Origin of the sequence: Maricaulis virginensis (genome assembly GCF_027922185.1) — a bacterium.
GTDB classification, from domain to species: Bacteria; Pseudomonadota; Alphaproteobacteria; order Caulobacterales; family Maricaulaceae; genus Maricaulis; species Maricaulis virginensis.
The window spans coordinates 1-56,021 of sequence record NZ_BSFE01000012.1; the positions used below are offsets into that span (position 1 = coordinate 1).

At 65.4% G+C, this 56,021-nt stretch carries 54 protein-coding genes and 1 pseudogene (1 of these 55 running past the window's edge); 16 read left to right on the forward strand and 39 right to left on the reverse strand.

What is annotated here, in order from left to right; genetic code table 11:
• Positions 1-403 precede the first annotated feature (403 nt).
• From gyrB to mutM, 12 genes are all read right to left on the reverse strand, one after another.
• Complete coding sequence (gene gyrB / locus PKE71_RS15550) at positions 404-2,800, reverse strand: DNA topoisomerase (ATP-hydrolyzing) subunit B (protein WP_271187919.1); 2,397 nt, start codon at positions 2,798-2,800, stop codon at positions 404-406.
• Between the two features lie 69 nt (positions 2,801-2,869).
• Positions 2,870-3,538: a TVP38/TMEM64 family protein gene (locus tag PKE71_RS15555; RefSeq protein WP_271187920.1), complete on the reverse strand. Its 669-nt coding sequence runs from the start codon at positions 3,536-3,538 to the stop codon at positions 2,870-2,872.
• Positions 3,539-3,585: 47 nt separating this feature from the next.
• On the reverse strand, positions 3,586-5,238 hold the full coding sequence (locus tag PKE71_RS15560) for an ArnT family glycosyltransferase (protein WP_271187921.1): 1,653 nt from the start codon (positions 5,236-5,238) through the stop codon (positions 3,586-3,588).
• Complete coding sequence (locus tag PKE71_RS15565) at positions 5,235-6,011, reverse strand: glycosyltransferase family 2 protein (protein ID WP_271187922.1); 777 nt, start codon at positions 6,009-6,011, stop codon at positions 5,235-5,237. The genes PKE71_RS15560 and PKE71_RS15565 overlap by 4 nt, the downstream gene beginning before the upstream one ends.
• 93 nt (positions 6,012-6,104) lie before the next feature.
• Positions 6,105-6,731 carry a LysE family translocator gene (locus PKE71_RS15570; RefSeq protein WP_271187923.1) on the reverse strand — a complete coding sequence of 209 codons (627 nt, stop codon included), beginning with the start codon at positions 6,729-6,731 and terminating at the stop codon, positions 6,105-6,107.
• On the reverse strand, positions 6,728-7,834 hold the full coding sequence (gene recF / locus PKE71_RS15575; protein ID WP_407069891.1) for a DNA replication/repair protein RecF: 1,107 nt from the start codon (positions 7,832-7,834) through the stop codon (positions 6,728-6,730). Before recF ends, PKE71_RS15570 begins: the two co-directional genes overlap by 4 nt.
• A 65-nt stretch (positions 7,835-7,899) precedes the next feature.
• Entirely contained in the window at positions 7,900-9,018 is a 1,119-nt protein-coding gene (gene dnaN / locus PKE71_RS15580) for a DNA polymerase III subunit beta (protein WP_271187925.1), read from the reverse strand.
• 192 nt (positions 9,019-9,210) lie between these two features.
• Entirely contained in the window at positions 9,211-10,569 is a 1,359-nt protein-coding gene (gene dnaA, locus PKE71_RS15585; RefSeq protein ID WP_373878825.1) for a chromosomal replication initiator protein DnaA, read from the reverse strand.
• A gap of 590 nt (positions 10,570-11,159) precedes the next feature.
• Positions 11,160-11,426 carry a 30S ribosomal protein S20 gene (gene rpsT, locus PKE71_RS15590; RefSeq protein ID WP_271187927.1) on the reverse strand — a complete coding sequence of 89 codons (267 nt, stop codon included), beginning with the start codon at positions 11,424-11,426 and terminating at the stop codon, positions 11,160-11,162.
• Between the two features lie 113 nt (positions 11,427-11,539).
• Positions 11,540-12,316 carry an enoyl-CoA hydratase gene (locus PKE71_RS15595; protein ID WP_271187928.1) on the reverse strand — a complete coding sequence of 259 codons (777 nt, stop codon included), beginning with the start codon at positions 12,314-12,316 and terminating at the stop codon, positions 11,540-11,542.
• 130 nt (positions 12,317-12,446) lie between these two features.
• Entirely contained in the window at positions 12,447-13,388 is a 942-nt protein-coding gene (locus PKE71_RS15600) for a TraB/GumN family protein (RefSeq protein ID WP_271187929.1), read from the reverse strand.
• Between the two features lie 130 nt (positions 13,389-13,518).
• Complete coding sequence (gene mutM / locus PKE71_RS15605; protein ID WP_271187930.1) at positions 13,519-14,376, reverse strand: bifunctional DNA-formamidopyrimidine glycosylase/DNA-(apurinic or apyrimidinic site) lyase; 858 nt, start codon at positions 14,374-14,376, stop codon at positions 13,519-13,521.
• Between the two features lie 124 nt (positions 14,377-14,500).
• Here mutM and PKE71_RS15610 point away from each other — a divergent pair, with 124 nt between their 5' ends.
• Positions 14,501-15,283, forward strand: coding sequence for a class I SAM-dependent methyltransferase (locus PKE71_RS15610; protein WP_271187931.1), 783 nt, complete (start codon positions 14,501-14,503; stop codon positions 15,281-15,283).
• On the opposite strand, the gene PKE71_RS15615 is transcribed toward PKE71_RS15610, so the two are convergent.
• The gene (locus PKE71_RS15615; RefSeq protein WP_271187932.1) at positions 15,280-15,693 is read right to left on the reverse strand and encodes a hypothetical protein; all 414 of its coding nucleotides are present in this window, start codon (positions 15,691-15,693) and stop codon (positions 15,280-15,282) included. The genes PKE71_RS15610 and PKE71_RS15615 overlap by 4 nt on opposite strands.
• 113 nt (positions 15,694-15,806) lie before the next feature.
• Here PKE71_RS15615 and ubiB point away from each other — a divergent pair, with 113 nt between their 5' ends.
• From ubiB to cysK, 5 genes and pseudogenes are all read left to right on the forward strand, one after another.
• Positions 15,807-17,345: a 2-polyprenylphenol 6-hydroxylase gene (gene ubiB / locus PKE71_RS15620; protein ID WP_271187933.1), complete on the forward strand. Its 1,539-nt coding sequence runs from the start codon at positions 15,807-15,809 to the stop codon at positions 17,343-17,345.
• A gap of 52 nt (positions 17,346-17,397) precedes the next feature.
• Positions 17,398-17,943 carry a protoglobin domain-containing protein gene (locus tag PKE71_RS15625; protein ID WP_271187934.1) on the forward strand — a complete coding sequence of 182 codons (546 nt, stop codon included), beginning with the start codon at positions 17,398-17,400 and terminating at the stop codon, positions 17,941-17,943.
• A gap of 78 nt (positions 17,944-18,021) precedes the next feature.
• Positions 18,022-19,207 (forward strand): annotated as a pseudogene (gene coaBC, locus PKE71_RS17665) (bifunctional phosphopantothenoylcysteine decarboxylase/phosphopantothenate--cysteine ligase CoaBC).
• A 63-nt stretch (positions 19,208-19,270) separates the two neighbouring features.
• On the forward strand, positions 19,271-19,723 hold the full coding sequence (gene dut / locus PKE71_RS15640; protein ID WP_271187937.1) for a dUTP diphosphatase: 453 nt from the start codon (positions 19,271-19,273) through the stop codon (positions 19,721-19,723).
• Between the two features lie 18 nt (positions 19,724-19,741).
• Positions 19,742-20,695 (forward strand): cysteine synthase A, encoded by a 954-nt coding sequence (gene cysK / locus PKE71_RS15645; protein ID WP_271187938.1) that lies wholly within the window; start codon positions 19,742-19,744, stop codon positions 20,693-20,695.
• A 153-nt stretch (positions 20,696-20,848) separates the two neighbouring features.
• Here the strand turns inward: cysK and PKE71_RS15650 are convergent, their stop codons facing one another.
• Positions 20,849-22,165: an ATP-dependent DNA helicase gene (locus tag PKE71_RS15650; protein WP_271187939.1), complete on the reverse strand. Its 1,317-nt coding sequence runs from the start codon at positions 22,163-22,165 to the stop codon at positions 20,849-20,851.
• An 89-nt stretch (positions 22,166-22,254) separates the two neighbouring features.
• Here PKE71_RS15650 and PKE71_RS15655 point away from each other — a divergent pair, with 89 nt between their 5' ends.
• Positions 22,255-22,998 (forward strand): HesA/MoeB/ThiF family protein, encoded by a 744-nt coding sequence (locus tag PKE71_RS15655; RefSeq protein ID WP_373878827.1) that lies wholly within the window; start codon positions 22,255-22,257, stop codon positions 22,996-22,998.
• On the opposite strand, the gene PKE71_RS15660 is transcribed toward PKE71_RS15655, so the two are convergent.
• The 3 genes from PKE71_RS15660 to PKE71_RS15670 all read right to left on the reverse strand — a co-directional run bounded on the left by PKE71_RS15660 (position 22,995) and on the right by PKE71_RS15670 (position 24,431).
• Complete coding sequence (locus tag PKE71_RS15660) at positions 22,995-23,204, reverse strand: hypothetical protein (RefSeq protein WP_271187941.1); 210 nt, start codon at positions 23,202-23,204, stop codon at positions 22,995-22,997. The two genes, PKE71_RS15655 and PKE71_RS15660, sit on opposite strands and share 4 nt — an antisense overlap.
• Positions 23,205-23,217: 13 nt before the next feature.
• Positions 23,218-23,436 (reverse strand): hypothetical protein, encoded by a 219-nt coding sequence (locus tag PKE71_RS15665; protein ID WP_271187942.1) that lies wholly within the window; start codon positions 23,434-23,436, stop codon positions 23,218-23,220.
• 71 nt (positions 23,437-23,507) lie between these two features.
• The gene (locus PKE71_RS15670) at positions 23,508-24,431 is read right to left on the reverse strand and encodes an MBL fold metallo-hydrolase (RefSeq protein ID WP_271187943.1); all 924 of its coding nucleotides are present in this window, start codon (positions 24,429-24,431) and stop codon (positions 23,508-23,510) included.
• A 184-nt stretch (positions 24,432-24,615) separates the two neighbouring features.
• On the opposite strand from PKE71_RS15670, the gene PKE71_RS15675 reads away from it, so the two are divergent.
• The 4 genes from PKE71_RS15675 (at position 24,616) to PKE71_RS15690 (ending at position 27,877) form a co-directional block, all read left to right on the forward strand.
• Positions 24,616-25,197 carry an SH3 domain-containing protein gene (locus PKE71_RS15675; protein ID WP_271187944.1) on the forward strand — a complete coding sequence of 194 codons (582 nt, stop codon included), beginning with the start codon at positions 24,616-24,618 and terminating at the stop codon, positions 25,195-25,197.
• Between the two features lie 88 nt (positions 25,198-25,285).
• The gene (fabA, locus tag PKE71_RS15680) at positions 25,286-25,819 is read left to right on the forward strand and encodes a bifunctional 3-hydroxydecanoyl-ACP dehydratase/trans-2-decenoyl-ACP isomerase (protein ID WP_271187945.1); all 534 of its coding nucleotides are present in this window, start codon (positions 25,286-25,288) and stop codon (positions 25,817-25,819) included.
• A gap of 1 nt (position 25,820) precedes the next feature.
• Complete coding sequence (gene fabB / locus PKE71_RS15685; RefSeq protein ID WP_271187946.1) at positions 25,821-27,035, forward strand: beta-ketoacyl-ACP synthase I; 1,215 nt, start codon at positions 25,821-25,823, stop codon at positions 27,033-27,035.
• Positions 27,036-27,061: 26 nt separating this feature from the next.
• Complete coding sequence (locus PKE71_RS15690) at positions 27,062-27,877, forward strand: enoyl-ACP reductase FabI (protein ID WP_271187947.1); 816 nt, start codon at positions 27,062-27,064, stop codon at positions 27,875-27,877.
• Positions 27,878-27,934: 57 nt separating this feature from the next.
• On the opposite strand, the gene PKE71_RS15695 is transcribed toward PKE71_RS15690, so the two are convergent.
• From PKE71_RS15695 to PKE71_RS15710, 4 genes are all read right to left on the reverse strand, one after another.
• Positions 27,935-29,122, reverse strand: a complete 1,188-nt coding sequence (locus tag PKE71_RS15695; protein ID WP_271187948.1) for an alpha/beta hydrolase-fold protein — start codon at positions 29,120-29,122, stop codon at positions 27,935-27,937.
• A 75-nt stretch (positions 29,123-29,197) separates the two neighbouring features.
• Positions 29,198-30,025, reverse strand: coding sequence for a helix-turn-helix transcriptional regulator (locus PKE71_RS15700; protein ID WP_271187949.1), 828 nt, complete (start codon positions 30,023-30,025; stop codon positions 29,198-29,200).
• Between the two features lie 185 nt (positions 30,026-30,210).
• Positions 30,211-32,664 carry a S9 family peptidase gene (locus tag PKE71_RS15705; protein ID WP_271187950.1) on the reverse strand — a complete coding sequence of 818 codons (2,454 nt, stop codon included), beginning with the start codon at positions 32,662-32,664 and terminating at the stop codon, positions 30,211-30,213.
• 86 nt (positions 32,665-32,750) lie between these two features.
• On the reverse strand, positions 32,751-33,941 hold the full coding sequence (locus tag PKE71_RS15710; protein WP_271187951.1) for an acyltransferase family protein: 1,191 nt from the start codon (positions 33,939-33,941) through the stop codon (positions 32,751-32,753).
• Positions 33,942-34,114: 173 nt separating this feature from the next.
• On the opposite strand from PKE71_RS15710, the gene PKE71_RS15715 reads away from it, so the two are divergent.
• Complete coding sequence (locus tag PKE71_RS15715; RefSeq protein ID WP_271187952.1) at positions 34,115-34,963, forward strand: LytTR family DNA-binding domain-containing protein; 849 nt, start codon at positions 34,115-34,117, stop codon at positions 34,961-34,963.
• Here PKE71_RS15715 and PKE71_RS15720 read toward each other — a convergent pair.
• A complete protein-coding gene (locus PKE71_RS15720) occupies positions 34,936-35,406 on the reverse strand; it encodes a hypothetical protein (RefSeq protein ID WP_271187953.1) in 471 nt (156 codons plus the stop codon). The genes PKE71_RS15715 and PKE71_RS15720 overlap by 28 nt on opposite strands.
• A gap of 154 nt (positions 35,407-35,560) precedes the next feature.
• Between PKE71_RS15720 and PKE71_RS15725 the strand changes: the two genes are divergently transcribed.
• Entirely contained in the window at positions 35,561-36,061 is a 501-nt protein-coding gene (locus PKE71_RS15725) for a hypothetical protein (protein ID WP_271187954.1), read from the forward strand.
• Here the strand turns inward: PKE71_RS15725 and PKE71_RS15730 are convergent.
• Both PKE71_RS15730 and PKE71_RS15735 read right to left on the reverse strand, forming a co-directional pair.
• Positions 35,972-36,985 (reverse strand): AraC family transcriptional regulator, encoded by a 1,014-nt coding sequence (locus PKE71_RS15730; protein WP_271187955.1) that lies wholly within the window; start codon positions 36,983-36,985, stop codon positions 35,972-35,974. The two genes, PKE71_RS15725 and PKE71_RS15730, sit on opposite strands and share 90 nt — an antisense overlap.
• Positions 36,986-37,145: 160 nt before the next feature.
• Positions 37,146-38,471 (reverse strand): hypothetical protein, encoded by a 1,326-nt coding sequence (locus PKE71_RS15735; protein WP_271187956.1) that lies wholly within the window; start codon positions 38,469-38,471, stop codon positions 37,146-37,148.
• Between the two features lie 257 nt (positions 38,472-38,728).
• Here PKE71_RS15735 and PKE71_RS15740 point away from each other — a divergent pair, with 257 nt between their 5' ends.
• A complete protein-coding gene (locus PKE71_RS15740) occupies positions 38,729-39,223 on the forward strand; it encodes a hypothetical protein (protein ID WP_271187957.1) in 495 nt (164 codons plus the stop codon).
• Between the two features lie 570 nt (positions 39,224-39,793).
• Here PKE71_RS15740 and PKE71_RS15745 read toward each other — a convergent pair.
• The 5 genes from PKE71_RS15745 to rbfA form a co-directional block, all read right to left on the reverse strand.
• Complete coding sequence (locus tag PKE71_RS15745; RefSeq protein WP_271187958.1) at positions 39,794-40,051, reverse strand: hypothetical protein; 258 nt, start codon at positions 40,049-40,051, stop codon at positions 39,794-39,796.
• A 234-nt stretch (positions 40,052-40,285) separates the two neighbouring features.
• Positions 40,286-42,415: a polyribonucleotide nucleotidyltransferase gene (pnp, locus tag PKE71_RS15750; protein ID WP_271187959.1), complete on the reverse strand. Its 2,130-nt coding sequence runs from the start codon at positions 42,413-42,415 to the stop codon at positions 40,286-40,288.
• 29 nt (positions 42,416-42,444) lie between these two features.
• Positions 42,445-42,714 carry a 30S ribosomal protein S15 gene (gene rpsO / locus PKE71_RS15755; RefSeq protein ID WP_271187960.1) on the reverse strand — a complete coding sequence of 90 codons (270 nt, stop codon included), beginning with the start codon at positions 42,712-42,714 and terminating at the stop codon, positions 42,445-42,447.
• Between the two features lie 33 nt (positions 42,715-42,747).
• Positions 42,748-43,704, reverse strand: coding sequence for a tRNA pseudouridine(55) synthase TruB (truB, locus tag PKE71_RS15760; protein ID WP_271187961.1), 957 nt, complete (start codon positions 43,702-43,704; stop codon positions 42,748-42,750).
• A 66-nt stretch (positions 43,705-43,770) separates the two neighbouring features.
• Positions 43,771-44,196, reverse strand: coding sequence for a 30S ribosome-binding factor RbfA (gene rbfA, locus PKE71_RS15765; RefSeq protein ID WP_271187962.1), 426 nt, complete (start codon positions 44,194-44,196; stop codon positions 43,771-43,773).
• Positions 44,197-44,362: 166 nt separating this feature from the next.
• On the opposite strand from rbfA, the gene PKE71_RS15770 reads away from it, so the two are divergent.
• On the forward strand, positions 44,363-44,839 hold the full coding sequence (locus tag PKE71_RS15770) for a nuclear transport factor 2 family protein (RefSeq protein ID WP_271187963.1): 477 nt from the start codon (positions 44,363-44,365) through the stop codon (positions 44,837-44,839).
• 12 nt (positions 44,840-44,851) lie between these two features.
• The gene (locus PKE71_RS15775; protein WP_271187964.1) at positions 44,852-45,355 is read left to right on the forward strand and encodes a nuclear transport factor 2 family protein; all 504 of its coding nucleotides are present in this window, start codon (positions 44,852-44,854) and stop codon (positions 45,353-45,355) included.
• A 100-nt stretch (positions 45,356-45,455) separates the two neighbouring features.
• Here the strand turns inward: PKE71_RS15775 and infB are convergent, their stop codons facing one another.
• The 10 genes from infB to PKE71_RS15825 all read right to left on the reverse strand — a co-directional run.
• On the reverse strand, positions 45,456-48,047 hold the full coding sequence (gene infB / locus PKE71_RS15780; protein WP_271187965.1) for a translation initiation factor IF-2: 2,592 nt from the start codon (positions 48,045-48,047) through the stop codon (positions 45,456-45,458).
• 142 nt (positions 48,048-48,189) lie between these two features.
• Positions 48,190-48,858 carry an RNA-binding protein gene (locus PKE71_RS15785; RefSeq protein ID WP_373878828.1) on the reverse strand — a complete coding sequence of 223 codons (669 nt, stop codon included), beginning with the start codon at positions 48,856-48,858 and terminating at the stop codon, positions 48,190-48,192.
• Positions 48,818-50,530 (reverse strand): transcription termination factor NusA, encoded by a 1,713-nt coding sequence (nusA, locus tag PKE71_RS15790; RefSeq protein WP_271187966.1) that lies wholly within the window; start codon positions 50,528-50,530, stop codon positions 48,818-48,820. The genes PKE71_RS15785 and nusA overlap by 41 nt, the downstream gene beginning before the upstream one ends.
• Before the next feature lie 31 nt (positions 50,531-50,561).
• On the reverse strand, positions 50,562-51,101 hold the full coding sequence (gene rimP, locus PKE71_RS15795) for a ribosome maturation factor RimP (protein WP_271187967.1): 540 nt from the start codon (positions 51,099-51,101) through the stop codon (positions 50,562-50,564).
• 126 nt (positions 51,102-51,227) lie between these two features.
• Positions 51,228-51,917 carry a tRNA (guanosine(46)-N7)-methyltransferase TrmB gene (trmB, locus tag PKE71_RS15800; RefSeq protein ID WP_271187968.1) on the reverse strand — a complete coding sequence of 230 codons (690 nt, stop codon included), beginning with the start codon at positions 51,915-51,917 and terminating at the stop codon, positions 51,228-51,230.
• 60 nt (positions 51,918-51,977) lie between these two features.
• The gene (locus PKE71_RS15805; RefSeq protein ID WP_271187969.1) at positions 51,978-52,406 is read right to left on the reverse strand and encodes a helix-turn-helix domain-containing protein; all 429 of its coding nucleotides are present in this window, start codon (positions 52,404-52,406) and stop codon (positions 51,978-51,980) included.
• Between the two features lie 85 nt (positions 52,407-52,491).
• Positions 52,492-54,099 (reverse strand): apolipoprotein N-acyltransferase, encoded by a 1,608-nt coding sequence (gene lnt / locus PKE71_RS15810; RefSeq protein ID WP_271187970.1) that lies wholly within the window; start codon positions 54,097-54,099, stop codon positions 52,492-52,494.
• Positions 54,096-54,998, reverse strand: a complete 903-nt coding sequence (locus PKE71_RS15815; protein WP_271187971.1) for a transporter associated domain-containing protein — start codon at positions 54,996-54,998, stop codon at positions 54,096-54,098. Before PKE71_RS15815 ends, lnt begins: the two co-directional genes overlap by 4 nt.
• Positions 54,999-55,024: 26 nt before the next feature.
• Positions 55,025-55,477 (reverse strand): rRNA maturation RNase YbeY, encoded by a 453-nt coding sequence (gene ybeY, locus PKE71_RS15820; RefSeq protein WP_271187972.1) that lies wholly within the window; start codon positions 55,475-55,477, stop codon positions 55,025-55,027.
• Positions 55,474-56,021 carry the 3' portion of a PhoH family protein gene (locus PKE71_RS15825; protein ID WP_271187973.1) on the reverse strand. It continues 490 nt past the right edge of the window, so only the last 548 of its 1,038 coding nucleotides appear in the window; the start codon falls outside the window, past its right edge; the stop codon is at positions 55,474-55,476. The genes ybeY and PKE71_RS15825 overlap by 4 nt, the downstream gene beginning before the upstream one ends.

Sequence of the window (56,021 nt, forward strand, 5' to 3'; positions counted from 1 at the left end):
ACCGAAAATGTGTTAGCCATGTCCCCGAACAGGTGTCAGCCATGTCCCCGGGCTGAACACTTGTTCCGGGGGCTGGCGGCGTTTCAGGCGCAGGCTCAGCCGGGCCCCGGCACAAGGCCGGGGGAAGTGACGTTCGGACGAGACGGAGGGGTGCCGCGCCAGCGGCGTCGTGCTTGAGACAAGCTCCACCGCCTCCCGGCGCTTCGCGCCGGCCCCTTCGACCCCTCCTTCGCCAGGGCTATGGAGGGCCCACTTCCCCACAAGGTGGGGAAGAAAGGTAGCGAGCCCTTTCCCCGGATTTATTCCGGGGCCGGGGGAAGCGGAGAGAGTGGACAAAACAGCCCCAGACAGACAAACGCCCGCCCCCGGGAGGGCGGGCGCTGTGATCGGTCTTCTAGCGCGGCTAGGCGTCGACTTCGGCCTCGAGCGCGTGCTCCTGGATGAAGTCGCGGCGCGGTTCGACGACGTCGCCCATGAGCTTGGTGAAGAGCTCGTCGGCGGTGTCGGCGTGGGTGACCGAGACCTGCAGCAGGGAGCGGGCATTCGGGTCCAGCGTGGTCTCCCAGAGCTGGGACGGGTTCATCTCGCCCAGTCCCTTGTAGCGCTGGATCTTCATGCCCTTGGCCCCGGATGTGGTGACGGCCTCGACCAGCTGGCTGGGCGAATGGATGCGCACAGCACCGGATTTCGGCGCGAACACGGCCGGGCCGGTATAGTCGCCGGCAATCGCAAGCGCGCGTTCGGACAGGCGTTTCGCCTCCGGGCTTTCGCGCAGATTGGCGTCCAGCACCACGGTCTCGGTGACACCGCGAACCTCGCGCTGGAAGATCAGCTGATATTCCTCGCCCAGGCGCGCCGTCCAGCCATCCTCGCCCTCGTCGGCGACGGCGTTGAGGCGGTCGGCGGCCGTCTTTACGGCCTCTTCGGACGGCTCCAGAACCAGCGCGCCGGCCAGGGCGGCCGCTTCCAGGGCAAATCCCGGCGCCCGTGCCGCCAGCCGGTCGATGGAGAGTTTCACGCCCCGTGCCGCAGCGACCCGGGCCGCCAGGTCCTGGCCATAGACGATCTCGCCGTCGGCGAGGGTCAGCGAGGCATCGCTGACACCTTCCTCGATCAGATAGGCGTCCATTTCCGCCTGGTCCTTCACATAACGTTCCGAGCGGCCCTTGGTGATCTTGTACAGCGGAGGCTGGGCGATATAGAGGTAGCCGCGCTCGATCAGCTCTGGCATCTGCCGGTAGAAGAAGGTCAGCAGCAGGGTGCGGATGTGGGCGCCGTCCACGTCGGCATCGGTCATGATGATGACCTTGTGGTAGCGCAGCTTGTCGTAATTGATCTGGTCGCGCCCGATACCCGTGCCCAGCGCCGTGATCAGCGTGCCGACCTGGTCGGACGAGAGCATCTTGTCGAAGCGTGCGCGCTCGACATTGAGGATCTTGCCCCGCAGCGGCAACACGGCCTGGTTCTCGCGGTGACGGCCCTGCTTGGCGGAGCCGCCGGCCGAGTCACCCTCGACGATGAAGAGTTCGGACTTGGCCGGGTCCTTCTCCTGACAGTCGGCGAGCTTGCCGGGCAGGGAGGTGATGTCCAGCGCCGACTTGCGCCGCGTCAGCTCGCGCGCCTTGCGGGCGGCTTCGCGGGCGGCCGCGGCCTCGATGATCTTGGAGACGACCATCCTGGCCTCGTTGGGATGCTCCTCGAACCATTCGGCCAGCGCCTCGCCGACCGCACCCTCGACCGCAGGACGGACTTCAGAGGAAACCAGCTTGTCCTTGGTCTGGGAGGAGAATTTCGGGTCCGGCACCTTCACCGACAGGACGCAGGTCAGGCCTTCTCGGGCATCGTCGCCGGAGATGGCGACCTTGGCCTTGGCGGCCAGGCCGGACGATCCGGCGTAATTGTTGATGATGCGGGTCAGGGCGCCGCGGAAGCCGGCCAGGTGGGTGCCGCCATCGCGCTGGGGGATGTTGTTGGTGAAGCAGAGCACATTCTCGTGATAGCTGTCATTCCACTCCAGCGCCGCTTCCACCGAAACACCGTCACGTTCGCCCTGGATCAGGACGGGCGGGGTGAAGAGCGGCGTCTTGGTACGGTCGAGGTGCGAGACGAAAGCCGCCACGCCGCCCTCATACATCATCGTGTCGGAGAAGGGCTCCGGGCCGCGATCGTCCTTCAGCGTGATCTTCACGCCGGAATTCAGGAAGGCCAGTTCGCGCAGCCGGTGCTGCAGCGTGTCGCGATCGAACTCCGTCATGGTGAAGGTGTCCTCGGAGGGCATGAAGCGGACTTCCGTGCCCTTCTGGCCCTCGGCCTCGCCGACGACCTTGAGGTCTTCCTCGGCTTCGCCCCGGCGGAAGCGCATGTGGTGCTTCTTGCCATTGCGCCAGATGGTCAGGTCCATCCAGTCGGACAGCGCGTTCACCACCGACACGCCCACCCCGTGCAGGCCGCCGGACACCTTGTAGGAATTCTGGTCGAACTTACCGCCGGCGTGCAGCTGGGTCATGATAACCTGGGCCGCGGAGACGCCCTCTTCCTTGTGGATGTCGGTCGGGATGCCGCGACCGTCGTCGCGCACCGAGGCCGAACCGTCGGCATGCAGGCGCACCACGACTTCGGTACAATGGCCGGCGAGCGCTTCGTCGATCGCATTGTCGACGACTTCGTAGACCATGTGGTGAAGGCCGGAACCGTCATCGGTGTCGCCGATATACATGCCCGGGCGCTTGCGCACGGCGTCGAGCCCCTTGAGGACCTTGATCGACTCCGCGCCGTATTCCTGATTCGCTTGTTCCGTCATGGGATTGTTGTACAGGTTTCGTATCCCTGTGACCACTCGCGCGCACACGCGCGTACGCACGCGCGTGTGTCAGTCCGCGGCGTCTTCAGCCCCCGGCCGGGTCATCCGCCGCTTCAGCCAGTTGCGGCCGATCACGCCGATCAGGACCAGCAGCAGCACGGCGCCGCCGACGGCGATCCAGGCCTGCAGGCCGGCGCCCTCCAGCCCCCGGATCGCGGCATGGCTGGCAAAGGCGATCAGCGCCATTTTCGGCACGCTGCCGATCGCGGTGCCGGCCATGAAGTCGCGAAAGCGCATCGGCGTGCAGCCGGCTGCGGCGTTGATCACGATGGAGGGCAAAGTCGGCACGAGACGGATCACCGCGCTGGCCCAGAAACCGTGGCGTGCCAGCTCGTCCATCACGATGGCCGCGTCGGAACCCGCCCGCTCTTCCACCCAGCCCGCCCCGAGCTTGCGGCCGACGGCAAAACCGAGTGCGCAGGCGGCCAGCTTGCCGGCCCAGCTGTATGCAAAGCCAGCCCAGGGCCCGAAGGCGGCCACCATCGCAGCGATCAGTACTGCCTGCGGCGTACCCAGCAGGATCAGCACGAGAAAAAGTACCAGCGCGACCGGCGGCGCCCAGACAGTGCCGCCCGCCGCATCGAGCATGTCCAGACCGCGCCGCGTGATGTCTTCAGGCAGGAGGAAGGCCGCAAAACCGCCGAGCGAGAACAGGGCAACGAGCACAATCAGGGCCACAGCCCGCCCCGGATGGCGCCGGACGAGACCGGCCAGCGCCCCGGGGATCACGGCTCCGCCCGGTACAGCGTCAGCCGCATCTCGTCACCATTGGAATAGTTCTGCCCCTCGACCGTTTCCAGCGCCTGCAATGACAGCTCCAGCGCCGCGGCCTGCGCCAGGAAGGGTGCGGCTTCGGAGGCGTCGATCAGGGCAAGCGAACAGGCCGTGTCCGCCGCCAGCCGGGTCGCGGCGTCAGCGGGATCTGCGGCCAGCACGGTATCATAGGGGCCATGGCGATAGACCAGGCTGGGCTCGCGGAAGGCCGAGGTGACCAGGCGGGTCGGTTCACACGCCGCATGCGCATCGACGGCCGCAATAATGCGCGGCGTCAGCCACAGCGTTTCCAGCCGCGGCATGGTCACGCCATAGACCGTGATCACCGCCAGCGCCCCGCCGGCCAGTCCGGCCGCAAGCGCAGCCGGACGGCGGCCGGTGAGATAAAGGGCAAGCGCTGCGGCTGCCGCGAGGAACACGCCCGCGCCCAGCACGACGAGCACCGGCGAGACAATGCCCTCGGACCAGTGGAACCCGGCCGCCGGCACCGCCGCGACCAGTCCGGAAAAGGCCAGCCACATGACGGCATAGAGCCCGGCCGCAATCTTCAGCCAGAGCGGCGCCTTGCTGTCGCCCGGTGCGAAGATCGCCGCCACGGCCAGCACGGCGAGGGCCGGATAGGTCGGCATCACATAATGGGGCAGCTTGGTGGCGATCAGTTCGTAGGCGATCCAGGCCGGCACGATCCAGCAGATCAGGTAGCGCACGGCCGGGCGGGCCCGGTTTGCCCAGGCCCACCAGCCGGCGAAGACCGCAAACAGCGAGCCCGGCCAGAAGGTCAGCGAGAACAGGCCGAGATAATAGCCCGGCGGGCCGGCATGGGATTGCTGACTCTCGCCCACCTTGCCCATCAGGCTGTCGCCGACGGCTTCGGCGTAGAAGGCGCCGTCGGAGACGATGCCGATGGCGACATACCAGGGCAGGGCGATGAGCAGGAAAAGCGGCACGCCCCAGAGCGGTTTCAGACCGCTGAGCCAGGAAAGCTTGCGATCCCAGGCCAGGAGCGCGGCCAGCGCCAGGCCGATGAAGAGCAGGATGATCGGTCCCTTGATCATCATGCCGGCACCCAGCGCGGCCCAGAACAGGGCCGGCCGCCACCAATGCCCCTGTGGCTGCAGATAGATCCGCATCAGGGCGAGGTGCGCCGCCGTGATCGTCGCCAGCAACACGGCATCGGTCTTGGCGATCCGCGCCTCGAACCCGACGGCCAGGGCCGTTGCGACGAGCAGGCCGGCGCCCAGTCCCGCCGTGCGGCCGAACAGACCGGCCGCTATGGCCGCCGTCATCGCCATAGCGGCGAGGATGCCGAGGAAGGAGGGAATGCGATGCGCCCAGATTGCGCGCTCATCCGCCGTGCCGGTCACGGTCACCGCGATCGATTGCAGCCAGTAGATCCCGGCCGGCTGCAGATAGCGCTGTTCTTCCTGGAAGCGGATGTCGATGAAGTCGCCGGTCTCGACCATCTGGCTGGTCGCGACGGCATAGCGGCCCTCATCGCGATCGACCGGCGGAATGGAGGAAATACCCGGCAACAGGACCGCACAGGACACCAGGACCAGGACAAGCCAGTCCTTCCACCCCAGGCGGCTGGCGGCCTCGCTCACGGGCGGCGCTCTTCGATGCGGCCGGGCGCCTTGGTCCGCCGCACCAGCCAGATCACACCCATCGTGTCGAATATGCCGACAAAGGCGCGGCCGATATTGGTGTATTTCGACTGGCCGGCATGGCGCGCGCGGTGACGCACCGGATGATTGATCAACGGATGGCCATAGCGCTGGAACAGGGCCGGCAGGAAGCGGTGCATGCCCTCGAAACAGGGCAGCATCAGGAAGGCCTCGCGCGGGAACACCTTCACGCCGCAGCCGGTATCGGGGCAGTGATCGCCCAGCACGGCCGCACGGAAACCGTTGGCGATGCGGGTCGCCACAAGCCGCGAGACCGGATCGTTGCGCCGCACACGCGTGCCGGCGACCAGCGGCGCCTCACCCTCGGCGGCCCAGGCTTTTTCCAGCATGTCGGGAAGATCGGCCGGGTCGTTCTGCCCGTCGCCATCCATGGTCGCGATCCAGGGCGCGCGGGCGGCCAGGACGCCGGAGCGGACGGCCTGCGACTTGCCGCAGCGGCGGTCATGGCGAATAACGCGAACGCGCGGATCCTTCGCCGCGATATCCTGCAGGATCTCCGGCGTGGCATCGCTCGACCCGTCATCGACAAAGACGATCTCGAACTCACCGGCGCGTTCCATTTCGCGCAGCGTTTCCTCGCACACGGCGGCGACATTCTCCGCCTCGTCGAGCACGGCGATCACGACGCAGGCCCGCGGTCCCTCGCCCGACCGCTCCGGCCGCCGGAAATCGATGCTTGTCGGATCGCTCATTTCCCTGCCCCGATCATTGCGCCGCGAGTGTGTGCCGCTTCGGCGCCGGTTACAAACCTCAATCGCCGCATCATGCGTCCGATGGCCCGCATGCTAGCGCGCCACCAGAAGCAGAATGGCGATACCGGTCATGACCAGCCCGGTCACGATGTCCGCGCCGCGCCGGACCGCCGGCGTCACCAGCCATTCGCGGGCCCGATGCGCCCCGCCGATATAAGCGCCCGCCGTAAGCACGGCCAGCACGGTCATCATGGCCAGCATCAGCGCATAAGTGGCCGGTGTGATCGCCTCGAGCGGCACAAAGGCCGGCACCAGGGTCAGATAGAAAACGATGGGCTTGGGATTGGACAGCGGCATGGCGACGCCCGCAATGAAAGTCGCGGCATGGCTGCGCTTCGAGCCCGCCCTGAAGACCGGTTTCGGCCGGGCGCCGGTCCAGGCACTCCAGAATGCCCGGAACGCCATCCAGGACAAGTAGGTCACGCCCACCAGCTTGGCCGCCAGCCAGAAGCCGGACAATTGCGTTGCCAGCGCCGACAACCCCGTCACGGCCAGGGTGAACCAGAACATGTCGCCCAGCAAAATGCCGGATCCGTAGATCGCCGCATTCACCGGCCCGGCATCCAGCGTCCGCGCCACCATCGCCGCAATCCCGGGGCCCGGCGTGATGAACAGGACCAGCAAGGCACCGGCAAACAGAAGAAAATTTTCGGGGGTCATGCCGACCGCTCCACACGAGCCGCATCGACCTCGAAATACTGCACCCGCTCTGCAAAAGGCTCGAACAGGATGCGCTCGACGCCGGTCAGCCAGGCCTGGGAGCCGGTGGCGAGGATTTCGCGGGCGAGGCCCTCGCGGCGGGGTGCGTCCAGATGGGCGCAGGCCTCGTCGAACAGCAGGAGCGGGGCAACGCCGCCCTGCCGGGCGAGCGCCCGGGCCTGGGCCAGCGCGAGGGTGAGGATCAGCGCCTTCTGCTCGCCGGTCGAGCAATCGCCGGCGGCCTGGTCCTTGTCGCGATGCCGGGCGACAAGCTCGGTCCTGTGGGGGCCGCGTGTCAGGGTGCGGCCGGCCGCACCATCCCGCCGCCGGCCGTCCCTTAGTGCCGCGGCAAACCTGTCTTCGGCCGCCCCGGCATCCAGCCCGTCCGCCAGATCGGCCTCGACCGCGCCGTCGAGTGCCAGATCGGCCTGCGGGAAGGCGCCCTCCGGACGGGCGTCGATCTCGCCCTGCAGACGGATCAGCGCATCGAGCCGCGCCGCGGCCATGGCCACGCCATGACCGGCCATCTCGCTTTCCAGCGCGTTGAGCCAGGCCGGATCCGCCTGACCCTCGTCCAGCAGGCGCTGGCGGCGCGTGCGTACCTTGTCATAGGCCGTCGCCGCTTCGGCATGGGCGGGATCGGCAGCGTAGACGAGCCGGTCGAAGAATTTCAGCCGGTCGGCCCGGGGACCGGCGAACAGGCGGTCCTGGGCCGGCGTCAGCCAGATCATCGGCACCAGCCGTGCCAGTTCGCCCTGGGGTGCAGGTTCGCCGTCGATCCGGGTTTCGCGACGCCCGCCATTGCGCGCGCCGACACCGAGACGGACCTCGCCATCCCGCGTTTCCATCTCGGCGAAGACGGCCCAGGCCTCAGCCGGACCCGACGCATCCTTGCGGGCGACGCCCTCAGCCCCGGCCGAGCGCAGGCCGCGCCCGGGCACAAGAAAGGAAAGCGCTTCGAGCAGATTGGTCTTGCCCGCCCCGTTGGCGCCGTAGAGCGCGACCGGCGTCGGGTCCAGTTCCAGATCGAGCGCGGCATAGCAGCGGAAATCGGTAAGCCGCAAACGACGAACCGCCGCAGGCGGAACCGGCGGCGGTGTCGGAGTCTCGTATTCGGCAGACCCGTCCGTCACACCCGCAACGGCATCAGCACGTAAAGCGCGTCTTCATCGCCGCTGTCGGTCACCAGGGCCGGCGACGCCGCATCGGCAAAGTGGAACCGCGCCTCGTCGCCCTCGATCTGCGAGGCGACATCGAGCATGTAGCGGGCGTTGAAGCCTATGGCGAAACTTTCGTCAGAATAGGACACCGCCAGCTCTTCTTCGGCCTGGCCGCTTTCCGGATTGTTGACGGCGAGCGTCAACGTGTCCTGGCCCAGAGACAGTTTCACCGAGCGCGATTTCTCGACGGAGATCGTGGCGACACGGTCGACAGCCTCGGCGAAACGCTTGTTCTCGACCGACATCACCCGGGTATTGCCGCGCGGGATGACGCGCTCATAATCCGGGAAAGCACCGTCGATCAGCTTGGAGGTCAGCACGGCCCGGCCGAGACGGAAACGGATCTTGCCTTCGGAAACGGAGACCTCGACATCATCGTCGGCGTCTTCCAGCAGACGGCGGACTTCCTGCACGGTCTTGCGCGGCACGATCACGCCCGGCATGCCGTCCGCCCCGTCCGGCAGATCGATCTCGGCCAGCGCCAGACGCACGCCATCGGTCGCGACAGCGCGCAGCGTCTTGCGGCCGTCATGCTCGGCGGCATGCAGATGGATGCCGTTGAGATAATAGCGGGTCTCTTCCGTCGAGATCGCGAAACGGGTCTTGTCGATCACGCGCGCCAGTTCGCTCGCGGGGACCGAGAAACGGTGTTCGAGATCCTCGGTCGGCATGACCGGGAAATCCCCCGGCGGCAGGCAGGGCAGCGAGAAATTCGACCGGCCGGCCTTCAGCGTCAGCCGCGGATCGCCGCCGGTCATCTCCAGCGTCACATCGGCACCGTCCGGCAGTTTGCGGGTGATGTCGTAGAGCGTGTGCGCCGGCGCGGTCACCAGACCCTCGCCCTCGCAGCTCGCATCCGTCGTCTCCAGGATCTCGATATCGAGATCGGTGGCTGCGAAACTCGCGCCATCCGGCCCGGCCGAGATCAGGACATTGGACAGGATCGGGATCGTGTTGCGCTTTTCGACGACGGCCTGAACATGGCCCAGGGCCTTCAGGAGCGTTGCGCGCTCAATCGTCAGCTTCATGTCTTACGTCCGCTTGCACATTGGCGGCATCACCGCAGCGTGACACCGGGTCGGTCGGGACAGCACGGCGGGCAAATCACCCCGTGCCGAAACAGGTGGGTCAAAGAGGATACATGAAAACGCGCATTCGCAAGAGATTTCTCCAGCGCCCGCGCCTTCTCCACAACTGACACTGACCGGACGGCCCGGACGTCAGCCCTGCAACTCGCGGGTCAGACGGTCGATATCGTCGCCCACCGGATCCCCGGCTTCCAGCAGGGCCGTGACCTTGTTGACCGCGTGGATGACGGTGGAATGGTCCCGTCCGCCGAAGCGCCGGCCGATATCCGGCAGCGAACGCGTCGTCATCGTCTTGGCCAGATACATCGCCACATGCCGCGGCCGCACGACGCTCTGGGTGCGGCGCTTGGAACAGATATCCGCCGGGGTCACACCGTAATGGCTGGCGACGGCTTTCTGGATGTCGTCCACTGTCAGGCGGCGCTCGGAATTCAGCGACAGTTCGCGCAGCGCCGTGGACACGGCTTCCATCGTCACCGGCAGGCCGAGCAGGGCCGTGCGGCAGATGACGTTGTTCAGAACACCTTCCAGCTCGCGCGGTCCTGTGGTGATGCGGGCTGCAAGAAAATCACGCACCGCCTCCGGCACGTCGAGCACCGGATAGTGGCACTTGGCCTGGGCGATCTTGCAGTCGAGAATCTGGCGGCGCAGATCGAGATCGGGCTTGCCCAGCGGGCAGGACAGGCCGCCCGTCAGCAGCGAACGCAGCCGGTCGTCGGACACCTGCAGCTCGGCCGGCGGCCGGTGCGAGGCCAGCACGACCTGCTTGTTCTCGGCGATCAGTGCCGCGATCGTGTTCAGAAGCTCGTCTTCCGTCTTCAGCTTGCCGGCGATGAAATGAACATCGTCGATCAGCAGCACATCGACGCCACGCACGGTTTCCTTGAAGGCGATCGTGTCGCGTGCCCGCATGGCGGTCACGAAGCCGGACAGGAATTCCTCGGCGGTCAGATAGAGCGCCTTGCGCGGCCGCGAGGTGTGTTCGAAGGCGCTCGCCATGGCGTGCATGAGGTGGGTCTTGCCGACGCCGTAGTCACCGTAGAAGAAAACGGGATTGAAGGGCGGAGTCTGGGCACCGACCACGGTGCGCGCCGCTGCGGCCGCAACCTCGTTGGCCGGACCGACCCGGAAGCTGTCGAAGGTGAAACGGGTCTCGCCGATCGCGGGATCCGCCGCCGACCCGGACGTCGTCTGCGCCTCTTTCACCGGCGGTTCCGCAGCAAGCCGCGCCGCCGGTTCAGCCCGCCTTGCGACCACGGGTTGAGCCTCACTGCTGCCCTCATCGACAAGGTGAACGGCACGATGTGTGGCATCGAGCTCGGACCAGATCGCGCGAATTCTCGCTCCCCAATGGTCCTCCACCCAGTCACGATTGAACTGGCTCGGGGCAACGATGACAACCGCACCGGACTCCGAAACACTGACCCGGAGACGGGCGATTTCCTGGGAGTAAAGTGCCTGACCGCACTCGTCCCGGAGCCGGGATCTCACCTGGCGCCAGATAGCCGAAATGCCACCGGTTCCATCGACTTCAAAGCCCGCTGTCTTTGCCTCTGCCACAGCCAGTTTGTTCAACGCCATCGTTCGCCACACTTTTGTTTTTATCACGCGATTGCGCGGTTCAGGTGTTTGTTTTTTAGGCGCAAATCTTCCCACCCAACGAGACGGATCGCCTCGTCGATATCGGAAATTTATCCGCATGGGATTGGTCGCCCTCAGTGGCCCAGAGGTTACGCCTTCCCCGGTTATGGTCAACCGGATTCAACGCCTGATTCTGGAGATTCTTCGCTTGACACGAGAAATCCGTGATCGGATCGAAGCTTGTCGTTTACGACGGATTTACGACACTCATAACGGTCTTTTTTCGCGACAAAGCCGACGCATCCGGCTGGCTGGAAATCAAGTCCGGCGATGAGCCGTTGCTCATCCGTATCAGGAATAAAATATCAATGATTTGGCACCACCGGAACCCGCTCACGGGCCGAGCTTGCCCGAGCCCGCCAGAGTCCGGCCAAAGAAAATGCGCCCGGAACGTGTGTTCCGGGCGCATCGCATTTCTTCGTCGTTTCAGCGACGGCCGATCAGGCCGACATCGCCTTCACGCGGGCCGAAAGGCGCGAAACCTTGCGCGAGCCGGTATTCTTGTGAAACACGCCATTGGAGACGGCGCGCATCATTTCCGACTCTGCCTTGACCAGGGCCGTCTTGGCCTCGGCCTGGTTGCCGGCCGCAATCGCCAGCTCGACCTTCTTCACGAAAGTCCGGACACGCGAGCGGCGCGCCTTGTTGACAGCCGTGCGGCGCGCGATCTTGCGAACCATCTTCTTGGCCGAGTTTGTATTGGCCATGGATCCTAACCTCTTCATGCGGCCGGGCGCTTGAGGCGGCCGGCGAAATCCGTGAGCGGCGGCGTATAGGCCCTTGCAGCCGGGCCGTCAACCGCCGTAATGCGCTTTGACCGCTAGCGGTGCTTGAAATGCGGGGCGCGCTTCTCGGCGAAGGCCGCCATGCCCTCGCGCTGGTCTTCCAGGGAGAATTGCGACTGGAAGACACGGCGTTCGAACAGAACGCCTTCCGTGAGACCCACCTCGAAGGACCGGTTGATCGCTTCCTTGGTCATCATGGCGACCGGCAGCGACTTGGTGGCGATCGCCTCTGCCGCTTCCATCACCGTGTCCATGAGGTCGTCAGCCGGGACAACACGCGAGACCAGGCCGGCCCGCTCGGCTTCCTCGGCGTCCATCATGCGGCCGGTGAGGCACAGATCCATGGCTTTGGCCTTGCCGACGGCGCGCGGCAGGCGCTGCGTCCCGCCCGAGCCCGGCATGACACCGAGATTGATTTCCGGCTGACCGAACTTGGCGGTCTCCGACGCGATAATGAAATCGCACATCATGGCGATCTCGCAGCCGCCGCCCAGCGCATAGCCGGACACAGCCGCAATGATCGGCTTGCGGAAACGTGCGACGGATTCCCAGGTCTGCGCGAACGGGTCGTTCAGGTAGAGGCTGACCTGGTCGCGGCTCTGAAGTTCCTTGATGTCCGCGCCTGCAGCAAAGGCCTTGCGCGAGCCGGTCAGCACGACGCAGCCAATGTCCTCATCGCGCTCGAAAGCCGCCAGAGCCTCGGCAAGTTCGCCGGTCAGCGCATCGCAGAGCGCGTTGAGCGCCTCGGGGCGGTTCAGCGTGATGACGCCGACCCGTCCTTCGGTCTTAACCTGTATCGTCTTGTAGGCCATTCGGCACTCCATGTGACGGCGCGGAAACCCCCGCGCGGAAAATCCGCGCCGCTATAACGCACGGCGGCGCGAGCGTCGATACCGGCGCGTTCGCCGGAGTCACCCGCCCGCGCCTCCAGTGCGCGATCCGCTACTGGCGGACGACCTCGTAACCCTCGTCACGCAGCAGCTCGATCACGCCTTCATCACCGGGCAGGTGTCCCGCACCCACCGCGATGAAGACCGTGCCTTCGCCTTCGAGGATCGCCTCGATCTGCGGGATCCAGTTCCGGTTGCGCTGCACGATCACGGCCTCATAGACCTCCGGCTCGTCTTCCCGCATGTCGCCGTTGACGAACTGGTCAAGCGCTTCGACATCGCCGGTCGCCCAGGCCCGCACCATGTCGTCGACTTCCTGCGGCAGATCTTCCAGTTCGTGCAGCGTCTCCGCGAAACCGCGGACCTGGACCTCTTCGGGAATACCGGCGAGGAAGCCGATCTGCTCGGCAGCGGTTTCGAAATAGCCGAACTCGGTGTCGGTGCCGTCAACGCGGGCGATCAGCTGCATCTCGGTTCCCGCAGCCGGGTTGAAGCCCATCTGCTGGATCCTGGCGACGCTGAGCATGAGCTGGGCAAGCCAGGGGCGGAGCGGGTCCAGCGCTGCCGGCGCGGCTCCGACGCTCGGCGCGACTTCGGCGAGAAGCTCGCGGGTTTCCTCGTCCAGCATGGAGGACAGCGTTACCCCCTGCGGATTGAGGCCGTATTGCGGGATTAGCGTCTGCATCTGGGCCTGGGCTTCGGGGCTGTGCACATCGGCTTCCAGATAGAGGGTCTGCGCGGAATCGACCGCCTCCATCAGGGCACCGGTCTGCCAGTCCAGCGTATCCGGCAGGATGTGGAAGGTGCCGAAGATGTACACGTCCGAGTCCGCATCGGAGACACGCCACAGCGCCGGGTCTGCTTGAACGTCCGAATAGTCGATGGCAGCGGGCTGGGCCTGGGCCATGGCAGCACCGGCCAGAAACCCGGCCAGGACGGCGGTTCCGGCTGCGAGCGCGGGGCGCATGCGGATCAGTCGGGAAACAGGAAGCATGAGGTTTTTCTCCTTGGAGCGCAGATCAATGACAGGCTTTCTAGGCGAGATCGCGGCACGTGTTATCCGGGATTGTAGGGATAGCGTTCCCTGCGCGACAGCACCACCATAGATGGAGAAGCCCGGGAACCTAACGTTGACAGGACGGGCAGAAGAAGGTCGATCGCGAAGACTGGACGATCCGGCCGATCGTGCCGGAACATCCCTCGGTCGCACACGCTTCGCCTTCGCGGCCATAGGCCCTGAAGCGGTGCTGGAAATAGCCCAGCGCGCCGTCGGCCGCCGCGAAATCGCGCAAGGTCGATCCCCCAGCGGCAATCGCCTCGTCGATCACGCTCCGAACCACCGGCGCCAGCCGTTCTGCCCGCCGACCCGGAATACTGGACGCCAGCCGCCGCGGGCTGATCCCGGACCGGTGCAGCGCCTCGCAGACATAGATATTGCCGAGCCCCGCGACGATTTTCTGGTCCAGCAGCGCCGACTTGATCGGCGTCCGACGCCCCGTCAGCACCTCGGACAGATAGGCGCCGGAGAAACGGTTCTCGTTCGGTTCGGGGCCGAGCCCGGCCAGATAAGGGCTGTCACTGTCACGCTCGAACAGGTCCATGAAACCGAAGCGGCGGGGATCATTGTATCGGATCGTCACGCCGCCCTCGACGTGCAGGACAACATGGTCGTGGCGCGGATTGGCCGGCGCTGCATGCACGAAATCGCCCGGCTGTACCGCCCCCTGCTCGGCCTCGATCGAGTAGCGCCCGGACATGCCCAGATGCGAAAGCAGCGTCAGGTCACCGTCCAGGCGGATCAGCAGGTATTTGGCGCGGCGGTCGATGCGTAGCACCCGCCGGCCGGTCAGCCGGTCGGCAAAGCCGGCTGGAAAAGGAAAGCGCAGATCGGCGCGGTTCTGTTGCACGGACAGGATCCGGCGCCCTTCCAGGGCCGGCACGAGACCGCGTCTTACGGTTTCAACTTCGGGAAGCTCGGGCATGGCGCTCCATCCTTTTTGCCTGTATCGCCCCGTTCCGGCGCTGCGGACAAGCACGCTCCCGCTGCGACACTGCGAACCGCCCGGGCCGCTTTCCCCGCATCGCGCCCGGGTTTATGGTCGCGCAATGACCGAGACCCAGACCCATTCCACCGTCTCCTTCGGCTTCACCGATGTTGCCCGCGAGGAAAAGGCCGGCCTTGTGCGCGGCGTGTTCGATCGTTCGGCACGGCGCTACGACCTGATGAACGACCTGATGTCTGTCGGGGTGCATCGGGTTTGGAAGGATATGGTGATCACCCGCGCCAATCCGCAGCCCGGCGAGCGGCTGATCGATGTCGCCGGCGGCACGGGAGACCTCGCACGCAGTTTCCTGGTGAAGGCCGATCGCGCGGCGGCCAGGCGCGGCGATCCGCGGCGTGCCGAGGCCATCGTGCTGGACATCAACGAGCAGATGCTGCGCGCCGGTGTGAAGCGCGGCGTATCGGACCGGCAATCCGGTCGCATCCAGTGGGTAACCGGCAATGCCGAATGCCTGCCTCTGCCCGACCGCTCGGCACACTGCGTGACGATCTCGACCGGGATCCGCAATGTTACCGAGCGCCTCACGGCACTCAGGGAGATGCGGCGCGTGCTCAAGCCCGGCGGCCGCTTCCTCTGCCTGGAGTTCACACGGCCGACCAGCCGGGCCTGGGAAAAAATCTACGACGCCTGGTCGTTCAACGTGATCCCGGAACTCGGCGCCCACATCGCCAAGGATCGCGAAAGCTACCAGTATCTGGTGGAGTCGATCCGGCGTTTCCCGGATCAGGAAACATTTGCCGCAGAGCTGCGCGAGGCCGGTTTCAACCGCGTCAGCTATACCAACTTCTCCGGCGGGATTGCCGCTCTCCACACGGGCTGGGCCTAGGTCTCGTCCGTTTCGCCGGCGCGCTTGCGGCGCAGCCAGGCCTTGGCGGCCGTCACCGTGTCAAAGAGTTTCAGGCCCGGCGCATAGGCGTCACGGCCAAAATTGACCCAGTACTCGACCAGTGGCTTCTGGGTCGCGTTTCCGCAGACCTGTGCGGAATAGTTCGGCGTATCGCCATAGTGCTCGGCAATGAATGCGACCAGATCGTTCCGGACCCGCCGGAAATCCTCGGCCGTGATACCGCCGAGCAGCCCGTCATCATACACCACGATCCGGTCGCAATGCGGCGTCCAGCCCGGCATCGCCACCAGGCGGCGCATGACCTCAAGCGCATCCTCGATCGCCACCTCGCCCTGGTAGCGAATGACGGCCCACTGGTTTTCACGGTCGAGGTCGATTGTATGTTTCACGGCACAACAATCCGATACCCGCTGCGCACAGGCAAGCATTCTTGCCGGCCGCTTGCCGCGCGACTTCACGCCACGCTCGCCAAACGGCGCTGCAGACACTAAACCGGCTTTCGATGCTTGCCTCCCTCGCCTCCTTTTTCCGTCTTGTGCGTGCCCTGGTCACCCTGGCACGGCACGATGCGATCCTGCCGGCCGAATACCAGTCGGTCTATCCGGCTTCTGCGCGCATGCTGGGCCGGGTCACGCGCCTGTTCGCCCGCCGCGGCGGAGCGGACAATCCCGGCGAGCGCCTCGCCCGGGCCCTGGAGTCGCTGGGACCCTCCTATGTGAAGTTTGGCCAGATCCTCGCGACGCGCGGCGATGTTGTCGGTGAGCGCTTTGCCCGCGGCCTGGCCCGCCTGCAGGACAAGATGCCGCCCTTCGGCGACACCGAGGCCCGCAAGGTCCTGGCAGAGGAATTCGGCGCGCCGGCCGGGGAATTGTTCGCCGAGCTGGGACCGCCGGTCGCGGCGGCCTCGATCGCCCAGGTCCACAAGGCCCGCACCGCCGACGGCCGGGACGTCGCGGTGAAAATTCTCCGGCCCGATGTGGAACGCCGCATTGCGCGCGACATCCGCACGCTGTCGCTCGGCGCCTCGCTCGCCGAGCGTTTCGCACCGGCTTCGCGCCGCCTTGAGCCGCGCAAATTCGTGGACACGGTGTCCCGCTCGCTGATGGTCGAGACCGACCTGCGTCTTGAGGCCGCCGCCGCGTCCGAACTCTCCGAAGCGGCAGCCGTCGCCGAGGGCTATCGTATTCCGGCAGTCGACTGGTCACGCTCCAGCAAGCGTGTCCTGACCACGCAGTGGATCGATGCCATACCGCTGTCCGACATCGAGCGCGTGGCGGAGAGCGATCTGGACCGGCCGGCCCTGGCGACGCGCCTCACCCGGGCCTTCCTGGCAACCGCCCTCGATCGCGGCGTGTTTCATGCCGACATGCATGCCGGCAATCTCTTCGCCGGGGAGGATGGTACCGTCTGGGCTGTCGATTTCGGGATCATGGGGCGGATCGGCCGGGCGGAGCGGCGCTTCCTCGCCCTCATCCTGCACGGCTTCCTGACCCGCGATTACATGGCCGCCGCCCGCGCCCATTTCGCGGCCGGCTATGTGCCCCAGCACCATTCGGTAGAGGACTTCGCCAGTGCGCTGCGGGCGGTCGGCGAGCCGATCTTCGGCAAGCGGGCCGACGAAGTGCCGATGTCGCGCGTGCTGCTGCAGCTCTTCGAGATCACCGACCTGTTCGACATGCGCCTGCGCCCGGAACTCGTCATGCTGCAGAAGACGATGGTCCAGTGCGAGGGCGTGGCCCGCCAGCTCGACCCCAAGCACGACATGTGGGGCGCCGCAGCGCCGGTGGTCGAACGCTGGATGAAGCGCGAGCTGGGCCCTGAGGGGCGCATCCGCGATCTGGGGGAGGACCTGCAACGGCTGCACGATGCTGTGCGCCAGCTGCCCCGTGCCATCGACGACTGGGCCGAGGTCGGCGCAATGCTCAAGGCGGGCGAGCTGAAACTGGGCGGCAGCCCGCGCATCCGCCCGTGGGCCCTGCGCATTGCCTGGCTGGCAGCCGCGGCAGCGGCTGGTGCCTTCGCCGCACAGGCTCTTTTCTAGTTTTAGCGGTTCTCTACACCTTCCCTCAAGGAAGGTGTGATTGACTGCTTGCATGGCAAGGCACGACGCGATCCCGAACGAGCAGCGCGAGATCCAGCGCGAGTTCTTCCGCATCGATGCGGAGACGGCGGAGCGTATCCGCCATCTCAAGCCGCGCCTGATGACCTATGCGCAGGAAGCCCTGGAGACGGTGTTCGATCACCTGATGGGCAATCCGGAAGTCGCGCACTATTACGAAATCGCCGAGAACGTCACCTATCTGCGCGCCGGCATGCTGGCCCATTGCGAACGCCTTTTCGCGGCGCGCTATGACCACGCCTACTACGCCGCCACCGACGAGATGGGCGAACGCCATTCGCGCCTGGAATACCACTCGCACGTCTACACCGCGGCCTATACCAACACGTTCGCGCGCATCGTCGAGCTGGCCATGTCGGACCGCCACCGCTTCACCGTTGACGACATCACGGCCCTGACGCGGGTGACGGTGTACGACATGGAACTGACCGTTGGCGCCTTCTACCGGCATCGGATGGAAAAGCGCGATGCGCTGGCGCAGGACACCGAGAAGGTCCGCGAACTGCTCGCGGCGAGTTGAGCGGCCCGGCGCACCCTTCCTCTTGGGATTTGCGCCCGGAAGCGCTACCTGTCTTCCCGTCCTGACGGGAGATGAGCCTTGTCCAGTCCGCGCATCCTGCTGATCATCGGCGGTGGTATCGCCGCCTATAAATCCCTCGAACTCATCCGCGAGCTGAAACGCCGGGAGATCGGCAGCCGCTGCATCCTGACGAAGGCCGGCGCTGAATTCGTCACGCCGCTGAGTGTTTCGGCCCTTTCGGACGAGAAGGTCTATGCCGACCTGTTCAATCTCACGGACGAAGCCGAGATGGGGCATATCGAGCTGTCCCGTTCGGCAGACCTCATTGTCGTCGCACCGGCCACCGCCGACCTGATGGCCAAGGCCGCCACCGGCATGGCCAACGATCTGGCTTCCACCACACTGCTCGCCACCGACAAACCCGTGCTGATGGCGCCCGCGATGAATGTGCGCATGTGGCTGCATCCGGCCACCCAGCGGAACCTGGCAACCCTCACCGGCGACGGCGTTCATTTTATCGGTCCCGACGAGGGCGACATGGCTTGCGGGGAACACGGACCTGGTCGCATGGCCGAGCCGGGAACGATTGCCGGCAAGATCGAGAGCCTGCTGAATGTCTGAGCCGCTGGCCGGCCGCCACGTCCTGGTCACGGCCGGACCGACGCGCGAGCCGATCGACCCCGTACGCTTCATCTCCAATCATTCTTCCGGCAAACAGGGCTATGCCATTGCCGCCGCCTGCGCTGCGCTGGGTGCCCGGGTGACACTGGTCGCCGGACCGACCGCCCTGACCGATCCGGACGGTGTGGTGACAGTCCATGTAGAAACGGCGCGCGACATGCTCGATGCGGTCGAGACAGCCTTGCCTGCAGACGTCTTCATCGCCGTGGCGGCCGTGGCTGACTGGCGCCCGGCCCAGCCCTCCGACCGCAAGCTGAAGCTGGACAAGGCCAGCTTCTCCAGCCTGCCGCTGGTCGAGAATCCCGACATCCTCAAGACGATCTCGCGCCGCGACACAGACCGCCCGGGCCTGGTCATCGGCTTTGCTGCCGAGACCCACGACGTCGAAGCGCTCGCCCGCGCCAAGCGCGAGCGCAAAGGGTGCGACTGGATCGTCGCCAATGATGTCTCCGGCGATGTGATGGGCGGCGCGGAGAACGCCGTCCTGCTGGTCACCGCCGAAACGTCCGAGGCCTGGGAGCGCGCGCCCAAGGGCGTGGTTGCGGAAAAGCTGGCAAACCGGATCGCATCGGCCCTCGCCTGACTTGCCTCGCACCGCGACGCATCGGAAAACAGGGCAACATCCAGACCATGAAGGCCGCCGCACATGACCGTATCCGTCCGCATCAAACCGCTCGATCACTATGAAGGCCTCGCCCTGCCGGCTTATGAGACCGCACAGTCCGCCGGCATGGATCTGCGCGCCGCCATCGATGAAGACGCGCCGGTCACCATTCCGCCGGGCGAGTGGCGGCTGATCCCGGTGGGCATTGCGATCGCCCTGCCGGCCGGCTACGAAGCCCAGGTGCGCCCCCGCTCGGGCCTGGCTGCCAAGTTCGGTGTTTCCTGCGTCAACACACCGGGTACGGTGGATGCCGACTATCGCGGCGAGATCCGCGTCAACCTGATCAATCACGGCAAGGCCGATTTCGTCGTCAATCGCGGCGACCGCATCGCCCAGATGATCATCGCCCCGGTCACGCAGGCCGTCTGGGACGTCGCCGATACGCTCGACGAAACCGCACGCGGTGAGGGCGGTTTCGGCTCGACCGGCGTCTGACAAAAAGGAGCACCCCCAATGACCGAACAACCCGGACGCGGACGCGTCTACGCCTCCATCGCCGACACGGTCGGCAGCACGCCCCTCGTCGAGATGAGCGGACTGGCAAAGGCCCATGGCGTGAAGGCCCGCATCCTCGCCAAGCTGGAATTCTTCAACCCGCTGGCCAGCGTCAAGGACCGGATCGGCGTGGCGATGATCGACGCGCTGGAAGCCGCCGGCAAGCTGGGTGAGGGCACGGTGATGGTCGAGCCGACCTCGGGCAATACTGGGATCGGGCTCGCCTTCGTTGCCGCTGCGCGGGGCCACAAGCTGATCCTCACCATGCCGGAGAGCATGTCGATCGAGCGCCGCAAGCTTCTGAAATATCTCGGCGCCGAGCTCGTCCTCACCGAAGCGGCCAAGGGCATGAAGGGCGCCATCGTGAAGGCCCAGGAAATCATCGACGCCACGCCCGGCGCGGTGATGCCGAGCCAGTTCGCCAACCCGGCCAATCCGGAGATTCACCGCAAGACCACGGCGCTGGAGATCTGGAACGACACCGGCGGCGAGGCCGATGTGCTGGTCGCCGGCGTCGGCACGGGCGGCACGATCACGGGCTGCGCCCAGGTGCTCAAAGAGAAGAAGCCCGGCTTCCATGTCGTGGCCGTCGAGCCCGAAGACAGCCCGGTCCTGTCCGGCGGCGATCCCGGCCCGCACAAAATCCAGGGCATCGGCGCGGGCTTCGTGCCGTCCATCCTGGAAACCGACCTGATCGACGAGATCGTCACGGTTTCCAATGCCGCCGCCTTCTCCACCGCCCGCGAAGCCGCCCGCACCGACGGCGTGCCCGGCGGCATTTCCTCCGGCGCCGCCCTCAAGGCGGCCCTGGAAATCGCCAAACGCCCGGACATGGACGGCAAGACCATCGTCGTGATCCTGGCCAGCTGTGCGGAACGCTATCTGTCGACCGCGCTGTTCGAGGACGAGTAGGGCCCAAGGCTTCCCCTGCGAAGCGGGGGAAGTGCCGAGCGTAGCAAGGCGATGGGGGAAAGTGCGCGCTGACGCGCTCCGCGGCGCTTTCGCGCCGCCCCTCAGTCCGCTACGCGGACAGCTCCCCCGCAAGCGGGGCGAGCCCTTTGCCGCCTAAGCCTCCACGCTCGCCGGCGCCGGGTCGCAGAAGCTGCGCACGTCGAAAATGCGCGGGTCCGAGATGATGTCGCCGGGGGTCAGCGGGCGCGATAGCTCCAGCCCCTCCAGCGAGCGGGCGCGCGACAGGGCGACATAGGCCTGCCCGTGTGCGAAGAGGCGGCGGGCTAGATCGAGATAGACCTTGTCCAGCGTCAGCCCCTGGGCCTTGTGGATCGTCATCGCCCAGGCCAGGCGTAGCGGATACTGGGTGAAGCTGCCGGCGGTTGTCTTGGTCAGCGCCTGGGCTTCCGGATCGAAGGCATAGGCGTTGCGCTCCCATTTCTGTGGCTCCACGGCATAGGTCGTGTCCCCGATGCGCACGCGCACGGCCTTCTCGTCAAAACCCTCGACCTCCCCCAGCGTGCCATTGACCCAGCGCCCCGCCGGATCATTGCGGGTGAGCATGACGCGAGCGCCGATCTTCAGTGTCAGCGGTTCCTCTGCCGGAAACAGCCGCGTATCGAACTGGCCTTCCACCCTGGCCTCGAATGCCCGCCCCGGTGTGCGCAGCCCTTCCAGCCGTGCGGAATTGATCCGCCAGGCGGCCTCATTCGTCGAGGTCAGCACGATATGGGTCAGCGAGGCTTCCAGGCCGGAGCGGCCGGTCACCCGGTGATTCAGCTCCGCCGCTTCGTCGGACGTCAGGTCGCCTTCGCGTACGGCATTGAGGATGTTGATGAAATACTCGTCGGTCTGGCGAAAGACCTGCTCAAGCTCGACCAGCGAGAAACCCGCCTGGCGGAAGGGTTCCGGGTTGAAGAAGAAGGGCCCGCCGAACGTGCTCTCCAGATACTCTGCTTCAGCCCCCTGGATCACCGGCGGCAATTGCGCGAGATCGCCCACGAGCACGACCTGCACGCCGCCAAACGGCTCGTCACGTTCGCGATTGACCCGCAGCGCCTTGTCGATCGCCCACATCATGTCGGCCCGCACCATGGAGATCTCGTCGATCACCAGGGTTTCCAGCGCCTGCACCACGCGGCGATGCCGCACCTTGCGGATATCGCGTGCGCCGATCATGCGCGGCGGAAAATGGAAGAAGGAGTGGATGGTCTGCCCGCCCGCCTGCATTGCCGCCACCCCGGTCGGCGCGATCACCGCAGCACGATTGCCCGCCCGGCGCAGGAACTCGCGCATAAGCGTGGTCTTGCCCGTGCCCGCCCGGCCCGTGATGAAGACATTCGGCCGCGCCCCCGTCAGCCAGTCCAGCAGGCGCGACTGCTGGTCGGAGAGGGTCGGCTGGACCGAGGCAAGCTGGGAAACAGTGGACATGCCCGCAAACTGGCCGGGTTCGGGTGAAAAGCATAGTGCGAAGCGGCAGCGTGCTTGATAACCGCCCGGCAATCCGCCACCTCTCCCGCATGACAGACGAGATCGATATCGAGCGCTTTGCGCGCCACATCGTGCTGCGCGAGATCGGCGGGCCGGGCCAGCAAGCTCTGGCGCGTGCCCATGTCGCCATGATCGGCGCGGGCGGGCTGGGCGCCCCGGCTGCGCTCTATCTCGCCGCAGCCGGTATCGGCCGCATCACGCTGATCGATCCGGACACGGTGAGCCTGGACAATCTGCAGCGCCAGATCCTGTTCCGCACGGCGGATGCCGGGCGCGCCAAGGTCGAGACGGGGGCGCAGGTCCTGAATGCTCTCAATCCCGGCACAGAAGTCGTCGCGGTCCGCGAGGCCCTCGATGCCGGCAATGCCGAAAGCCTGCTGGCAGGTACCGATCTGATCCTGGATGGCTGCGACAATTTCGAGACCCGTTTCGCAGTCAATGCCGTCAGCCGCAGGCTGGGCATTCCGCTCATCTCCGGCGCGGTCGGGCGGTGGGACGGGCAGGTTTCGCTGTTCAACGCCTCACCGGACGCACCCTGCTATCGCTGCTGGGTGCCGGAAATTCCGCCAGACGCCGAGACCTGTGCCCGCGTCGGCATTGTCGGAGCGCTGGTCGGGGTCGTCGGCTCGATGATGGCACTGGACGCCATCAAGCATGTCTGCACAGCCGGAGAGACTCTGGACGGGCGGATCTGGCTGTTCGACGGGCTGTCGATGGAGAGCCGGACGGTGAAGCTGCCACGCGATCCCGATTGCCCGGTGTGCGGCCGCTAAGGGCGGTCCGCGGTCCGGTTCTCGCACCGGCGCGCCCGGGCCAGCAGAAAGCCGCCAGCGACCGTCGCGGGCAAAAGGGTGAATATCTGCGACAGCGCAAGATTGCCACTCAATGCGCCGATAGCGATCCAGGCCAGCAGGCCGAAGAGGATGATGCCGACCCCTGCAAGCCGGACATGCCCGGCGTCCCACGCGCTCAAACTCATTCCACCCTCACCGTCATCGCCTCGCCGTCAATTGCAGGCCGAGCCCGATGGCAATGCCGGGAAGAAGCCCGAAGGTGAGCCCCAGCAACAGGTTGGAGGTCGCCAGGCCGATGATCAGCCAGAGCAGCAGGCCGATACCCAGCCCCGCAGCAAATCCCAGGGGGCGTCCCAGGCGGGATCCGAGCGGGGCTGGGCCATGCGACCCGGAAGGGGGTGTTTCCGGTTTTGCCATGACACACCATTTAGCGCGTCAAGGCTGACCGGAAACTGGTCACAGGTTTAAATCTTGGTCACGATCCGGGCCTACTCGTAGGCAAAATCATTGCCGACGGCATCATTGTAGAGTGTCTGCACCATGCGGTCGGTGGTGATGAAACGCCAGTTCCAGTCATCGTGCAGGTCCGCCAGCGGCTCGGCCGCCCTTACGGCTTCCAGATCGGCACCGCCCTCGACAAGGGTGCGCACCCGGAACGCCGCTTCGCGCAACATGTCGATCGAGGCCTGCAGGTCGGCGCGGGTCGAGAGCGGCCCATGGCCCGGAATGATGCGCGTCTCTTCACCGGCGATTTCCATCCCGCGCTCCATGGCCGCGATATAGCCGTCGACCGTGCCGCCCGCCGACAGGTCGATGAAGGGGAAGAGGCCGGAGAACATGACGTCGCCCATGTGCAGCACGTCCGCCTCGCGGAAATAGACCAGCGCATCGCCATCGGTATGGGCGGTGGGCACGTGCGTGACTTCGACCGTCTGCCCGTTCATGTGGAAGGTGAGGTCCTCACCGAAGGTGATGATCGGCAGGGTGGCCGGGCTCTGCGCCCATTCATCGTCGGCATCGGCCAGGCGGCGGCGAATATTGTGATGCGCCGCGATGGTCGAGCCCAGCTCGGCAAAATGCGCATTGCCGCCGGTATGATCGCCATGCCAGTGCGTGTTGACGATGAAGCGCGGCGCATTCGTGCCGGAGACCGCCACGACGGCGCCCTCGATCACCGACGTTGTGTTCGGCAGCTGATCGTCGACCATCACCACACCGTCATCGCCGGCAAGCACGGCGAGATTGCCGGCAATGCCGGTCGACATCATGAAGATGCCATCGCCCATATCGGTCGTTTCGACCTGGACATCCTCGCTCTGGCGCATCCGCACGCCGGCCTCGGCCGCGCGCGGCACGACACTGCCAGCGGCGAGAAGCGCAGCAACACTTGTTATCGCAAGACGAAAGCTCATCCTGTCCCTCCCTGAATAGGTTCAGCCGATCCGGCTGCCTGACTGAAGATATAGGAAGGCGCGCTGCGATTTCATCTTTGCCGGTTTTGCGCGGCGGGTTCATGCTGGATGCGCGTTGGGACGCACCGCTTTTACGGCCTGTTCACCGATCCCGGGCACAGGCTTGGTGGAAGGAGTCCGTTTCATGCGCCGCTCGATCATGCTTGCCCTCGCCCTCTCGGCCGCCGCCCTGGCATCGGCCGCTTCCGCTTTCGCGCAGGACGACAGCGATCGGGCCGACACGCCATCAGGCCAGCAGGTCCCGCGCTTTGTCAGCCTGAAAGTGGACGTCGCCAACGGCCGCTCCGGACCGTCCCGTTCCCACCCCATCGCCTGGCGGTATGTGCGGGCGGGTCTGCCGATGGAAGTGATCGCGGAAACCCCGGACTGGCGCCGTGTCCGCGACCCCGATGGCGAGGTCACCTGGATGCACCGGTCGATCCTGTCCGGCCGCCGTTCGGTCTGGACGCTTGACGAAACACCCTTGCATGCGCGCGACAATGGCGACTCGCCGGTCGAGGCGATTGCCGGGCCGGGCGTCGTTTTGTCGCTCGAACGCTGCCGCACCGGCTGGTGCCGTGTCGAGGCGCAGGGTTATCGAGGCTGGGCAAGGACGGACACGCTGTGGGGCGTGTATCCGGAGGAAAGAGCGGATGCCGAGACGCAGACGGGCGACGGCAGCGCCGTCTTGAGCACCACCCGCCCGCGTGATACCGCTCTGCCCTGATCCACCCGGCCGGCCTTCGGACCGGGTCCCAGTGACCAGCCCGGCGGCCACCTTCTTCCGGCCGTACGCGGCGCAACCGATCGGCTACATGACTGAACGCCAAAGCTCTTTCAGCTACGAAGACCTGATTGAATCCAGTGAAGGCCGGATGTGGGGCCCCGAGAACGCCCAGCTTCCCGCACCGCCCATGCTGATGATGGACCGCATCGTCCATATCGACGAAGACGGCGGCGAATACGGCAAGGGGCATATCGTCGCGGAACTGGATATCAATCCCGATCTCTGGTTCTTCGATTGCCACTTCAAGGGCGACCCTGTGATGCCCGGCTGCCTGGGCCTCGACGCCATGTGGCAGCTGGTCGGTTTCTTCCTGTGCTGGAAGGGCAATCCGGGCAAGGGCCGGGCGCTCGGCGTCGGCGAAGTGAAGTTCAAGGGCGAGATCAAGCCGGAGACCAAACAGGTCCGCTATATCATCGACCTGAAACGCGTCATCCAGCGCCGCCTTATCATGGCCATCGGCGACGGACGTGTCGAAGCCGACGGCAAGACCATATATACAGCGAAAGATCTGCGCGTGGGCCTGTTCAAGCCCGGCGAAATGGCCTCACCCCAGGAGACCTGACATGCGTCGCGTCGTTATCACCGGACTCGGTGTGATTTCTCCCATCGGCAACAATGCCGCGGAAGTCACGCAATCCCTCAGGGATGGCAAGAGCGGCATCGGCCGCATGGACGACTTCGTCAAATACAATTTCAAATGCCATGTCGGCGGCAAGCCGTCGGTCGATCCGGCCGAACACGTCGACAAGCGCGTCTACCGCTTCATGTCGGAAGGCGCCGGCTGGAACTACATGGCGATGGAACAGGCGATTGCCGATGCCGGCCTGGAAGAGCGCGACATCTCCCATCCGCGCACCGGCATCATCATGGGCTCCGGCGGTCCGTCTGCCGGCACGATCGTCAATGCGGCCGACATCACCCGCGACAAGGGTCCGCGCCGCGTCGGCCCGTTCGCCGTGCCCAAGGCCATGAGCTCGACCGCTTCGGCCACGCTGGCCACGCCGTTCAAGATCCTCGGCGTGAACTACTCGATCACCTCGGCCTGCACGACCTCGCTGCACTGCATCGGCGCGGCAGCCGAGCAGATCCAGTGGAACAAGCAGGACGTGATGTTCGCCGGCGGCTGCGAGGAAATCCACTGGGCCCTGTCGAACCTGTTCGACGCCATGGGTGCCCTGTCCACCCGGTATAACGAGACCCCGGAACTCGCCTCGCGCGCCTTCGACAAGGACCGTGACGGCTTCGTCGGCGGTGCCGGCGCCGGCGTGGTCGTGCTGGAAGAGTATGAGCGCGCGAAAAAGCGCGGCGCGCCGATTTTGGCGGAAATCACCGGCTATGGCGCCACCTCCGACGGTTACGACATGGTCGCCCCGTCCGGCGAAGGCGCTGTGCGCGCCATGAAGCTGGCGATGGAGACGGCCGGTTCGGACATCGACTATCTTAACCCGCACGCCACCTCGACCCCGGTCGGCGATATCGCCGAAATGACCGCGGTGAAGGAGACGTTCGGCGACAGCGCGCCGATGATCTCGGCCACCAAGTCGATGACCGGTCACTCGCTGGGCGCTGCCGGCGTTCACGAGGCGGTCTATACGCTTTTGATGATGAAGCACGGCTTCGTCGCGCCCTCGATCAATGTCTTCGACATGGATCCGGACATCGCGGCGCTGAACCTGCCGATCGTCACCGAAACCCGCGATGCCGATATCAAGACCGCCATGTCGAACTCCTTCGGCTTCGGCGGCACCAACGGCACCGTGGTGTTCAAGAAAATCTAAGCCTCAAAGCGTTCGGGGAGAGCCTGATGAGCGAGACCGTGTTTCCGGCCGGAGACCTGATGAAAGGCAAGCGCGGGCTTGTCATGGGCGTGGCCAACAAGAACTCCATCGCCTGGGGCATTGCCCAGCAGCTGGCCGCCCAGGGCGCGGAACTGGCCTTCTCCTACCAGGACGATGCGCTGGAACGGCGTGTGCGTCCGCTGGTGGAAAGCCTGGGCGAGCCCTTCATGATCAAGGCCGACGTCACCGACGACGCCTCGATGGATGCCTGCTTCAAGCAGCTGGAAGACAAGTGGGGCACGATCGACTTCCTCGTCCACGCCATTGCCTTTGCCGGCAAGGACGAGCTGGTCGGTTCCTTCACCGAGAACACGACGCGTGAAGGCTGGCGCCGGGCGATGGAAATCTCGGCCTTCTCCTTCGTCGATGCCGGCAAGCGCGCCAGCCATCTGATGCCGAATGGCGGATCGATGGTGACGCTCACCTATCTCGGCTCCGAGCGTGTCGTGCCCTCCTACAATGTCATGGGCGTCGCCAAGGCCGCGCTGGAAGCCTCCACGCGCTACATGGCGCGCGATCTGGGCCCGAGCGGCATCCGCGTCAACGCGCTGTCGGCCGGACCGATGCGCACCCTGGCCATGGCCGGCATTTCCGGCGGCAAGGCGCTGATGAAGACCGGCCGCGAATGGTCGATGATGAAAGAGGACACGCGCATGGAAGGCGTCGCCGGCGCCGCGCTCTATCTTCTCTCCGATCTGGGCCATTCCTGCACGGGCGAAACCCTGCACGTCGACGCCGGCTTCCACGCCGTGGCGGTGCCGAGCATGGAAGACGACGAATAAGCGTCGCAGATACTTTGCTTGTGAGCCCGGCCGGTGTGCGCCGGCCGGGCTTGCCTGTCAGTGCCCTTGGCCTTCCTCAATCCGGCCTTCGAGCCGGGATCGATAGTCGCGGAAGGCCTGTAGCCGATCGGCCGGATGACCTTCCCGCTCACCGAGCGCGATAGCCCGGTCGATGACGTCGATCGCGGCCTGCACGTCCCCCGATTGACCAAGCATGTTGGCGCGGACGGCAACCACTTCGACATTGTCCGGAAAGCGGTGCTCGAGCGTGTCGAACACAGCCTGAGCAGCTTCGCCATGCCCGTCATTGCCAAGGGCGAACCCCGCCAGGCTCAGCTCCATGGTTTGCGGAACGAAGCGCCAGCCGAGCCCGGCCTCCTGCGCCGCGAACCACGCCTGAACCCCCGCCGCGCCACCCGCTTCACCGGCCGCGATCAGCGCGGCCTGTTGTCCGGCAAACGGATAGATATGGGCGATCGCGCGATGCAGCCCTTCCGGCACATTGGTGAAATGGTTTTCGCCGGGTGTGATCTCGAACACCCAGTCGAGGCCTTGCGGAGAAAGTGTCTCAAGCCGTTCGGCGAACAGCTCCCCGTCCGGCACGGTGGCCCCGCCATCGGTCTCCCCGACGGCCATGTAGAGAGCGGCACCGCCGAAATCGCGGTCCGCCGCCGCTTCAAGCCGGTCGAACAGCACGCGTTCCGAAACCCAGGTGCTTGATCCCAGCGCGATATAGGCCTTGAACGCGTCAGGCCGGCTCAGCAGCTGGTTCAGCGTCATGACGCCGCCGAAGGAATGTCCGAACAGAAGCCGGATCCCGTTGGTCCGGTACCGTTCCGCTATTCCTGGCAGCACCTCTTGAGTGACGTGAGCCAGATACGTATCGCCGCTCCCGGTCGACGGGTAGTGCGGGTCGGGTTCCGGAACGAGATCGGCGTTCCGGACCGGATTGTAGAGGCCGACAATGATGTGGTCGGGGATTCGTCCCCAATAGGCATGATAGTCGAACGTCGCCGCGACCAGGTCGAACTGCCACTGCGCATCGGTGAGAAAAAGAACCGGGTAAGTCCTATCCGGATCGTCGGCATACCCTTCCGGCAATTGAACGACGATCTGGCGCGTGGCGCCAAGGATCGGGGAATCGATCTCGACCCGTTCGCGCCGGTCCGGCGTGGCAAGCGGATCGGCCATGGCTGGCGGCACGAGCAGAACAAGAAGAACACCGAGAAGATGGAAAACGCGCATGGAAGTCACTCCGGAAACCAGGGCTCCGAATCTGGCGCGCGCCCTGCGTCCGGTCTTGTGGAATCGTGACCTCTCTCAGCGCCTGAACCAGTCTGCGAACGCGCCGGCGGACAGGCCGAATGTCTGGCGGAATGCATTCGCGAAATGGCTCTGATCGGCGAATCCCGACGCCAGGGCGATATCGGCCAGCCGGTCCCCGGCCTGGATCCGGCCCTTTGCCAGCTCCAGACGGCTGCGGAGCAGCAGACCATGCGGCGTGGCGCCGACATGACGCCGGAAGGCGCGGAAAAAATACCCCCGGCTCACCCCGGCATCAGCGGCCAGCTGATCGACCGATGTCTCCAACGCCGCAGGGCCGTACATGCGGTCGAGCAGTGCGGTCAGGGGTTTGCGTCCCAGCAGCCTGTCTGCCTGCAGCTCCGCAGAAGCGTACCGTTCTGCAATGTGCGCAATGACCGCATCCATGACAGGCGGCACACCGGCAGGCAAGAACCGCTCGGCCCGGGCCATCTCGTAGAGCCCGCCGCACAATCGTGACAGCTCGGCATCCCGGAAACAGGCCAACCGCCTGACGCCGGCCAGGGCCGGCGATATCGCGGCCAGTCTTTCCGGAGCGAAATGGATATGAAGGGCGCTGATGCCGGCGCCGTGCCACTCGACCGTTTCGGCTGTGCGTGCGGGATAAAGTCCGAGCGATCCGGCTGGCGAGCTGAAGGCTTCGGTCCGTCCGGCCACTCGCCGCCGTACGTCCGTTTCCCTTTCCGGATAATAGGACAGCACATGCCAGCGCCGCCGGTGCAAGGTGAGCGAACACCCCAGAGATTTCTGCCACTCCACGCTCCAGCCCGGCCCGTTGAACGGCCGCGCGGTGAGAAGGGTTTCATCGGGAATGATCGCGCGCAAAGGGCTTTTCCGCTGGCGGCTGGAAAACCGGACTGTGCCTGACAGGCCGGCGGGTCACAAGCCCTGGCAGGGGAAGCCGGTGCCGGACATGGCAAGCGAACAGGTCTGACAACACACAGCCAGGAAGAAACCCCGCCGAAAGCTGCTCCGGCGGGGTTTTTCATGTGCGGGCGTGATGCTGGGCGTCAGTCCGCAGCGACCTCTTCGCCGCCGCCCATCGGATCTTCTTCCGGCATCACCCAGCGGTCCAGCCAGTCGAAGCTTTCCGCGAGCACGTGGAGCACGCTCTCACGGCCGCGATAGCCATGGCTCTCATAGGGCAGCATGACCAGGCGGGCCGTGCCGGCATTGCCTTTCACGGCGGCGAACATGCGTTCCGACTGGATCGGGAAGGTGCCGGAATTATTGTCCATCTGGCCGTGGATCATCAGCATCGGCTCGTCGATCTGGTCGGCCTGCATGAAGGGCGAGAGCTCGAAATAGATGTCCGAGGCTTCCCAGAAGGTGCGCCGCTCGGCCTGGAAACCGAAGGGCGTCAGGGTGCGGTTATAGGCGCCCGACCGTGCGATACCCGCCCGGAAGATATCCGAATGGGCCAGCAGGTTAGCGGTCATGAAGGCACCGTAGGAGTGACCGGCAATCGCAAGGCGTTCACCGTCGCCGAAGCCCATCTCCACCGTGACGTCGCGCGCGGCCTCGGCTGACATGACAAGCTGTTCGATGAAGCTGTCATTCACCGTTTCCGGATCGTCGCCGACGATCGGCATGGTGGCGTTCTCCAGCAGGGCATAGCCCTGGGTCACCAGGAAGCGCGGGCTGGTGCCGGCGACCCGGGTGAACTCATAGGGCGAGCCGCGGACCTGGCCGGCGGTTTCGGCATTGTTAAACTCGCGCGGATAGGCCCAGACGACGACCGGCAGCTGGTCGCCTTCCTCATAGTCAGCCGGCAGGTAGAGCGTGGCGGACAGCGGCACGCCATCGGCACGGTCGAAGGTGATCAGCTCGCGCGAGATCGCGTTGAGCTGCGGATGGGGATTGGGGAAGTCCGTGATCTGTACCGTCTCTTCGCCCGCCCGGTGCCAGCGCACATTCGCCGGCGTCTGCGGGTCTTCCCAGGAGGTCAGGAAGGCGGAGGCGTCCGGAGCGGTCAGGCCGATCACCTGCTCGTAATTCTCGCCGGAATTGCGCCAGATCTCCTCGGTCTCGAACGTGTCGAAGCTGACCCGGTTGAGGAAGGGCCGGTCGCCTTCCGGCGTGGCGCCATCGCCGGTGAAGTACATGTAGCCGTCCGTCACCGCGACAACGCTTTCGCCGAAACGGTTGCGCGTCATGATCGGCTCGCCCGGATCGGCATAGCTGTCCTGGATATTGCGTTCCTCAGCCAGGCGCGGCTCGACCGACGGATCGGAGAAGTCGACCAGCCAGCGGCGCACGACCCGCGTATCGCGGTCATACTCCATGGCAAAGCCGGTTTCGCCCTGTTCGGTGAACTGGGCGCCGTAATAGCGGTCTTCGGTGCGCAGCAGCTCCACCGGCTCACCGTCGAACGGCGCGTCCAGCGTCCACACGCTGTCGCGCTCGTCGGTTTCGACACGCGGATCGCCGCCATCCAGGGCCTCGGCCCAGGTCAGGCGGGCTTCATGGGAGTCCTGCCAGCCGACAGAGCGGCGGCCGGTCACCACGCCACCGATCGGGATATTGTCGGCCAGCGGCTGTTCGGCGATCTGCGCGACCTCGTTACCGTTGAGGTCGATCACGAAGGTGCGGTCGGGAAAACGGCTCCAGGGCACCTGGTAGGAGAAGGGCTGGCGCATTTCGCCGATCAGGATGTAGTCGCCGCCCGGGGCCGGGTCGGCCATGAAGTAGAGGCCCGGCTCGCCCACATGGCGCAGGCCGCGGCCATTGGCGCCGACAATCGCCAGCTGGCTGGTCGCCAGCCAGGCGAAGAGTTCGGCATCGTGCTCGTCGTTCAGCAGGTCCTGATAGGTGCGGACCGGCGCTTCATAGCCGCTGGCTTCCTGGATCACCGGACCGGCCGGCACGCGCGGACGCTGCGGCCGGGCGCCGCGGTCCGGATCGGTCAGGCTGACCAGCAGACGCTCACCATCGGGCATCCAGGTGAAGGGCGAGAACACCGCATTGACGCCGCGCTCCACGACGGCCCGGGCCCGGGCGCGCTCGACATCGGCGACCCAGATCCCGATCGTGTCGTCGCGGGTAAGGGTGAAGGCGATCTTCGAGCCGTCCGGCGACCAGGAGATCGCGCTGATACCGGCATCGTCCGGCAGTTCGATCGTGCGTTCTTCGCGCGTTTCCAGATCGATCAGGCTGAGCCCGGTGACCGTGCGCGGTCCGTGACGGCCATTCGTCGCGGCATCGAGACGCAGGCCGGCGAGGCGCTCCATCGGGCGGGCCAGTTCAGACACCGGCGGCAGGGCTTCACGATGCATCAGCAACAGCGTGTCGCGCGCCGGAGAGAGCGAGGTATAGGGCGCAGGCGCGGCGTCGACGATGTCGACAATATCCTGCGGCGGCAAGCGGTAGGCCTCCTGCGCAGCCACCGGCGCCAGGCCGAAAGCGGCCAGCGCCAGGGCCGGCGCGGCACGGCGCAGCGCGGTGTGAAGTCCGAGCGGTTTCATGACTATCTCCCCGTATCCCGATCGATGACGGGGAGAATAGGGCGAACATCCCGTCCGGTCGCTGAAAATTCCGTAATGTTCGGCCTTCAGCGCACCGGAACGGACCGCCATTTCAGTCCCATGACGGGCCTCAAGGGCGGAATGCGGCGCACGATCTCATAGCCCGCCACACAGCCTGCCGTCGTGACCCCGGCAAGGACGGCAAACTCAACCCAGACATTCAGACCCATCGGCGCGATCCAGTAGCCGGTGAGGACGGTGATCGTCTGGTGCAGGATGTAATAGGGGAAGATCGCCTCGGTGAGGTAGCGGCGCACGGGACCGTCGCCATTGAGATAGCGGCGGGCCACACCGGTCAGCGCCAGAATGGCCAGCCAGGCATAGAGAATGCGGCCCAGGCGGAAGATCCAGCTCAGCCAGGCCTGCCCCTCCCAGTCGGCCTCCGGACGTCCCAGCCCCCACCAGAGCGCGGCGGCGTAGAGGGCGCAGCAGATCAGGGCCGGAACCAGGATACGGTCAGCGGCGCGCCAGAAAACCTCATTCTTCGCAACGGCATAGCCAATCAGCATAATGGTGAGGCGATGGGCGTGATTGGCCCAGTCCCATACGAGATTATGGGTGGTGGGGAAATGCGGTTCCAGGAAGATCCGGTAGGCCCAGAAGGGCAGGACGGGGATCAGGGCGAGCAGGAGCAAACCCGTCACGGGACGGTTCAATACCTGCAACATATGGCTGACATAGCCGTCGCACAGTCCCCTCATAAGCGGTACAAAAGGTGCCAGTATGAGGCAGTAGACCAAGAGGTAGACGACGTACCAGAGATGGTTCCACGTCGGCACTTCTATACCACCGATTTCCCACCCGAGGATATATCGCGGCCAGAAGGCGAGAAGTCCCTCCTCGATCACCCCCGCCTGACGCAGCTGCGCCCAGGTCTGGGGCATGACCACGACGATCATGCCGAACACGATCACCGGCAGGAGCCGCCCTGTCCGGTCGAGCGCGAAACGGCCGGCGCCGAGCTTGTCGGAGAGATAGCGGATCGCCACGCCGGAAATGAAGAAGAGCAGGGCCAGCCGCCAGGGATTGAGCAGCAGCATGGCGTAGACAGGGCCGTCATTGGCCCGGGTGCTCTTCACATGCCAGTCCCACGGCACGAAGAACATGCCGACATGGTAGAAGATGAGCAGGCCGAAAGCGATGATCCGCAGCCAGTCGAGATCGTGGCGGCGGGGATGGGCGGCCCCGGAAGCGGCGGGATGGGAGAGCGGCGTCATGGCGGTATCCTTTCGCCGCCAGACTGCATGGCCCTCGCGTTTGCCCCAGCGGTGCGGGACGATATCCGGACCGGCGGGGTGAGCGACTGCAGTGCGGGGACGGGCGGCGGCGCTCCGGGACGAGTGGCGCGCCTGCCTCTTGCCCCCGGCGCGCGCAAGGGCAAGAACACGGCATGACCCGGACCGAACGCCAGATCGAGGACGGCACCGACCGGCGCGTTGCGCTGTATGCGGGCCTGTTCACCTATGCCATGACGCTGGGCCATCTGGCCGTCAATTCGACGTCCCGGGTGACCGATTTCGAGCGCATCGGCCGGGAGATGGCCCCCGCCTTTTCCTGGTTCATCGAGGCGACCAGCGTCGTCTACGTCCTGCTGCTCTTCATCGGCCTGATCCTGCTGGAGCGGCGTTTCCCGCTGGCCTCGACCCGCTGGACCGTCGCCATCCCCGTCCATATCATCGGCGTGCTGGCCTATGCGACGATCCACATCTTCGCCATGGCCTGGACGCGCGAAGCCCTGACACCCCTGCTGTTCGGCTTCGACTACCGCTTCTTCGAGGACCCGGTGCGCGAATTCGTCTACGAGCTGCGCAAGGACGTGCTGACCTATGCCTCGCACTTCCTGGTCCTGTCCGGCTTCCGGGCGATCGAGACACACCGGATGGAGGCCATCGGCGCACGGGCCGAAGCACGCCGGACCCACCGGCTGACCCTGAAATGCGGCGGCCGGATCATCCGGCTGGAAGCGGACCGGTTCGACAGTGCCCGGGCGGCCGGCAATTATGTCGAAGTGCACACACCCGCCGGCGGGCATCTGGCGCGGATCACCCTGTCGGAGCTGGAAAAACAGCTGACGGAAGCCGGCATAGACGCGGTGCGCGTACACCGCTCCTGGCTGGTCAACCGGGCCCGGATCGCCGAGATCGCGCCGACCGGCGAGGGCGATGTCGCCATCACGCTGGAGAGCGGCGCCCGGATCCCCGGCAGCCGCCGCTATCGCGACAGGCTGGCCGCGGCCTGAGCCCGCGCGGCGGCGCGGAACAGGGCCGCCGCCGCCAGGAAAGCGCCGGCAAAGATCACGGTCACGCCGATCAGGCTCTGCGGCCAGGAGGGCCAGCCGCTGCCCATCCCGCCCAGCCAGGCGATGATACCGATCAGCACCTGCGCCCCCGCCATCAGGGCCAGGGTGAGCGCCATGCCGGCGGCCCGCAGGCGCGCGACCACGGCGCCGGCCAGGGCGATCAACACGACGACGCCATACATCAGGTTTGCCGCATTGCCTTCCGAACCGATGATGCCTACAGCGCCATTGATCCAGATCAGCGCCAGGACGGACAGAAGCGCGAGGAAGGCCGCAGCCCGGTAGGCCAGCTGGCCGCTGGTTCTCAGCGCGATGGCCGCACCGAAGACAAAGCCTGCCAGCAGGGTCGCCGCGGCCGCATAATCCCCGAAACTCCAGTCCATGCCCCGTCCCTCCCGTCCGGCTGAAAGGCCACGATAGCAGACCCCGCTGCCGGTCTGTCCAGTCCGCTGGAGCCAATGTCACAAACAGTCAAAACGGCCGCCATGCGATGGTCTAGAGATCGGGCCTGTCCCGTTTCCCGCCCCGGAGCCCGTCATGAATGCCCGCCGCCTGACCCCCGTCCTCCTGATCCTCGCCGTTCTGTCGATGGCGCCCCTGATACCGGGCGGCCCGGTGGAGAACCGCAGTTTCGGGCACATCCCCGTCGCGGTGCTGATCGCGTTCAACGCCTTCATCACGCTGGTGGTGCTGGGCTCGATCCCGCTGGCTGCGCTGGCGCGCCGGGGCGGCCGCCGCATCCTGGTCTGGGTGATCGCCGACGGGCTCGGCTATGTCGCGATTTTCGCCCTCGACCTGCTGCACATCTTCCCGGTCTCGCCGACACCGATGTCGCCGGCCCTGATCGGGTTCGAGCTTGCCGGACTGGTCTTCGGCCTCGCCATCATCGGCTCTGCCGCCCGCGACCTGCGCCGGCCGCAGCCGGGGCGGGCCCCGTCGCGTGCCCTGTCAGCCGGCGCGCGGCGGCTCATTCTCGGCGGCGCGCTCGCCCTGGCCGGTGCCGCCATCATCGCCGGCACGATCGGCGCGCTCCACTGACACCCACAACTCCACCCGCACCGGCCCGCCCAGGACCGCATCGGCCCGGAAGCGCTCGAAATCCGGACGCTCCGACTTCACCCAGCCGCTGCGCGGCAGCCAGCTGGCCCAGGCGTAATTGACGGTATCGAGCAGGGTTTCGAGCGGGCCGTCATGAACGAAGACGGCATAGGCACCCGCCGGGATCTCGAGGGCGATCCCGCCTTCTTCCGGCGCGCCTTCGCCCGCCTCGCCTTCGCCCGTCCCGGTGCCGCCGGCTTCTGACCCCGCTTCACGCGGCCGGGCGGCGAGATAGACCAGGCAGCGGTCCGGCGTGTCGGCGATGGCGGGATGGTCGGCCAGGGTGACGCCGAACAGCGTGTCGCCGGGTGCGGGCGGGTCCGCCGCCAGAACGGACATCCACAAAGCCTCGACGGCCGCCTGGTCTTCAAAGGCGACACCGATGCCCCGGCCGGCGAGCTGCAGCGGCTGCGCCCACTCGACCAGCTGCGGCGGGTCGCGCAGAATCCGGCGGCGCTGGGCGAGGCCAGGCGGCGTCGGCGGGCGCAGGCCGGACTGGTAGCGCCGCGCCGGCCGGGCGCGATAGCGGCCCGGCGCCGTGCCGTACAGGGCCTTGAATGCGCGGGTGAAAGCCGCCTGGCTCTCGAATCCGCAATCGAGCGCAAGATCCAGGATACGCACATCGCTGCCGCGCAGCCGGGCGGCCGCCCATGTCAGACGGCGCTTGCGGATATAGGCCTTCAGCCCTTCGCCATAATGGGCCTGGAACAGCCGGTGCAGATGATAACGCGTCAGACCGGCCGCGGCGGCGACCCGGTCAAGCGGCAGCGGCGTATCGAGATGCGCCTCGATATAATCCATCGCCGCCTGGACATGCTGCTGCGCCGTCTCCATCGCTTCGCCGGACCTCCTGCCCGGCGGCATAGACCGGGCCTCCCCGTCTGGCAAACGGCAGGGCCCGGGTCTGCTACCTCCAAGACAGTCTGGAGCAGTTTCGGCGGAACCGGGCCGATGAGACGGCTCCGGCTTTTTGTGGTCGCATTTTCGAACCGCGAAACCGGTGCCCACTTTCGCAGAAAAGGCTCTAGAACCGCGCCTTGATGCCCACGATGCCGACATTGGACTGGACGCCGGACAGGGAGACGTCCTGGATGCCGACGAAGGGCTGGAAGCCGTCGTTGAAGACGTATTCCACGCCCAGATCGAGCTGCGGTGTGAGGTGCATTTCCAGGCCGAGCACGTGCTGGAAGGCCTCGTCGAACTCGGTATTGTCCGGGCCGAGTGTGGTGTGGGAGAAGACCGCGCTGAGATCGGTGTCATGGCCCAGAAACTCGGTGCGGTAGCGGCCCATCACGGTGAGCGCATCGAGATGGCGATTGCCGTCGAAGGCGGCGCCGGTATCGGTGTCGAAGCCGGTCGCCGACCAGACATCGGTCGAGCGCGTGTATTCCACGGCGAAGTCGTAGCGCGGCGTGGTGTATTCCGCCGCGATATCCCACAGGCCGGTGCGGTATTCGATATAGACGAGCGGCGGACGCGGCGCGTTGGGCGGTGAGAAACGGTCGACGGCCTGCACCGTGTGGGCGGTGAAATTATTGTTGTAGATCGTGTCGTGCAGATAGCTGGCCGACACGCGCAGGGCCCGGTCGTCGCCCAGATCGAAGCGGCGCTCGGCCTTCAGGGCGAAATTCGTGCCCAGACCGCCATCCCGGTCGGTGGAATAGCCGGTGCGCAGCATGCGCTCGCCGGTCGCCGCCGTGGCGGAGACGCGCCAGGTATCCGCGATATAGCCCAGCTCCAGCACCGGCTCGTCGGCCAGGGCCCAGAAGAAGTGCTGGTTGATGGAGTGGGTGAAGGGGTTGTAGCCAAACTGCTCGCCGAAATCGATCGTCTTGCGGCCATAGGCCAGATAGCCGCCGAACACGTCGAGATTGCCCAGGACGGCATAATATTCGCGCGTCTGGAACTGGTTCTGGTCGCGCGTGAAGGTGACTTCGGAATACTCGGTGTGCACGAAACCGGTCAGCCAGCCGCCCACGGCGCCGGTGAAGGTGAGGCCGGCGGCATTGATCACGAAATCGGAGTTTTCCTCGCCGGACCCGTGCTGGTCGGGAAAGCGGTTGAGGATCGGGAATTTGCCGGCCGTATCCGTGGTCTCGTGGAAATAGGCGCCCTTGAAGAAACCGCCCAGGGTCAGCGTGTCCGGATCGATCTGGCCGGACTGGCGTGCGCGCAGCAGGAAAGCGACATCCTGGGTCAGGCCTTCCTGGGTGTCGGCCAGCTGGCTGGTCAGCGCCGGGTCGACCCGGATGTGGCGGCCCAGCGCCGTGTATTCGACATCGTGATCCTGTGCAGAAGCAGCACCGCTTGCCGCCGCGAGCGCGGCAGTGGTCAGAAGAATGGTTTTCACTGAAACGTCCCCATTGCCGGCGCGGCACGCCGGAAAATCCCGAAAAGAGATGGGGTTACTAGCAGGGCGGTTTGCAACTGCAAGCCGCGCGTGCCGTAGAAATGATACAGACTTTACAGTGTGTTGAAAAAGAAACGCCCCCGCAGGCGGAACCTGCGGGGGGACCAGACGCCGAGCAAGCCAACCTTGAGATTCACAATGCGATTGACTCGCGCCATAGTTGACATTAACCAATTCCAGTATTCGGGGAGATGTTGATGCCGATAGCTATTACACCCGCAGGCTTCCAAGCACTGGAGAGCGCGAAGCAGCGTCTCCAGACGGACCGTCGTGTCGCTCTCGACTTCAAGGGTGCGCGTCCGGATTTAGAAAGCGTGTCAGTAGAAGACGCGACAATCATGGTAAGCTGCACGCTCAACGTTGTTCTAAAGTGGATGCTTGAGCAATCTGATATCGACACCGCTTGTTCCAAATGTCGGATTATCATCGAGACTGAGAAAGGCCCTATCTCACCCAGTTCTCAAGAGCGGGTATCAAGCGATCGTCCTCGAAACCGAGTGAAGCTCAAGAAAGATTTGAAGATCAAGATTCGCAGTGCAATTGAACGATTTAATAAGGACCACGGAGCGCGCATTAGTGGTAGAGACGCCGGCATGATTGCAAAAATGATTTCCGAGAGCCTGTCCAAACTCTACCTCAACAAGAATATTCAGAATGACAACATTCTAAGCGTCAAGTGCACCCCGGCGTAAATGAAGATACCTAGTTGGTTATTTATCCACAAACTGTACGATGTAATGGGGCCTCAGAACTGGTTCCTCGCATTCACTCTAATACCTCTCGTATCGGATGTAATATCTTACGCCGAGGAGGTTAGAGAAGATTTTAGCTTTTCTCTATCTGGCCCTCTGGCAACATATTATTTGGGATTGTTGGTCTGGGGCACCTCAATGCTTCTTTGTCGCATTCTTATCCCAAATCGAACTTGGCAGATTTTGAGAAGCAAAAATGTCGAAGAAGCCTTGGAAGCATTAACAAGTTCGGAAGTTGTAAAACGCGCCAACGCGCATTCTTCTTTAGAAAACCTGGACAAGTTGGATGCGGAAATTTTAGAGCGTGACATTGTATCAATGTTGACACCCGGAATTCCCAGTTCCGAAGCACAGAAAATCGCTCGATCAATAAATACAACATACAGACGACGCCTGACGCCGTTGAGTTTTAGCGATGTTGTCGACGACGCCCTAAGAAACTCCGATCAAGGCACTGGATTCAGGAAGAATCCGGTCGCTAGATTCATATGTTTTTTTCTTTTAGTCGTTTCAGCCGGCTTTCTTATCGTCGATTTTGTTTGGGATGCCATCAATATTATCCTGTAACGATCCAATCTCTTTTTCTGAAAGCGTACCAGCTATATCCACGCCAAGTTTCGCGTATATTCCTAAAACAAATAATCTTTTTATACTAAGTGGGATTTCAACGTTTGGACTTTCCAGTCGTAGAATTTCTGACAGGACCTCTATATCGCGCTCGAAATCTGCGCTTCGAATTTGGTCGAAATATTGATTGCTCGCCGCCATATCGCTCTCCCGCAAACCCAGACTCTCTCTTTTTTGGCTGATTGAAAAGCCCGAGATTCAACCATTTGATAAGATTCGGGCATCTCAATCGCGACGGTTGAGCGCGATTCTAGAATTGGGCGAATCACCTCGTAGACTCATCGCAGGCCCGAAGACCGCTCCGGTGCCTTTCGAGTCAAAAAAGGCCCACCCATTAGAGGGCAGGCCTTTCAAGTTGAAGTTTCGGCAAACGCCTTATTCGGCGTCGGCTTCTTCCTTGACCTCTTCGCCGGTCTCCTGGTCGACGACCTTCATCGACAGGCGGACCTTGCCGCGATCGTCGAAGCCCAGCAGCTTGACATAGACTTCCTGACCTTCGGCGACGATGTCGGAGGGATGGTTCACGCGTTCCTTCTTCATCTGCGACACGTGGACGAGACCGTCCTTCGGGCCGAAGAAGTTCACGAAGGCACCGAAATCCATCACCTTGACGACCTTGCCCTTGTAGATCTGGCCTTCTTCCGGTTCCGCGGTCAGACCGTGGATCCAGTCGAGGGCAGCCTTGATCGAGGCGGCATCGGAAGAGGAGACCTTGATCACGCCGTCATCATTGACATCGACCTTGGCACCCGTCTTCTCGACGATTTCCCGGATCACCTTGCCGCCCGAACCGATCACGTCGCGGATCTTGTCGGTCGGAATGGTGATGGTCTCGATACGCGGCGCAAATTCGCCGAGCTCGGTGCGGGCTTCGCCCAGCGCCTTGCCCATCTCGCCGAGGATATGCATGCGGCCGCCCTTGGCTTGTTCCAGGGCCGTCGTCATGATGTCTTCGGTGATACCGGCGATCTTGATGTCCATCTGCAGCGAGGTGATGCCCTCGGACGTGCCGGCGACCTTGAAGTCCATATCGCCCAGGTGATCTTCGTCACCCAGGATGTCGGACAGGACGGCAACGCCGTCCGGATCCTTGATCAGACCCATGGCGATACCGGAGACCGGACGCGTGATCGGCACACCGGCATCCATCAGGGCCAGCGAGGCACCGCAAACCGTGGCCATGGAGGACGAGCCGTTCGATTCCGTGATCTCGGAGACGAGACGGATCGTGTACGGGAAGTCTTCATGGTTCGGCAGGACAGCCCGCACCGCACGCCAGGCCAGCTTGCCGTGGCCGATTTCCCGGCGGCCCGGCGCGAGACGGAAGGACGTCTCACCGACCGAGTAGGGCGGGAAGTTGTAGTGCAGCAGGAACTTTTCCTTGTAGGTGCCGGTCAGGTCGTCGATGAACTGCTCGTCCTCGCCGGTACCCAGCGTGGCGACAACCATCGCCTGGGTCTCGCCGCGGGTGAACAGCGCCGAACCGTGCGTGCGCGGCAGGATGCCGGCTTCCGACACGATCGGACGGACCTGGTCGAGCGAACGGCCGTCGATCCGCTTGCCGGTCTTGATGATGCCGCCGCGGACGATGGAGCTTTCCACCGACTTCAGCACATCTTTCAGAACCGTGCCCGGGATACCGTCGGGACGTTCTTCGGTCAGGGCCAGCTCGGCCACGGCCTTTTCCTTCGCCGCGCCGACCGCTGCATAACGCTCGGTCTTGTCGGTGATGGTGTAGGCCTTGGCGAGGTCGGCTTCGACCAGCTTGCGAACCCTGGCTTCCTCGGCCGAGTAGTCGGCCGGCTGGTAGTCCCAGGGTTCCTTGGCGGCTTTTTCGGCCAGCTTGATGATCATGTCGATCACCGGCTGGAAGGCCTTGTGGCCGGCCATGACAGCGCCGAGCATGATGTCCTCGGACAGCTCCTTGGCTTCCGATTCCACCATCATCACGGCGTCGCTCGTACCTGCAACGACGAGGTCCAGAGCGCTCTCCGGCATTTCGTCGACATGCGGGTTGATGACGTATTCGCCGTTGATATAGCCGACGCGCGCCGCGCCGATCGGGCCCATGAAGGGCAGGCCGGACAGGACCAGCGCCGCCGAGGCGCCAACCATGCCGACCACGTCCGGATCGTTTTCCATGTCATGCGACAGGACCGTGATCATCACCTGGACTTCGTTCTTGAAGCCGGGTGCGAACAGCGGACGGATCGGACGGTCGATCAGGCGCGAGGTGAGGGTTTCCTTTTCGGTCGGACGCCCTTCGCGCTTGAAATAACCGCCAGGAATTTTCCCGGCGGCGAAGTATTTTTCCTGGTAGTTCACGGTGAGGGGGAAGAAGTCCTGCCCCTCTTTCGCGGTTTTGACGCCGACAGCGGTGGCGAGGACCGTGGTCTCGCCATAGGTCACCATGACCGCGCCGTCTGCCTGCCGGGCGACCCGCCCGGTTTCGATGGTGAGCGGACGACCCGCCCACTCGATCGTTTCTTTCTGAATATCGAACATATCGTCTTTCGTACGGATGTGGTCGCGGATCAGCGGCGCAGACCCAGCTTCTCGATAAGCGCCGTGTAACGCGCTTCGTCTTTCTTCTTCAGGTAGTCGAGAAGCCGGCGACGCTGGGAAACCATCTTCAGAAGGCCGCGACGCGAGTGGTTGTCCTTCTTGTGGCTCTTGAAGTGCTCGGTGAGGTTGGCGATCCGTTCGGTCAGGATAGCCACCTGGACTTCGGGCGAACCCGTATCCGTGTTGCCGCGAGCATTGTCCTTGATGAGCGCGGTCTTGCGCTCTTGCGTAATCGACATCGTGTTCTCCTAAAACGCGCTATGTCGCCCCGTTCACGGGGTGAGGTTGAAAACGCGCCAGGGCTGGAATTTTCCGGCTCTGGCGTCGCCGATCGCGACTGCCTGGTCCTTGCAGACCGCCAGGGCCGAGAAGCTGCAGTCCCGACCCGCTATCGAGAGCGGGCGTCGCTGCGTTTTCAGCTCTTGCGCCTGACGCGGGAGCAGGACGATCGGGCGTCCTTGCTTCAATTGGAAGGCTTCCTCCTCGGTCACGGCCAGGGCCGGGATGTCGTCCAGCGCGGTCTGAACCGGGAGCAGAGCTTCCGAAGCGGCGCCCTTATGGGCCATTTCTTCCAATACGTCCAGTCTTGTGGATTCAGCCTCATCGAAACGGCCGACCCGGATCCGGCGCAGCGCCGCAACATGCCCCTCCGTACCCAGCGCGAAGGCCAGATCGCGGGCCAGGGAGCGCACATAGACGCCCTTGCCACAGCGCATCTCCAGCACCGCCATATCCGGCGACGGGCAGTCCATCAGGCTCAGCGCGGAGACATGCACCCGGCGCGCCTCCAGCTCGACCGCCTCGCCGTCGCGGGCGAGGTCGTAGGCGCGCTCGCCATCCACCTTGATCGCGGAATAGACCGGCGGCACCTGTTCGATATCGCCGATGAAGCCGGCCAGCGCCGCCTCGATCGCCGCCCGGTCCGGGCGCACCTCCGACGTGGCGGCAATCTCGCCCTCGGCATCCAGCGTGTCGGTGCGCTCGCCCCATTTCACCGTGAAGCGGTAGATCTTCTCGCCCTCGACGGCGAAGGGCACGGTCTTGGTCGCCTCGCCCAGCGCGATCGGCAGCAGGCCGGAGGCCAGCGGGTCGAGCGTGCCGGCATGGCCGGCCTTCTTCGCATTGAAGATGCGGCGCACGGCCGAGACGGCCTGGGTGGAGGTCATGTCGAGCGGCTTGTCCAGGACGATCCAGCCATGGACGTCCAGCCCCTTGCGGCGGCGGGCCATATCAGTCTCCTTCTTGCGCCGGGGATCGGACCCGGATGCTCAAGAGCGGTTGAAAGGGCGGCGAAGCTAGTCCTCTTCTTCCTCGCCCGGATGATCGTGTCTGAGGTCCTGCCTGACCTGCGGCCGGGACAGCAATTCGTCGACATGGCTGGCCGTGTCGAAACTGTTGTCCGGGTGGAAGTTGAGCTGCGGCGTGAACTTCATGTCGATCTCGCGCCCCAGCTTGCCGCGCAGATAGCTGGCGGCGCGGTTGAGCGCCGCGGCCAGACGCACCTGGTCGCCCTGGCCGAGCGGCGCGACATAGACTTTCGCCTGGCGCAGATCGGGGCTGGGCCGCACCTCGGTGACCGAGATCAGCACGCCGTCCAGATCCGGATCGCGCAGCTCCTCGCGGGCAAGAATATCGACCAGCGCATGACGGATGAGCTCGCCCGCGCGCAATTGCCGCTGCGAGGGGCCCTTGGTTTCGTTGCGATGCTGATGCCTGGCCATGACGCGCTCCATCGGTTCGGGTCCGGGGCGCGGGGGTGTACGCCTCTTGCCGCGATGATGCAAGGCATGCGCCCGGCTTTGCAGGGCAAGCGCTCGCAAAAGCGTGAATGGCCCCGCCCGGGCGCCGCGTCTAGTCTCGATCACCGCCGCGGGGAGGAGGACGCAGATGGACAAGTCGGTTGCCGGCTTTTTCGTGATCATGATGGCGCTGGTCGCCCGGCAGGACGATGCGCCGCCGGAGATACCGGTCGCACAGGCCTATCTGGCCGCCTACCAGGCGCAGGATTTCGACGCCCTGGCCGGGCTCTATGCCGAGGACGCCGTGTTCGTCGACCCGACCTCCTTCGATGTCGGCGACATCACACCGCCGATCGACTGGCAGGGCCGCGAGGCCATCCTCACCGGATTGCGTTCGTGGAATGTCGAACGGCTCGAATATGCCGTCGATCGCAATTATCAGGCCTCCGGACGCACCGTCTTTGACGGCGCGGTCACTGCTGTCTACGCGTTGGAAGACGGGGAACGGCACTACCGCTTTCCCATTGTCACCATCGTCACGGTGCAGGACGGCCAGGTCGTCGAGCATCGCGACTATACCGACTATGCCGGTATGGCGCAGATCACGCCGGCCGGCGATCACTGACGAGGACCCTGCATGAGAAAACATACCGTCGCGGCAGCAATGATGGCCGGCCTGTTCTGCATGCCCGCAGCCCGGGCGCAGGAGATGAACGAGACCGAGCGTTTCGCCCGCGAGTACATGGAACACTATTCCGCCGTCGACTGGGATACGATGGAAGGTTATCTGGCCGAGGATGTGGTGTTCGCCGACCCGACCGCGATGGGGCCGGACTATGGCGAGGACGGTGCCCTGTACGAGGGCCGCGAGGCGGTGATGGAGGCGCTGCGCAGCTTCAGCGCCAGCTATAATCCCATCGAGCTCGGCTTCGAATGGGACACCGTGTTCGAGAGCAATGGCCGCGTTGTCTTCATGGGCCATGTCAACGCGCTCTACCCGGCGCGCACAGAGGGCCAGAATTTCCGCTGGCGCGCCGAACAGGTCACCGTGGTGACGGTGCGCGACGGCGTGGTGATCCGTCATGACGACTACGCCAATTACGCCAACCCCGAACAGGGGCTGATCCCGGCCGCAGAGTGACCCACCGGCACCTGTAGCGGGATGCAGAAAGGGCGGCCCCTGCCGGAGCCGCCCTTTTTCAATGCCAGCTGTTTTAATGCCTGCCGTCCGTCCGAACCGGTCAGTCCAGCTTGCGGGCGATCTCGACCACTTCGAAACACTCGATCTGGTCGCCCTTCTGCAGGTCGTCGTAATTCTCGAAGGCCATGCCGCACTCGGTACCGGCACGAACCTCGGGAACCTCGTCCTTGAAGCGCTTGAGGGTTTTCAGATGGCCCTCGTGCAGCACCGTGTCGTTGCGCAGCAGGCGCACGCCGCAGCCGCGCTTCACCACGCCTTCGGTCACACGGCAACCGGCGACCTTGCCGACCTTGGTGATGTTGAACACTTCCAGGATCTCGGCGTAACCGATGAAGTTCTCGCGCTTCTCCGGCGCCAGCATGCCTTCCATCGTGTTCTTCACGTCGTCCAGCACGTCGTAGATCACCGAATAATAGCGGATCTCGACACCTTCACGCTCGGCCAGCTCGCGGGCCTGCTTGTTGGCGCGGACGTTGAAGGCGAAGACCGGAGCACCGGACGACTTGGCCAGGAGCACGTCGCTCTCGTTCACACCGCCCGGGGCAGCATGGACGACGCGGGCGCGGACCTCGTCATTGCCCAGCTTCTCGAGCGACTGCTTGATCGCCTCGGCCGAACCCTGCACATCCGCCTTCACCAGCAGCGGCATTTCCTGGGTCTGGTCCTGCTTCAGGCGCGCCATCATCTGCTCGAGCGAGGCACCGCCGCCGCTGACCGAACCGGCCGCCTGACGCTCCTTGCGCTGGCGGTAATCGGCGATCTCGCGGGCCCGGGCCTCGTTCTCGACGACGGCAAAGACCTCGCCCGGTTCCGGCGCCCCGGCCAGACCGAGAATTTCGGCCGGTACGGACGGAGCCGCTGATTCGAGCTGCTGGCCACGCTCGTTTACGAGCGCACGCACCCGGCCCCACTGCGAACCGGCAACGACGATATCGCCGCGCTTCAGCGTACCGCGGCGCACCAGCACCGTGGCCACCGGACCGCGGCCCTTGTCGACCTGGCTTTCGATGACCACGCCTTCGGCCGCCCGGTCTGGATTGGCCTTCAGGTCGAGCAGTTCGGCCTGCAGGTTGATCGCCTCGGTCAGCTCGTCGAGACCTTCGCGCTTCTTCGCCGACACATTCACCGACTGCACATCGCCGGACATCGCTTCCACGACGATCTCGTGCTGCAGCAGGTCGGTGAGGACTTTTTGCGGATTGGCATCCGGCTTGTCGCACTTGTTGACCGCGACAATGATCGGCGTACCCGCCGCCTTGGCGTGATGGATCGCCTCGATCGTCTGCGGCTTGACGCTGTCGTCCGCCGCCACGACCAGGATCACGATATCGGTCGCCTCGGCGCCGCGCGAACGCATGGCCGAGAAAGCCGCGTGACCCGGCGTGTCGAGGAAGGTGATCTTCTCGCCGCCCTTCAGCTGCACCTGGTAGGCACCGATATGCTGGGTGATGCCCCCCGCCTCGCCGGCGGCCACATCGGTGGCGCGCAGCGCATCGAGCAGCGAGGTCTTGCCGTGGTCGACGTGACCCATGACGGCGATGACCGGCGCGCGGGTGACCTGGCTTTCTTCCGGATCGTCCTCGGCGATGAAGCCTTCTTCCACGTCGGACTCCGAGACGCGCTTCACGGTGTGGCCGAATTCCTCGACCACCAGCTCGGCCGTGTCGGCATCGAGCACATCGTTCACGCGGACCATCTGGCCCTGCTTCATCAGGTATTTGACGACGTCGACAGCGCGTTCCGCCATACGGTTGGCCAGGTCGGATACCGTGATGGCTTCCGGGATGACCACATCGCGGGCGATCTTGTCGCGGCCGGCACCGGTATCCTGGCGGCGCTGCTTTTCACGCTCGCGGGCCCGGCGCACCGAGGCGAGCGAACGCTGCCGCTCCTCGTCGCCATCGACGATATTCTGGATCGTCAGCTTGCCGCGGCGGCGGTTGTCGGTCTTGGCTCGGGCCGGCTGGGCCTTGGCCGGACCGGGACCGGCACTGCCCTTGCGCTTGACGCGACCGCCCATGGCCTCGAGGGCCGAAGCGGCGTCCTCGCCATCATCGCGACGGTCGCGGCGCGGCTCGTCCTTGTCCTTGGCCGGCGCAGCCTTGCGGCGCGGCTCGTCTTCGCCGCGCGGCGTATCCTGGACCGCGGCCAGATTGGCCGCCTCTTCTTCCGCCTTGCGGCGCGCTTCGTCGTCAGCCTTGCGGCGGGCCTCATCCTCGGCTTCGCGCGCTTCGCGTTCCTCACGCTCGCGCTGTTCCTCGAGATGACGCTGTTCGTCCGCCGCGCGCTGGGCGCGCTCCTCGGCTTCCTTCTTCTTCTGGGCGTCGCGATCAGCCGCCTCGGCCCGGGCCCGGGCGATGGCGCGCTGACGGGCAACCAGTTCCTCTTCGGACAGGCCAAGCTGGCGCGCCTTGGCCGCAAGCGCGCTTTCGCCGCCCTTGGCCGCGCCGCCGGCACCCTTGCCGGTTCCCGGAGCTCCGTCCTTGCCCGGTGTCGCCACGCGCTTGCGCTTCTTCTCGACCACCACGGCCTTGGAGCGTCCGCGCGCAAAACTCTGCTGCACGGTGCCGGAGCCGGATCGTTTCAAAGAGAGCGGCCGGCGGCCGGACTTGTTGTCGTCTGCGTCGCTCATGCGAGCCTTCCAAATCGGCTTTCGTTCCACGTTCCGCCCCGGTAGCCGAATGCCGGTGCGGCGCACTGTTCAAACCTGCTCGTCCGGTCTGAAGGCTCGCTAAACTAGCCAGCTTAGGCCCGGACGCAACCGCGAAGGCGGTTCATTTCGCATCTGCCGCAAGACCCGCCCCGTGCGGGTCGAGCGGCCGGAAGCCCGAAAGCTTCCGCATCACCGCCGAAAAGGCCCGCGCCTGCGGTCCCTCCGACAGGGAGGCATGGACCACCGGACCGCGCCCCAGCGCCAGACCGATGGCTTCCGCCTCGAAACACCCCGCCACCGGGACATCGCCCCAGGCTGCGCGTGCCAGCCGGTCGAGTTTCGACCGGCCATCCGCCGCCCCGTCCGACGCCTCGATGCGCCAGGCCGGGCGGGCGGCCTTGAGGGCGAGACGCACCGCGTCCTGCCCCGCTGCAAGCTCGCCGGCCCGGCGCGCCAGACCGATCAGGTTCAGCGCGCGCTCGGCCAGAAGCCGTTCGATGGTCCCGGCGAGATCCTCCGGAACCGTGACCGGACCGCCAAAGGCCCGGTTGAATGCCTTGCGGGCGACCGCCCGCTCCACCGACGCCCGGTCGGCGGAAACCCAGGCACCGCGGCCCGGGAGTTTCGCGGCCAGATCGGGCACCACGCTGCCATCCGGCGCGAGGGCGATGCGGACCAGATCCGCCTCATCCCTCACCTCGCCGCTGGCGACGCAGCGCCGTTCACGCGCCTGGCCGCTGACAGGAGACCTAGTCAGTCTCCTTCTCCTCTTCGGCCGCCTCGTCGAGATCGAGACCCAGGGCCTCGGCCTCGGCTTCCAGAGCCGCCAGATCCATGTTCTCGACGTCGAACACGCCGTCGTCCTCACCCTCAGCCTCGACCTCTTCGACCTCCGGCTGCGGCAGGTCGTCTTCGGAGATCCAGCCGGCGGCAACGCGGGCGCGCATGATCATCATCTCGGCATCGTCGGCAGACAGGTTGAAGTCTTCCAGGATGCCCGGTTCGCGCACGCGCTCGCCATTGCGGTTCTCGAACCAGCCCCGCAGGTCGTCGGTGACCAGGCCGGCCAGATCGTCGACCGTCTTGACGTCGTTCTCGCCGAGCTTCACAGCCATCGGCAGTTCGACACCCTCGATCTCGAGCACGGCGTCCTCGACGCCCAGCTCCTTGCGCCTGGCGTCCTGTTCGGCTGCCAGACGGTCCAGATAATCGCGGGCGCGGGCCTGGATTTCCTCGGCGGTGTCTTCGTCGAAGCCTTCGATCACGGCGATCTCGCCGAGGTCGACATAGGCGATTTCCTCGACGTCCGAGAAACCTTCCGTAGCCAGAAGTTGGGCAATGACCTCGTCGACATCAAGGGCCGCGATGAAGAGCTGGGTCCGCTCGGCGAATTCCTTCTGGCGGCGTTCAGACTCTTCTTCCTCGGTCAGGATGTCGATCGACCAGCCCGTCAGCTGCGAGGCCAGACGGACGTTCTGGCCGCGGCGGCCGATGGCGAGCGAGAGCTGCTCGTCCGGCACCACGACCTCGATGCGCTGGTCTTCCTCGTCGAGCACGACCTTGGCGACTTCCGCCGGCTGCAGGGCGTTGACGATGAAGGTGGCCGGATCGTCGGACCAGGGGATGATGTCAATCTTCTCGCCGGCGAGTTCGGACACCACGGCCTGCACGCGCGAACCGCGCATACCGACACAGGCGCCGACCGGGTCGATCGAGCTGTCATTGGAAATCACGGCGATCTTGGCGCGCGAACCCGGGTCGCGGGCAACCGACGGGATCTCGATAATGCCTTCGTAGACTTCCGGCACTTCCTGGGCGAACAGGGCAGCCATGAAGTCCGGATGCGCCCGCGACAGGAAGATCTGCGGACCGCGGACCTCTTCGCGCACATCGTAGATGTAGGCGCGCACGCGCTCATTGTTCTGCAGGTTTTCGCGCGGGATGCCGTCGGCGCGGCGGATAATGCCTTCGGCGCGGCCCAGATCGATGATCACATTGCCGTATTCGACGCGCTTGACGATGCCGGACACGATCTCGCCGACACGGTCCTTGTATTCCTCGAACTGGCGCTGGCGCTCGGCTTCACGCACTTTCTGCGTGATGACCTGCTTGGCGGTCTGCGAGGCGACGCGGCCGAACTCGATCGGCGGCAGCTCGTCGGAGAAGACGGTGCCGATCTCGGCGGTCTTGTCGATTTTCTGCGCGTCGGCGAGCGTGAGCTCCTGGCTCTCGTTCTCGACCTCTTCGACGACCGTCATGTTACGGGTCAGCGACAGCTCGCCCGTCTTCGGGTCGATCTTGGCGCGGATGTCGTTCTCGGCACCGTAGCGCGAGCGCGCGGCCTTCTGGATCGCTTCCTCGATGGCCTCGATGACGATGCTCTCGTCGATCGATTTCTCGGCAGCGACCGCACGGGCGATCTGCAGCAGCTCGAGCCGGTTGGCGCTAACACCAATGCTCATCGGGCAATCCCTTTTGCCGTAAACAGCGACATCATTCGTCTCCTTCAGTCTGCGCGGGCGCATTGCCGCCGCGCGCTTTCAAATCCGCCTCGATCAAGGCGTCCGTGAGTACAAGTTTGGCATCCGCGATCCAGTCGAACGGGATCAGCGCGGTGTCCTCTTCGCCGTCCATGTCGAGAAGGACATTGCCATCCTCGACACCGGCCAGCAGACCGCGGAAGCGCTTGCGGCCTTCCACCATGCGGTCCAGCTCGATCCTGGCCTCGTAACCCTCCCAGCGCGCAAAGTGCGCCAGCGTGGTCAGCGGCCGGTCGATACCCGGCGAGGATATCTCAAGATCGTATTCACCGGAAACGGGATCCTCGACCTCGAACACGTCGGACAGGGCGCGCGACAGGCGCGCGCAGTCGTCGACATCCACCCCGCTGCCGTCCAGCCGGTCGGTCATGATCTGAAGGCGCGGCTTCTTGCCGGACATGACGCGCACGCGCACGATTTCCAGGCCGAGCCCGGCAGCCACCGGGTCGGCGAGGGCGAGAATGCGGGTGTCCTGCGGGGTCTTGGTCTTCAAGGGACCCGTGTCTCCATCAAAAAAAGAGCGGCCGCCGGAAGCGACCGCCCGATAGCATCATCCGATGCGATCGAACATGTAATGGGCACCTTATACGCCCGAAGGGGCAATGATGCAAGATGAGCGTCAGGAGCGCACCCAGTCCATGAACACCGGCGCGCAATCGCCCAGGCCCTTGGTCTCGTAGCGGGTGGTGATGTGATCGGCGGGGGCGATGCGCCAGTCATCGGCTTTTGAAGCCTGCCAGACAAAGCGGTCATCCTGCCGGAATTCGCTCATGCAGTGGTCGGCATAGGATTTGACGTCCGTGGCGATGCGCAGCTGGCCGCCCGGTTTGAGCAGGCGCGCGAAGGCATCGCGCGTGGTCTGCTGCACGAAGCGGCGCTTGGCGTGGCGCTTCTTGTGCCAGGGGTCGGGGAAGAGCAGGAAGATCCGGTCGAGGCTGGCATCGGTGAAGCGCGGCAGCAGTTCGCGCGCATCGGCACGGGCCAGGCGGACATTTTCCAGGCCCTGCGCGTCGATATAGGTCAGCGCCTTGGCGACGCCGTTGAGGAAGGGCTCGATGCCGATGAAGCCGGTGTCCGGCGCACGGGCGGCCTGGGCAGCGAGATGCTCGCCGCCGCCAAAGCCGATTTCCAGCACCTGCCGGCGGCAGTGAGGCAGCAGCTCAGCCGCGTCCACCGGCCCGCTCTCAGGCAGGCCGATGCGCGGCAGGAGATCGTCCACCAGCCCCTGCTGGCGCGCCGAGAGCGGCTTGCCCTGGGCACGGCCATACAGGCGGAATTCCGGTGCGTCCGGTTTCGCGGTCTTGCTCATGCGCGGGCATTTAGCGGTTTTGCGACCGCTTGGCATCCCTTGCGTCGCAGACCCGCCGCCTCAGTGCGCGAGCGCGCCTTCATCGGCTTCGCTTGCCAGCGTGCGGACCAGTTCCAGAACGCGCCGCCGGACCTTGGAGTCCTGGATGCGCGAAAAGGCTTCGGCCAGCGACACACCGTCGGCGCTCTGGATGAAGTCGTAGACGACGGGGGTCTGGTCGCCTTCCGCCATGCCTGTGGCGGCCGATTTCTCGCCCAGCCCTTCGAAGAAGAACTGCACAGGCACGTCCAGCACGCGCGACAGCCGGTAGAGCCGGCTGGCGCCGACGCGGTTGGCACCGCGCTCGTACTTCTGGACCTGCTGGAAGGTGACACCCAGTTCGTCACCGAGCTTTTCCTGACTCATCTTGACCAGTTGGCGGCGCAACCGGATCCGAGCGCCGACATGGACGTCGATCGGGTTGGGCCCCCTGGGATTCGCCTTGGGCATTCAATTACCTCATTACCGGTTTGCCACCCCGCGGTGCCGGAACGACGCTATCACAACCCTTGCGTGATTTCACATCACTTTCAGTTCATGTTCGCGTCGACAGCAGCCGGACCACCGCCCGGCGGCGCAGGATCAGGACACCGGCCAGAATTGTCAGGATAACAATCCAGACCGGCACATCGCCCCACCACCCGTATAGAGGAACGCTCACAGGCCTCGGAAGGTTCACATCGCGAACACCTTCCTCACCCGGAGGAATTTCCACCCGGGTCCGGCCATGCGCATCGACCACGCCGGACACGCCGCGCGCGGCCGAGCGGATCATCGGCACACCGGTCTCGATCGCCCGGTAACGCGCCTGGTTGAAATGCTGCCGCGGCCCGGCCGTAACCCCGAACCAGGCATCGTTGGAAATGTTGAGCAGCCAGGCCGGCCGGTCGGCAACCGCGCGGACGAAGCCGGGGAAGATCGCCTCATAGCAGATCAGCGGCATCACGGGCGGCGCACCGGGCAAGTCCAGCGTCGTCGCACCCGGTCCCGGCGTGAACTGGTAGCGCGCGAACGCGTCCAGCCCGACCGCGCGCAGGAGGCCGGTCAGCGGCACGATCTCGCTGAATGGCGTCAGGCGCACCTTGTCGTACAGGCTCTCCACGCGCGGCGAACCATTGGGAAAGCGCAGGCCGACCAGGGCGTTGTAGTAGGCGTACTCGCCACTGCCATTGTCGGCGCGGCGGTTGATGCCGGCGACCAGGGTCTGGCCGGCGCGCAATTGCTGGCCGATCAGGGCCAACGTCGCATCGTCCTCCAGCATGAAAACCGGCAGCGCGCCTTCCGGCCAGATGACATGGGTGACGTCCGCCAGCCCCGGCTCGCCGGTCAGTTCGAGATAGCGGTCGCGGGTCATGGCGGCCCCGCCGGGTGCCCATTTCGCGCGCTGCGGAATATCGGCATGGACCAGGCGCAGCCTGATGTCCGGCTGATAGCCCGCATCGGCACCGGACAGGCGCAGCGCCCCGCCGCACAGCACGACCAGGCCGATCACGGCACCGGCAATCACCGGCGCCAGGCTGGACAGGCGCAAGGGACGCCCGATGGCGGCCGCCGGCGAGGCCAGGGCAAAAACCGTCAGGAAGGAGAGCCCGTAAATCCCGAACCAGGCCGCTGCCTGGCTCATCGCCCCGCCGGCCGGCCAGGCATAGCCGGGCAGATTCCAGGGCAGACCGCCAAAGAGATGTCCGCGCAGCCATTCGGTCACGGTGAGTACGGCGGCAAGGACCAGCACCCGCCAGGGCAGGCGCGGCGCGATCCAGGCCTGCAGCACGCCGGCGAGCCCCCAGAACACGGCCAGCATCGCGGCAAAGGCCGGCACGGCCACCGGCACCATGAAGCCATAGCCTTCGCCGCGGGTCAGGAAAGCAAAGGCGATCCAGTAGGTACCGGCGAGGAAATAGCCGAAGCCGAAGACGAAACCGCGCAGGAAGCCGGCCAGGGTGCGTTTCGGGTGACGCCGGGCGCCGTCCAGGCTCCACACCAGCACGCACAGGCCCACCGCCAGCGCCGGCCAGAGATGCAGCGGCGCCATCGCGGTCGCCGACAGGGCGCCGGCCGCAAAGACCACGGCGAGATGCCGCCAGCCCTGACGGGCGGCCAGCCAGGCCCGCGGACGCCAGAGAGCGAGCCGGCGCCAGTTCATGATTCGGGTCCGGCTCCGTCTGCCGCCGGCACGGCCGCTGGCCTGGGCTTGCGATGCGCGGCGCGAACACGCATCCGCTTGATGCGGCGGCTGTCGGCCTCGATCACCTCGAACTCATAGCCGGTCGGGTGACGGATCACCTCGCCGCGCTCGGGCACACGGCCGATCAGGGTGAAAACCAGCCCGCCCAGGCTGTCGACATCCTCGTCCTCGTCCTCGGCGGCGATCTCCTCGCCGACGACGGCTTCGAAATCGTCGATCTCGGCCCGTGCATCGACATCCCAGACGCCGGGGCCGCGGGCGCGGATGGCCGGCGAATCCTCGTCGTCATGCTCGTCCTCGATATCGCCCACGATCGGCTCGATCAGGTCTTCCAGCGTCACCAGACCGTCCGTGCCGCCATACTCGTCGACCACCAGCGCCATGTGCATGCGGCGGCCCTGCATGCGGCGCAGCAGATCGCTGGCGCGCATGGAGGGCGGGGCAAACAGGAGCGGACGGCTGATGGCGGGCAGGATCTGTTTCTGCAGCCAGCCGGGCAGGCGCTCGCCGTCCTCGCTCGGCGCGAGATGGCCCACCACGTCCTTGATGTGTGCAACGCCGACCGGGTCGTCCAGCGTTTCCCGGTAGATCGGCATGCGCGAATGCGCCGCCTCGGCAAAGCGCTGTGCCAGCTCGTCGAGCGGTGTGGAGACCTCGACGCCGATAATGTCGGCGCGCGGAACCATCACGTCGGCAACGCGCAGAAGGTCCAGCGCATCCGCCTCGATGGAGAGCGGCAGGGACGCCGGCGCCGCCGGTGTGGCCGCCGCCGCGACGGGAGTTCGACCGCTTTTACCCAGTATGCGCCGGAACCAGGAGCGGCCCTCCGGGCCCGGCGTGATAGGATTGTCAGCCATTGTGTCTTCGATCGGGAAATTGTCGCTCAGGCGGCATAGGGATCAGCCACCCCCAGTCTGGCCAGCGCACGCCGCTCCAGACCTTCCATGATTTCAGCCTCGTCATCATCCTGGTGATCATACCCCTGCAAATGCAGGAATCCATGGATGATCAAGTGCCGCAGGTGATCGGCGAGCGCGATTTCGCGCGCCTGCGCCTCGCGCGCCACAACACCGGCGGCCAGGGCGATGTCACCAAGGTGATTGTCGGCATGCCCGCCGGAGGGGAAGGAGAGCACATTCGTGGGCCCTTCCCGGCCGCGGAATTCGGCATTCAGGGCCGCCACGGCGTCGTCGCCGGTGAGCAGGATCGCGACGACGCCGGGACTACGTTCGTCGAGCTCTTCGCAAACGGCTTCAACGGCTTGCTCGGCGAGACGGGTCTTGCCGTCCAGCCCGTTCCAGGCCTCGTCCTCAACGATCAGGTCGACAGCGTTCATCGGTCCGGTTTCGCCGTGCCGCTCGCGCGGCGCGCATCGTCCTCATAGGCTTCCACGATCCGGGCCACCAGATCGTGCCGGACCACATCAACACGCGAAAACCGGCAGATGGCAACACCCTTCGTCTCCGACAGGATGCCCAGCGCATGGCCGAGGCCGGACGGCTCGCGCGGATGCAGGTCGATCTGGCTGGGATCGCCGGTCACCGCCATGCGCGAGCCTTCGCCCAGGCGGGTCAGCACCATCTGCATCTGCGGCTTTGACGTGTTCTGCGCCTCGTCGACGATGACAAAGGCGCGATTGAGCGTGCGGCCGCGCATGAAGGCGAGCGGGGCGACCTCGATCCGGCCGTCCTCGCGCATCTTTTCCAGCTGGTGACGCCCCAGCGTGTCGGCCAGCGCATCCCAGACCGGCAGGAGATAGGGATCGACTTTCTCGGTCAGATCGCCCGGCAGGAAGCCCAGCTTCTCGCCGGCCTCGACAGCCGGGCGGGTGATGATCAGCTTCTCGACCTTGCGCTGGACCAGCAGCGAGGCGCCATAGG

What these genes read in the sequence shown, in the direction of transcription:
- PKE71_RS15690 (WP_271187947.1), top strand. Translation starts at nt 27,062, where the DNA reads ATGAGCGAGACCGTGTTTCCGGCCGGAGACCTGATGAAAGGCAAGCGC.
- PKE71_RS15595 (WP_271187928.1), bottom strand. Translation starts at nt 12,316, where the DNA reads ATGGCCTACAAGACGATACAGGTTAAGACCGAAGGACGGGTCGGCGTC.
- rpsO (WP_271187960.1), bottom strand. Translation starts at nt 42,714, where the DNA reads ATGTCGATTACGCAAGAGCGCAAGACCGCGCTCATCAAGGACAATGCT.
- trmB (WP_271187968.1), bottom strand. Translation starts at nt 51,917, where the DNA reads ATGAGCAAGACCGCGAAACCGGACGCACCGGAATTCCGCCTGTATGGC.
- PKE71_RS15715 (WP_271187952.1), top strand. Translation starts at nt 34,115, where the DNA reads ATGACCCGGACCGAACGCCAGATCGAGGACGGCACCGACCGGCGCGTT.
- cysK (WP_271187938.1), top strand. Translation starts at nt 19,742, where the DNA reads ATGACCGAACAACCCGGACGCGGACGCGTCTACGCCTCCATCGCCGAC.
- PKE71_RS15675 (WP_271187944.1), top strand. Translation starts at nt 24,616, where the DNA reads ATGCGCCGCTCGATCATGCTTGCCCTCGCCCTCTCGGCCGCCGCCCTG.
- PKE71_RS15600 (WP_271187929.1), bottom strand. Translation starts at nt 13,388, where the DNA reads ATGCTTCCTGTTTCCCGACTGATCCGCATGCGCCCCGCGCTCGCAGCC.
- PKE71_RS15740 (WP_271187957.1), top strand. Translation starts at nt 38,729, where the DNA reads ATGCCGATAGCTATTACACCCGCAGGCTTCCAAGCACTGGAGAGCGCG.
- ybeY (WP_271187972.1), bottom strand. Translation starts at nt 55,477, where the DNA reads ATGAACGCTGTCGACCTGATCGTTGAGGACGAGGCCTGGAACGGGCTG.
- PKE71_RS15610 (WP_271187931.1), top strand. Translation starts at nt 14,501, where the DNA reads ATGACCGAGACCCAGACCCATTCCACCGTCTCCTTCGGCTTCACCGAT.
- ubiB (WP_271187933.1), top strand. Translation starts at nt 15,807, where the DNA reads ATGCTTGCCTCCCTCGCCTCCTTTTTCCGTCTTGTGCGTGCCCTGGTC.
- PKE71_RS15655 (WP_373878827.1), top strand. Translation starts at nt 22,255, where the DNA reads ATGACAGACGAGATCGATATCGAGCGCTTTGCGCGCCACATCGTGCTG.
- PKE71_RS15705 (WP_271187950.1), bottom strand. Translation starts at nt 32,664, where the DNA reads ATGAAACCGCTCGGACTTCACACCGCGCTGCGCCGTGCCGCGCCGGCC.
- fabA (WP_271187945.1), top strand. Translation starts at nt 25,286, where the DNA reads ATGACTGAACGCCAAAGCTCTTTCAGCTACGAAGACCTGATTGAATCC.
- PKE71_RS15665 (WP_271187942.1), bottom strand. Translation starts at nt 23,436, where the DNA reads ATGGCAAAACCGGAAACACCCCCTTCCGGGTCGCATGGCCCAGCCCCG.
- PKE71_RS15770 (WP_271187963.1), top strand. Translation starts at nt 44,363, where the DNA reads ATGGACAAGTCGGTTGCCGGCTTTTTCGTGATCATGATGGCGCTGGTC.
- infB (WP_271187965.1), bottom strand. Translation starts at nt 48,047, where the DNA reads ATGAGCGACGCAGACGACAACAAGTCCGGCCGCCGGCCGCTCTCTTTG.
- PKE71_RS15710 (WP_271187951.1), bottom strand. Translation starts at nt 33,941, where the DNA reads ATGACGCCGCTCTCCCATCCCGCCGCTTCCGGGGCCGCCCATCCCCGC.
- PKE71_RS15725 (WP_271187954.1), top strand. Translation starts at nt 35,561, where the DNA reads ATGAATGCCCGCCGCCTGACCCCCGTCCTCCTGATCCTCGCCGTTCTG.
- PKE71_RS15745 (WP_271187958.1), bottom strand. Translation starts at nt 40,051, where the DNA reads ATGGCGGCGAGCAATCAATATTTCGACCAAATTCGAAGCGCAGATTTC.
- dut (WP_271187937.1), top strand. Translation starts at nt 19,271, where the DNA reads ATGACCGTATCCGTCCGCATCAAACCGCTCGATCACTATGAAGGCCTC.
- PKE71_RS15695 (WP_271187948.1), bottom strand. Translation starts at nt 29,122, where the DNA reads ATGCGCGTTTTCCATCTTCTCGGTGTTCTTCTTGTTCTGCTCGTGCCG.
- PKE71_RS15565 (WP_271187922.1), bottom strand. Translation starts at nt 6,011, where the DNA reads ATGAGCGATCCGACAAGCATCGATTTCCGGCGGCCGGAGCGGTCGGGC.
- PKE71_RS15650 (WP_271187939.1), bottom strand. Translation starts at nt 22,165, where the DNA reads ATGTCCACTGTTTCCCAGCTTGCCTCGGTCCAGCCGACCCTCTCCGAC.
- truB (WP_271187961.1), bottom strand. Translation starts at nt 43,704, where the DNA reads ATGGCCCGCCGCCGCAAGGGGCTGGACGTCCATGGCTGGATCGTCCTG.
- PKE71_RS15815 (WP_271187971.1), bottom strand. Translation starts at nt 54,998, where the DNA reads ATGGCTGACAATCCTATCACGCCGGGCCCGGAGGGCCGCTCCTGGTTC.
- rbfA (WP_271187962.1), bottom strand. Translation starts at nt 44,196, where the DNA reads ATGGCCAGGCATCAGCATCGCAACGAAACCAAGGGCCCCTCGCAGCGG.
- PKE71_RS15805 (WP_271187969.1), bottom strand. Translation starts at nt 52,406, where the DNA reads ATGCCCAAGGCGAATCCCAGGGGGCCCAACCCGATCGACGTCCATGTC.
- nusA (WP_271187966.1), bottom strand. Translation starts at nt 50,530, where the DNA reads ATGAGCATTGGTGTTAGCGCCAACCGGCTCGAGCTGCTGCAGATCGCC.
- rpsT (WP_271187927.1), bottom strand. Translation starts at nt 11,426, where the DNA reads ATGGCCAATACAAACTCGGCCAAGAAGATGGTTCGCAAGATCGCGCGC.
- PKE71_RS15720 (WP_271187953.1), bottom strand. Translation starts at nt 35,406, where the DNA reads ATGGACTGGAGTTTCGGGGATTATGCGGCCGCGGCGACCCTGCTGGCA.
- lnt (WP_271187970.1), bottom strand. Translation starts at nt 54,099, where the DNA reads ATGAACTGGCGCCGGCTCGCTCTCTGGCGTCCGCGGGCCTGGCTGGCC.
- gyrB (WP_271187919.1), bottom strand. Translation starts at nt 2,800, where the DNA reads ATGACGGAACAAGCGAATCAGGAATACGGCGCGGAGTCGATCAAGGTC.
- fabB (WP_271187946.1), top strand. Translation starts at nt 25,821, where the DNA reads ATGCGTCGCGTCGTTATCACCGGACTCGGTGTGATTTCTCCCATCGGC.
- PKE71_RS15625 (WP_271187934.1), top strand. Translation starts at nt 17,398, where the DNA reads ATGGCAAGGCACGACGCGATCCCGAACGAGCAGCGCGAGATCCAGCGC.
- dnaN (WP_271187925.1), bottom strand. Translation starts at nt 9,018, where the DNA reads ATGAAGCTGACGATTGAGCGCGCAACGCTCCTGAAGGCCCTGGGCCAT.
- PKE71_RS15730 (WP_271187955.1), bottom strand. Translation starts at nt 36,985, where the DNA reads ATGCCGCCGGGCAGGAGGTCCGGCGAAGCGATGGAGACGGCGCAGCAG.
- PKE71_RS15775 (WP_271187964.1), top strand. Translation starts at nt 44,852, where the DNA reads ATGAGAAAACATACCGTCGCGGCAGCAATGATGGCCGGCCTGTTCTGC.
- PKE71_RS15670 (WP_271187943.1), bottom strand. Translation starts at nt 24,431, where the DNA reads ATGAGCTTTCGTCTTGCGATAACAAGTGTTGCTGCGCTTCTCGCCGCT.
- mutM (WP_271187930.1), bottom strand. Translation starts at nt 14,376, where the DNA reads ATGCCCGAGCTTCCCGAAGTTGAAACCGTAAGACGCGGTCTCGTGCCG.
- PKE71_RS15570 (WP_271187923.1), bottom strand. Translation starts at nt 6,731, where the DNA reads ATGACCCCCGAAAATTTTCTTCTGTTTGCCGGTGCCTTGCTGGTCCTG.
- pnp (WP_271187959.1), bottom strand. Translation starts at nt 42,415, where the DNA reads ATGTTCGATATTCAGAAAGAAACGATCGAGTGGGCGGGTCGTCCGCTC.
- PKE71_RS15660 (WP_271187941.1), bottom strand. Translation starts at nt 23,204, where the DNA reads ATGAGTTTGAGCGCGTGGGACGCCGGGCATGTCCGGCTTGCAGGGGTC.